Genomic DNA, 57,671 nt, shown 5'->3' on the forward strand with positions numbered 1-57,671 from the left:
GATCCATAAATCACCGTAATAAAACAGAATCCCGGCTCCTACACCAAAAAATATACTGGTGATCGTCACGGCATTGGGTGTCACTCCTATTCGGGCACAAAACTTAGCGATACGGTAACCTATGGGCCTGTAGAACCAAATATCGATTCGCTCTTCTGTGTCATTCGATTTGAGTGACTGTTCAAATAATGTATGTTCTGATTTAGACATAATTCCGATCATCTTTATCTTCTTCATTAAAGATCATCCGATCTATAAATTCAGAAAATTTTCCAAAAATATGAGTGGCTATTGCTTCTGCGGCCTGCTCTCTGCAAGGCGCAAAGCTTGGCCAATCGTTTAAATCTATAATATGAAAACTTCCATCAGCTTGGACGATAGCATCTCCACCATAGATAGTGACTCCCAAAACTTCAGCTGCTCGTTCCGCTGCCTGTTTCAAAGCCTCATTATCAAAAGGGTAATGTGCTGTTGCACCGTTTATTTGCTCATAAGCGGCATATTTATGATGATTTAGATCATAAGGATGAAACCAATAGAAAAAATCGGTTCCAGAGACTGCATAAAACTTTACCAAATCGCCAAATAAATGTTGCGATACGACAGCGTCATCAATACCACGCAAAGCATATTCTGCCAATATATTATTTGCTTCGTCCTTAGTGCTTACAAAACTGACATCTTCCTTATGAACGGCATGAAAATCGCCTCTTTTTATCCATATACCCGGTAAGCCATAATGATCAAACAGGTCTCCTATATCATCGTGGGTATTAACAACTACACTCGCTGGATAAGGCACATCATTTTCTAACAGTTTTTCGGTCATAATAGTCCGATAGCAGCTCTGGATTCCAAATGATGAGTTGATAATCAAAACGCCATTACGCTCCAGCTCTTGCAAATAACGCACTAATGCTTTGGATCTTCCCATTGTGATAATGGGTTCTTTTTGATAACCTTTCAGAGAAAGAAAATCATCTTCTGTTACCTGGGTGATATTGACACCTTCTTTTTCCAGTAATCCGATTACTGCTTGAAAAATTGCTGTATCATTATTAACATGATTTGGCGAGAAATCATTTTTCCTTAGTATTGCGTATACTCTCATGATTGGCTCTTTTGCTCCATTAAAAAATATTCAGCCGTCTCCCTGTCATGTAGATGATCCACATCAATAATTTTGGCAAAAGGATACGCTTTGATCATAAATCCTTTATCGATAAGGAATCGCTGATAATTTCGCATGCGCTGATTGCCTGCTGCTAAGGATTCAACAGCAGCCTGCATGGCCTTCTTTCGTAAACAATAAATACCACCCGATACGAATGCTGCCTGCGGATATTTGTTATCTGAAAAACAAACAATTCTATTATCGCTATTTACGGTCACATATAAAGGGCTTTCGTCATCAACAAAAGGAGTAACAGCAAATAATCCGTCCATATCTCCCTGTTGAAATGCCTCTACATATTGGCCAAAGGTATCCGGTTCAAACACCGTGTCTGTTGTTGTAAGACAGCAGGAATCCCAATGGGGAAATGCTTCTTGCAGAGCAACAAAACTATGTAAGGAACTCACGGTATCTTTGATCAACAAATGAATAGGAATTTTAAATTCATGTTTGACCAAAAACTTATGTAATTCTTTATTCTTTCCGTTGATAATAATGAAAACAGATCTGGCCCCCTGCGCTGCAAAAATATTGATCAGTCTCTCGATCATCGGAACACCTAACAAAGGCAACAAAGGCTTTGCTTTTTTAAATCCTTCCTTCTTTAATCGCTGCCCTTCACCGGCAGCTATAATTGCGTACTCCATCTTAATTGATAAAACCCTTAAAGTATTTAAAAATACTTCAAGGGTGTTGTAAATTGTATAATGCGTTACATGCTATCCACTAGCTCTTGATAGTAATCCAGACCTAAGTGTGTAATCAGATCTTCCCCCATCATATGGCGCAACGTGTTTTGCAACTTGATGAGCTGTTTAAAAATATCGTGCTCTGGAGGTAATCCAGGAGCAGTCTGTGGAGATTTTAAATAGAACGATAACCACTCTTGGATACCGAACATACCTGCACGCTGTGCCAGATCTATAAATAACGCTAGATCTAATGCGACAGGCGCAGCCAGAATAGAATCACGGCATAAAAAGTTAATTTTTATCTGCATTTTGTATCCCATCCAGCCAAAAATGTCAATATTATCCCAGCTTTCTTTATTATCGCCATGTGGCGGGTAATAGTTGATACGTACTTTATGATATAGATTACCGTACAACTCTGGGTTTTTCTTAGCATCCAAAATCTCTTCAAGCACACTTAGCTTGGAGACTTCTTTTGTTTTGAAATTTTCCGGATCGTCTAATACAAGTCCATCTCTATTTCCTAAAATATTGGTTGAGAACCAGCCTTCAACTCCTAATGCGCGAGCCTGTAAACCGGGAGCAACAATTGTTTTCATCAAAGTCTGACCTGTTTTAAAATCTTTTCCCGCTATTGCTACTTGCATCAACTGTGCTAGCTCCACAATGGCAGGAACGTCACAACTTAAATTTGGTGCGCCATTAACATAAGGTGCGCCCTGCTTTAAAGCTGCATATGCATAAATCATACTAGGTGGAATACGCAGATCATTTTGATCCAAAGCATCTTCAAAATTTTTCAGACTATCAAAAATAGCATTTCCTTCAATATATTTTTCAGTTGAGCCACACCAAAGTACTACGATACGGTCACAGTTATTTTCTTTTTTAAAGTTCTGGATATCTGCTTGTACAGCATCGGCCAAAGCTCTTCGTGTAAGTCCCTCTTTAATATGCTGTCCATCGAGATTCTTAACAAAATTACGATCAAAAACAGCCTTCATAGGTTTAATTTGCTCCAACTCCGCCCGTACTTGCTCCAATTGATAAGGTTCTAAAACACGTGCTTTTGAAGCTGCTTCAAAGACATTATCGGCATATACATCCCATCCTCCAAACACAATATCTTCTAATTTTGCCAAGGGTACGAAGTCCTTAATCAAAGGATTTCTATCTTCTGTACGTTTTCCTAAACGAATGCGGCTCAATTGTGATACTGAACCTATGGGTTTTGAATACCCCTTATTGATACCTGCGACACCTGCGATCAATGTGGTGGCTACTGCACCCAAACCCGGAATTAATATTCCCAGCTTACCTTTTGCTTCATTCACTTGTTGTTTCATTTTGTTGTATTTAAGTGATATTTAAAATTAATGGATTAGAATTCTCGTTATTATTGATTTTCTGGTCTTAAGCTACCAGAGTACATCGTTAAACACTTATTACTTGATTTTGTTGTGTTTAAATAAAATTTAATTATCTTTTCACTGTTAAAAATGTCCTAAGCGCTAGGGCTCAGGACACTCGTTAAACAGATATAATAGACTTACCACGTACTATTCTTTTAATGTCTACCCCCTCCTAAGGCACGGTATAAATTGACTTCGGTGTAGAGCCTTTGACTCTTAATAGCTGCATTATCGAGTTCGGCCTGCAACTTACTTTGCTGCGCTGCTATCACCTCTAAATACGTTGCCATATCATTCTTAAAGAGAATATCGGCATTTCGAATCATCTCCTGATTGCGGGCAACCAGGCCGCGTGATATTTCTTCCTGCTCTTTTAAAGATGCCATACTGGCTAGAATATTGGATACTTCACCTACTGCCTGTAATACACTTTCTTTAAACTGAATTTCCGCCTGTGCACTTGCTATTTTGGCCTGATTGAAAGCTGTCTTTAGCTGTCGACCTTGTACTATTGGTTGCGTCAGTGAACCCGTTAAGGCTCCAAATAACGAACCTGGGATATTGAACCAATCACTTGCTTTAAAGGCATTTAACCCTCCTTGTGCTGTAATATTTAAACTCGGGTACATGCTTACTTTAGAAACATGCACCTGTGCGAATGACTTTTGGACTTCCAGTTCTGCAGTTCTTACATCCGGACGTAAAGCCAGCATCATAGCAGGGACACCTGTTGCGAGATGATCTTTTGCCTTTAAAGTGACTAAAGAAGTTTTTCTTTCTATATGACCCGGCATGCGACCTGCCAATGCCTGCAAAGCATTTTCCTGAATGATAATCTGCTCGTCCAATACCGGAATAGATTTTAACACAAGATCTCGGTTACCTTCTTGTTGCTGCACTGCTAAAAGTGTCGTGAGTCCCAGAGCATGCTGTACCCGCGTCATCTGTAAAATATTGTCGATTAAACTCAAATTTTTCAAGCTGATATCTTTTTGCAAATCAAGCATCAGCAGGTTATAATATCCCTGTGCGATGGTGCTAACCAAGCGTGTTTGAATTGCCTTACTGGCTTCCTGAGTCTGTAAATAACTGGACAGCGCCATCTCTTTACGGCCCTTGATCTTACCCCATATATCTGCCTCCCAAGAAATATTTACTGCAGTTGTGTAATCCTCCATGTATTTTTTTCCCATAAATTGACCAGCCATCATACCATTCATACTATTATCAGATGGTCTGGTTACCGTTCCCGTTCCTGCTGACAATCCAATCTGTGGTAAATAACCCCATTTTGCCTGTTTCATAGATTCGGTTGCGATATCAATCTGTTTAATAGCCACCTGTAGATTATTGTTGTTCATAAGCGCGGTATCGATAAGATCTAATAAAATCTGATCACTAAAGAACTCTTTATATGACAGTGATGCAATGGAACTGCTATCACTTTCAATGACTCGATTATCCTGCGTAAATGTTGCAGGTACTGCTACTGGGTTAGGAACATATTTCACAGACTTACAGGCAACCGTTACCATTAAGGTGAGACACAGGCAAGTCATATTTATTTTATTCATATTTATGTTAATGCTTAACATTTGATTTACTTTTAATGTGAAACTTCTGTTTCTTCATACTCCCAATCGCTTTCTTCCGCAGGCTTTCCGCTCATACGTTCCTGCAGGTACTGAAACACGACGAACAAGACCGGTGTTAAAAACACCCCGAATACAGTTCCTGCAAGCATACCAAATACTGCAGCATAACCGATGGAATGATTCCCGATCGCCGAAGGCCCTACTGCAAACAGCAACGGCAACAAACCCGCTATAAACGCAAGGGATGTCATCAAAATCGGTCTAAGTCTTGCCTTTGCACCTTCAACAGCGGCGGCTACGATACTCTTTCCTGCGCGTCTGCGCTGAATAGCAAACTCAATAATCAAAATAGAATTTTTGGCCAAAAGTCCGATCAACATAACCAAAGCAACCTGTACATAGATGTTGTTGGATAGACCTGCAAAACCAATTCCTACAAATACGCCCAACAGACCACAGGGAATGCTGATCAAAACTGCCCATGGCAGAATATAACTTTCATATTGAGCTGATAACAAGAAGTATATAAAAACAATACACAATCCAAAAATAGCAGCAGTCTGGCCACTGGATGATTTTTCTTCACGGCTCATTCCTTTCCAATCATGCGCAAAACCATTGGGTAAAAAAGTAGCACTAACTTCATCTATAGCTTGCATCGCCTGACCAGTACTATACCCAGGTTTTGGCATCGCGGTAATGTTAATGGCATTAAATAAATTAAAATGCTCTACTGTCTCTGGACCAGATACAGGTTTTAATTGTACTAAACTGTTAATCGGTACCATCTGGCCCAATTGATTTTTAAGCATAATTCCATCTAAAGAGGAAGGATCTGACCTAAACTCAGGAGATGCCTGGATGACAACACGGTAATACTTTCCAAAACGATTGAAATCGGATGCTTGCATACTTCCGTAATATCCTTGCATCAAGGTCATTAAATCGGAGACATTCACGTGAAGCTGTTTGGCCTTCATTTCGTCAACAACCATTTCATACTGTGGATAGGATGCATTAAATGTGGTAAAGGCAAATGCGATCTCAGGTCGTTGCATCAATGCGCCCATATATCCATTGGCCGTTTCACTGAATTTACTTAAACTGCCAGCGGTCTTATCTTGTAGAACAACTTCTAATCCTGAAGTATTACCAAAACCCGATACAGTCGGCATACCCAATACAAAGAAGTTTGCACTTTGATTTCCTTGTAACTGTCCTTGAAGAGCAACTAAAATTTGATTGATATCTTTAACTTCTCCCCTTTCTTTGAGTGGTTTCAAGCGGATCATCAATACCCCTGCAGAAGAAGAAGTACTAAAACTCATCATATTTAAACCCGAAATACTGATCACCGATTCTACAGAAGGATGTTTCTGAATTTCTAATTCTGCATCGGTTATGGCTTTAGTTGTCCGATCTAAAGATGCACCTGGTGGCGTATTGACCATGGCCATTAAAAAACTCTGATCCTCATCGGGTATAAAACCTGTCGGTGTGGTACGGAACATCCATACAAACAATACCAATAGCACAGCCAGTCCTGAGAATGCCACAGTTTTACGTTTTATTAAGAAAAGGACAGATTTACCGTAACGAAATGTCAGTTTATTAAAAGCTGCATTAAATCCTGCGAAAAAACGTTCTTTAAAATTTGTTTTCTTCTCCTCATGATGCCCATCGTGTGATTTTAATAATAACGCACATAATGCAGGACTTAAGGTTAGTGCATTAACTGCTGAGATCAGAATTGCCATTGCCAAGGTCAAAGCAAATTGTTGATAAAACACACCTGTAGGGCCTTCCATAAAAGCAACGGGTATAAATACTGCCGACATCACAAGCGTAATGGATATAATAGCGCCTGTGATCTCACTCATTGCAGACATTGTCGCCGCTTTTGCATTTAACTTTTTCTTCTCCATTTTAGCATGTACTGCTTCTACGACAACGATGGCATCATCGACAACGATCCCAATCGCAAGTACGAGTGCAAAAAGGGTCAGTAGATTGATCGAAAATCCAAACAGTTGCATAAAGAAAAATGTACCAACAATAGAAACCGGAACTGCAATCGCTGGAATTAATGTCGATCTAAAATCCTGTAAAAAGATAAATACAACAATAAAAACGAGTACAAAAGCTTCTAGCAAGGTGGTGATAACTTGAGCAACAGACTGATCTAAAGATTCCTTCGAAGAGTACGGCGTAGTAAATTTAATACCTGCGGGAAACGACTTTGAAAGCTCCTGTAAACGTTCCTGCATCTCTATCTCGACTGCATTGGCATTTGAACCAGCTGTCTGATAAAGGGCAATCATAATCGCCGGTTTCTTATTATACGCTGTGGCAACCGTATTGGTGTACGACCCAAACTCAACTTTAGCCACATCCTGCAGACGCAACACGGAACCATCTGCATTTGCGCGTATGATAATATTTTCGTAATCGGTTGCTTCAGCCAGCTTTCCTTTATATCGGATGACATATTCTACAGCTTCCTTGGTACTCTCTCCAAATCGTCCTGGAGCAGCTTCAATATTCTGAGTCTGGATCGCAGCAGACACTTCTTGCGGCGTAATATCATAGGAAGCCATCTGAGCTGGATTGAGCCAAACGCGCATCGAGTAATCTTTGTTACCGAATACCTGTGCATCACCGACTCCTGTGATACGCTTCAACTCTGGAACAATATTAATCTTAGCATAATTCTCTATAAAAAGTTCGTCTGATTTATTATCATCGGAGTATAGCGTTACCATGGCCACCATACTATTCTGTCTTTTTAGTGTGCTTACACCGATCTGATTAACCTCTGCAGGTAACATACTGGTTGCTTGCGATACTCGGTTCTGTACGTTTACTGCGGCCTGATCCGGATCTGTTCCTAATTTAAAAACAACAGTAATCATCAAACTACCGTCATTACTCGATGTAGAAGTAAGAAAGTCCATATTTTCTACACCATTGATAGCATTTTCTAATGGCGGTGCTACTGCCTTTGCAATTACTTCGGCAGAGGCACCTGGGTAAGTCGCCATTACAGTCACACTTGGTGGGGCGATTTCAGGAAATTTGGTAATGGGTAAACCGAGCATAGCCACGACCCCCAGAATAACCAGCAATATGGATATAACTGTAGCCAATACTGGCCTTTTAATTATTTTTTTTAACATAATGACTAAGGATAAATGGTTTTTAAGATTTATTCACGCTATCTTTTACTGTGGTTGCGGATTTCACCTTAACAGGCATACCATTCTGAAGGAAACTAAGTCCATTTGTAATTATCTGATCACCTGCTGTAACACCTGATTTGACGAAGTATTGAGATTCTTTTTTACCACTTACTTCAATTGGCGTCTGTACCGCCTTTCCTTCTTTACTGATCGTAAAGACATAAATTTTATCTTGAATGGCTGTCGTTGCTGTGATCGGAACCACAACAACCTGCTCAATATGTTGATCTAATGCTATTTTCCCTGTGTTTCCTGTTCGTAATTGTCCTTCCGGGTTTTCAAATTTTGCCCGAAGACTGATCGAACCTGTATTCTTGTCGAATTGACCTTCAATAGCATCAATTTTTCCTAAATGTGGAAAGTCCTGTCCATTAGCTGTTTTTAAAGTTACAGGAGCGGCTTGCTTCAACTTTTCAGCAACAGAGTTTCCCGGTAATGCTGCCTGAAAATTAACAAAATCGTTTTCACTCATGGAGAAATATGCAAATACGGCATGTGTATCTGACAAGAGTGTTAAGGGTTCGACTGCAGCAGGATTAATGAGACTTCCTAATCGATAAGGAATACGACCTATAGTGCCACTGACCGGAGCTTTAATTGTACAGAATTCAAGGTTAATTTTCGCTGTTTCAAAAACGGCATTTGCCTGCGCTAAAGCTGCTTGGGCACCTTCGTACGTTGCCTGTGCTTGGTCAACCTGTAGATTAGATACGAGTTTATTACTTACTAATTCTTTTTTCCTATCTAGATCTATTTCAACATTGGACAGATTCGCCTTAGCTGCTAAAATAGATGCTTGCGCATTTTTATACTGCTCTTTATAGGTACGATCATCCACTTGAAATAAAGTCTGCCCAGCCCGGACAAATGCACCTTCATCAACAAAGATCTTAGCCAGATAACCGGAAACTTGTGGACGGATTTCAACATTTACAACTCCTTCAATGCTGCTTGCATAAGTTTTTGTTAATATTCCATTTTCTTCTTGAAGTGTCATCACTGGAACTTCTAAGGCTGCGGGTGCCTCCCCTCCCTGGTTTGGTTTTTGACCACAACTTGTTAGGAATCCTAGGCTTAAGCCTAGCAATGTTGATTGAACAACTAATTTCCGATTCATTTAAAATATATTATGTTCTCGCTATATTTAAAGATTCGAAAAGAAGGGTTAGTCACTAAAATATTGGACTTCAGACCCCATCTTTTCTCCTCATGTACAATTAATACAAATATATATCTGACTAAATCGGTTAAAAAGTCTAAAGGGAGCTTTAACTTGTCAAAAAGACACTAAATTAAGTTCGGGATAAATTTAAGTTAATAATTCTTTACGATACAGAATCGGGGATTGACCTGTATTCTTTTTAAAGAATTTGCTAAAAGTAGGTAAATCACTAAAATTCAATTGTTGCATGATATCTGAGATTGAGTAAAAATTAGACCGTAATTTAGCTGTCACTTCAGCCATCAATGTTTGTTCAATAATCTGCAGCGGGCTTAACCCTGTAACTTCTTTTATAACCCTGCTGAGGTATTTTCGACTCACAAATAAGCAATCGGCATAATGCTGGACTGAACGGTGAACGTGAAATTGATCTACCACCAGCGTAATGAAATCCAAACATAATTTTTCTTTTCGGCCACTGAGTACGACCTGACCGATAACATGATCCATAAGTTCTGATTCTATTTCGTAGTTGAGTAGTGCAAAAGTACTTTTAATAATTTCCGCCTGATGTTTAGTTGGTGTAGGACTCAGATTAACTTCTCTTAAATGTTCTAGATAAACTACAAATCGCTTAACTACAGGTTCACGTAAGGAAAATACCTTTAAATAATTGTCAAACAAAAAATCTAAGGACGATCTGCCTTGAAAAAACATGCCTATTTTTTTAGCAAAATCTAAAGAAAACATAAAACTGATCATTTCCAGATCATCACTCCTTTCCAAAAACTCAATAATTGTAGTCGGTGAATGTAAGAATGCCATATTTTCCTGGATTTCCTGTTCAGAAAAACCAATCCGCATGCCGAGCGTTCCTTTTAGGATAATACTCATTCCAAAACTGTCAGTGCGCATAGGCTCATAAGAGCGAATGTCAGTCATATTACTTTTCTGTAAATGACAGATAGTAAATCCCTCATACTGTTGTTTGTTCATCTGCTCGGCAACAAACTCCTTTAAAGTAAAAAATGTAATTCGACGATCCATAATCTTAAACGCTAACAAAGAGCATGTCTAAGTTAAAATTTAAAATAAGTTTTGTTTTACTCTTTTTGTTTTTTGACAATTTTCTGTCAAAAGTCAAACATACATATTGGTTAGCTGTTATACTACAATGATAAGCATAAAAAAACAGCAACCTTTCATGTAAGGTTGCTGTAATTGTTTGTATTTTAAACTGAAATAATTATCCGCCGTAAACAGCTACACCTTTATCCTGTAACACATATCCTTTCCATGCCATGAGGATGTAATTTCCAGAAACCCAGTTTCCTTCACCTTTTTTTTCCAATACTATACCATTATTAGAATTGGGCAAAAAAACTTCAGCTTTAGAATTGTCCGAACTAAAGTAAACGTAGGCTTGTTTACCTTCCGTTCTTGCCCCATCCTTCAAAGGGTTTAAGGTTGTTTTTAAAGTGGCTAATGTAATGCACCTTTGCTCCAATTCCGAGTATGATTTTCCATCCTCAAACAGGCAACCTTGTTTTTTTTCAGCACAATCTCCTTTTACCAAGGGCATAGTTGAGGTAAAATTCAAGTGCTTTATATCTTTGAAAGCCGTCCCTTCAGCATTCATATCACCATATCCTTCAATCAATGTGTCTTTACTTACTTTAAATGCAACCTGCCTAACAGAAGTTACTCCTTCTGACTGGAAAGTATAATCTGCGAGCAGCACATTATCTTTCAGCTGCCCTACGAAAGTGCCAGTATTCTTATCTTTCTCGGCGAAAGCGTACGTAAGGTTTCCTTTAAGAGTTGAACCTATATCAGTAAATTCCAACGAAATATGATTATTGCCGTCATTGTAAGCATAACATGCCGGCTCTGAGAAAGTAACTGTTTTACCTGTTATTTCTTCAAAAGCAGCATTACGGTTTTCAGTTTTTGAATCCCTATTCCTACAACTTATCATCGTCAAAATAACAAACGATAATGTGATTATTTTTTTCATATTTTCTAGCGTTAAATGGTTATCAATTTTTTTAAAATAATGATACTTCCTAAATCACAATTCATAAAAATAGTTACTATTTACTCTGAAAAGCAGTTAGAAACTTATCATTTTAAATTTAAAATAGCATTAATGGATATATACATACGATCGGTGCTACCTCACTATTATTTAATAACGGTCAAATAAACTTGTTGCTTGCCTGCTCCAAGTTTTACATTTGGGAACTGTTTGTCATAGTCAATCATAATATCTCCTTTTTCTACTTTTCCGTTACCATCCGAATCCAATTTAACAGTAACATAATATTTGACTGCTTCATGTGCAGCTACCGCAGGCTTTATATGCGATTTATGATCTTTTGGTAAAACAAAATCAATTGTGAAAGGAACGCCAGACTGTTGAATATTTTTTTCTTCCAATAATGTTGCTGGTACATCAGCTATATTCTCTGCAACAGCATATAATTGTACTTTACCTTCTGGATTTTTTATATCTAACGGTGCTGAACCAATAAATTCTACCGTTAGTGAATCACCCGTTTTAGTTTCTTCACTCCCCTTGCTACCAGACGTACAACTTGCTAAAATGGACAATGGCAAAACTGCCAAAAAAATTATGCTTTTCATATATCACTTTATTTAAGCACTGCTACTTTCAAATTAAAGATTAAAAGTAGCAGTGTATTCTTTTTTTAAAGCTCTACATCCAAATATTATACCAAATACCTGACATAAGCATAAGGAATACTCTATATTATCAATTTTTAACTGCCTTAGTGAGCTTTAAACTCTGATTTGGTTTTAATTGTATCTGATATATATACTTACCGTTAACTTCCTTCATCAATTTTGCGTCTTTAAGTACAGTTGCACTCAAAAGCTGAATAGTCTGATGCTCTAAAGATTTTAAAACAACAGATTCAACCTCCTTATTTTTCCATATCAATTCGTGAATCAAAATGTTTCCTCTAGCTTTCAATCCTTTAATTTTACCATCTTTCCAATTATCTGGCAATGCTGGCAATAACTCGATCATATTATTCTGTGATTGTACGATCATTTCACTAACAGCGGCAACATAACCTAAGTTACCATCAATCTGAAATGGTGGATGTGCGCAAAGCAGATTCGCGTATACCCCACCGCCGTTATCGTAATCTATCCCTTCACCTCCTACGAGATTAATAAAATTTTTCAAGATCTGGTAAGCATGATTACCATCTTGTAACCTAGCCCAAAATGCTACTTTCCAAGCCATAGACCATCCTGTAGATTCATCTCCTCGCGCATTTAGTGTTACTTTTGCCGCATTAGCTAATTCTGGAGTTTCCCATTTAGATATTTGTCGTCCTGGATATAGGCCAAACAAATGAGAAACATGTCTATGCTTATCATTAGGATCATCACGGTCGGTTTCCCACTCTTGCAACTGCCCCCATTTTCCAATTTTTGGTTTTAATAATGCATTGCGAATTGTTTCGATATGCTTGCCATATGTTTTATCAATTTGTAAAATTTGACAGGCCTCAACATAATTCGTAAAAAGGTCGAAAATGATCTGATGATCGTAACTCACAGCATCTTCGGTAGGTCCGTGTTCAGGTGACCAGCCCATGGGTGCCACTACAGTTCCATCATCACGACGAACAAGTCTATCATCCCAAAATTGACATATTTCCTTTAATATTGGATAAGCAAAATCTCTTAAATACGCTTTGTCACGATTAAATGCATAGTGTTCCCAAAGTGCCTGCGCGTACCATGCACTGCCTGGTGTATTCCAGGAGAAGCTTTCTCCTCCAAAAATATTATTTTCAGTACGAACCGTCCAACCGCGAACACCTGGAAATTCCTTTTGTGTATTTTCCTTCTTTACTTCGCGCATACTATTGATGTAATCCAGATATGGCCATGCAGATTCGCTTAGATTTGCAACCTCAGCAGGCCAATAGTTCATTTGCACATTGATATTGGAATGGTAATCTGATCGCCATGGAGGGGTATTACTATTATTCCATAATCCCTGTAAATTGGCGGGTAGTCCGCCCTTACGAGAAGAGCTTATAAGCAGGTAGCGCCCATACTGATAGATAAGGGATTCTAGCGCCGGTGATGGCTTTTGCTTATAGTGCTGCAGCAGTTTTTTTGTCGTTAGCTCCTGCGATAAATCTTCAGTCCCCAATTGTAACTGTACTCGAGCAAAAAGTGATTGATAATCTTTTAAGTGTCTGGTAAGTAATTGATCAAAATGATATTTAGCAGCCTCTTGAATATATCTCTTGTTCGCTTCTAATGGCTTTTCATTCGCTTTCCAATTCGTAGACCGAGTATTGGCATAATCTGTCGCCGCACTCAAAAGTATAACGATTTTATCTGCCGATTGAACCTGGATAAATATTTCGCCATCCTCTCCTTTTGTCTCCAAAACCTCTCCCCCTTCCGTTTTCACGTGGAGGCGTGCAGCATATTCCATACCATTGGACAGTACACCACTGAACACCAAATCGCCGGCTATCGATTTTGTTAGTTTGCCGTGACTATCTTTAAGTCTGATGGTTGCATTTAGTGATTTTTTATTTTCATTTGTGTATTCCATTACCATCACCTGGTCCGGATTACTAGCGAAGTATCTGCGGCTTCTTTTTTGATTATCTTGATTGTATGTGATATGGTGCAAGGCCTGATCTAAATCTAATTTTCGGCTATAGTTTGAGAAAGGTTTTGCTCCAACCTGTCCAAATTCAACAAACACCTCCCCAAAAGCCTGATATTCTCCGGTTTCCTGTTCGTTACCGGTCCATAGACTGTTCTCATTAAATTGAATATGTTCTTGATTCACTCCTCCGAATATCATGGCACCAATACGACCATTTCCGATCGGATAAGCTTCAGTCATCCAATCCTTAGCAGGTTGATCATCCCATAGAAAATACTGCTGACCATAAACAGTCGTTTTTACAAAAAATATCAATACTACAATGAATATATATGCTCTTTGTGATTTTAACATAAAAAATAGATTTATTGGGCTAGGCCCAAGGGTGAAAAAACAATGTAAATCGCTATCATCACTAAAATTAGGATGGTACCGACCAAATGCCTTCCTTTCCAATAGGAAGTACGATCCAATCCTGAAAATTCAAATTGAAAAGTGGATTTATAATGAGGTTGTGTTACCTTACTGCCTATCCAGATAATAATCGCTATAATGACAAATAATAAGGCAAATAAATGCAGATAATGCAGGTCTAGTTTCCAAATAAACACAAGGGTAAAATAGCTGATCATATATAAAAACAGTCCCAGTTGAGCCATCGCTGGGGTTACCCTTTGGGATAAAATACCCATCATCATGATCGTAAAAATAGGCATATTAAACAGTCCTGAAACCGTCTGCAAATACGTATAGAAACCATCATGTGCAAAAAGGATAAAAGGTGCAATAAACATGGCTGACAAAGAAATGATGAGTTCAAAATATTTGCCTTTTTTTACGAGCTGGCTTTCCGACACGATGATATTACGTTGCTCCAGATAAGGTTTATAGATATTAAAAATAAATAAACTACCGCAACTTTGTAATCCCGCAGTGTATGTAGTCATAGCGGCACCAAAAACAAGTGCGAGTGAAAAACCAACAAGAATATCAGGGAAAATATGAACAATCAGATTAGGAAATACAGATGCCGAGGGCTCAACTTTTGGCAAGAGATGTATGGCCAGAAGTCCTGGAAGATTAATAAGCAAGGGCATCAATAATTTGCCCCCTGCGGCCAGTGTCATGCCTTTCTGTGCTTCCTTTAAATTTTTTGCACTTAAGGTTTGTTGGGCGATGTATGGCTCCATACCCCAGTAGTAGAAATTGATCAGTAACATGCCGGTAAAGAGCGTCGAAAAAGGTACCGCATCGTGTTTATCTCCCACGGCATTCAAGTGCTCTGTTTTATTCAGAAATACTTGCTGAACTCCTTCCCATATGTTTCCAGTGCCCAGATACCAAAATGCATATACTGGAATTATCAGAGCAAGTAAAAATAGTCCCAAACCTAAACTGACATCAGATAAAGAAATTAATTTCAATCCACCTAATATGCTATACAGGCTACCGATAATTCCTAAAGCCCAGACAAGTACCCAGATACTCTGCCAATAACTAATCTGAAAATAGGCAGGTACATCAAACATGATGGCCAAACTTAACGCCCCTCCATATAAAACTGGAGGTAACAAATTAACGATGTAGCCAACAAGGATAAGTACGGAAACGATTAACTTGGTCTTCGCATTAAATCTCAGCGATAGAAAATCGGGTATGGTTCGAAAACCATGTTTGAAATAAATCGGTAACAGAAACTCCGAAACGACTAACATGGCGACCACCGAACTCACTCCCCATCCTATAACAGATAAGTTGTTAATGTAAACAGATTCGTTTTCACCAATAAATTGATTTGCACTTAGGTTGGTCAACAGAAGTGCAGATCCAACCATCCAGAAGCTATTACTTTTACCGGCTAGAAAAAAACCGCTTAATGTAGTCGTATAATACGATTTATACTTTAACAGAGACCATAATGCTACTAAAACCGTAAAAAAGCAAAAACTTGCAACTATCATATCAATTTGTCTACCTTATCTGTTAAAGTGATTTTCGATCTACCAGTTCAGTCGGTACAATCATTTTTACAGGGACCCGCTGTGAAACAAATTTTGCAGCTTCTTGACCTATCGTATGAAAACTGGTGGAAAATGTTGTAATCCCCCCGCTGATGATTTCTTTGATGACATCATCATTATGAGAAAGAATCCCCAGGTCCTTTCCTAATCTCCATTTTTTTTGCAAAATATCTTTCAGCATCAGGTACAGTTCTGGATTGTGAATCGTAAAATAAAGCGTATCCTTTTCTAAATTACCGGGCTTATATTGTTTTTCAATATGCCCCTTTATTTGATACTTATCCAAAAATTTCAGAAATGCATTTTTGATTTCATTGGGTTCTGCTGTGTTTTCTCTAAAATAAAAGATAATTTCTCTATACTTTTTTATTTTAGGATACAGCTGTTCAAAAACTTTATAAGTAGAGTTCTCAAATTCTTGAGCTATGTACGAATACTCGTCGCCTAAATCCAATAAACGATCAATAATTAAAAGCTTTGAAGGAGATATGGATCTTAATAGCTGGACCGAAGCTTTATTTTCAATAGGAGCTACAATGTAAACCGTATATTTTCCCTGGATACGATTAAAAATATCTTCAAAAGTCTCCATATTATTATGGTGGAAAAATAAATCGACGGATACTTCTTCTGGAAGATTTGAACGCAATTCCGATACTAACGTATCTTGAAATGTATCATAAGCATACAACACGACAGCCACTTTTTGTTTCATCTGGGTGTTATTACTTACGACAAAATATCCTTTTCTATTTTTAGACTCAACAACTCCATGCGCTATAAGATCCCGGTATGCCTTTGAAAAAGTTTCTCTGGCATATCCGAGGTAATGTATCATATTATTGACTGATGGAAGACTGGAATGCACTTCTAGCTCATTTGCATCGATAGCATCCAGCACACCTTGAACAATACACTCATGTTTAGAAAGTGTATTTAATGATTCTAACCGTTTTATCCGCGCGATTAAAGTTGCACTATTTTCTTCTTTGGATATTTTCATATATAAATACTAAATAGGAGTTAAAGGGTGATTCTAAAAAGTTTACCGCCTCCTTCATTAAATGCAATTGGCAAATCAGATTTTATGTTCTGCTTTGTTTTGGTAAATAATTCTTCTGCTACATACTGTTGCGCAGGATTCAAACCTAAAGGTGTGAAATCCACAGCAACATGTTGCTTTTCATTGCTAAAATTAAAAATAGCAACATAAAGATACTTACCCGATTTCTTAAAATAGCATTGGTTTGCAGATTTTCCCTCCACAAATCCAGCTGGTCTAAAACTTTTACCATCTGCTATGACCTTTAATATTTCTGAATCTTGAAGATAAACATTCATATTTTTTTGCCAATTTTCTTTCTTCGACAAATCATCGCCAAGAATAATCGTACCTGCAACAATACCTGAAAGTAATCTTGCCTTGTTTACATTTTCCGGTTCGTCATGAAAGACCAGGTGATCAGCATCAATAAAATCATACAGATACGTTTGCCACCAACCGTAGCTCACACTATTCAAGGTATATTCAGTCTGGTCGAGCGTTTTCCATGCATCGCATGCTATGCGTCTCATATGAGCAAATTGATTGGTTGCTAATGATGGAGAGATCGCCGCATAAATAAGCATTTTGCCTTTCAAGACATCTACCAGATGTTTCATTCCAACAGCATAGGCTTGCATTCCCGTAGACGTATTTTTATCATAAAACCCTGTCGACTCAATAGCAGCATGTGACAAGAAGTCTATTTTAATCATCTTGAACCCGCACGCAACCAGTTTACCCAATATGACATCCATACGTGCCAATGTACCCGGATGCGTAGGATCCAAAGCACGTCCACCATCCAAGTTGTGATAGCCACTTTTCGTTTTGGTCCACATATCACCAAATTTATAAGAACTTCCCTCCGCTGTTCGGTTAGGTCCACTGCCATGTCCCCAATCGGTGAAAGGAGCCCAGTATACACCTGGTTTAAGACCCAAAGAGTCACAATAATGTACAAATTTTTCAAGTTGACTATAATCTCCCGACATACCTCCTGGTGTCATATTGTCCCAAAAAGAATCTAAATCAATAAAAGCATCACCGTCTGCATTGCGAAAATGAGGAATATCTTTTTCAAAATATTGTGCTGTAGCGGTAGCATTCTGAAAATTAATTTTTTCCTGAATCACGCCCCAACTGTTCCAACCAACAGGCGTAGCAGCTGTCCACTGCTGTACATAAGGTGTTTGTAGTTGGCGATGGATCTTTGCATAGTCCTCCATTCCAACACGCCAATCTTTTACATAAGAAATCAAATACTTCGGCGAAATAATACGATTGCCTTTTATAAACCCGTGTCCCATAGAATCTCGGGTAATATTAACATCCGTAAATCCTGTTTTTATTGCAAGAAAATCATAATTATTTTGATTTCCTCCAATGGATATACCCGATTTCCAGACAGACTGGTCTAAGGAACCGATAACCAATCCATGATTACTATTCTTATCATAAACAACACCCACTTCAGCGCTTACTTTATTTGTTTTTGAAAGGGACTCATTTTCATAAGAAATAAAAGTATCATTATCAAAAGGTACAGCAACTTGATATAATGCTTTACCAAGTCCACTTATATTCGCCTGCATATATAAAGGAGACATATCATTACTTGCTATGTTTTTTCCGTTAATTTCCAATTGAACTAAAATAATCGGTTTCTGGTCGTATAGAAAAAAATGTTGCTTCATCTCGATACCGGCTTTAGTTTTTGAAGATACTGTATACTGTTTCCCTTTTCCTAAAGCATCAGCAACAACTTGTTCACTTATTTTTGAAACTCCGTTCAGATTTTCAGAACTGACACGCGTGCCATCTGAAAGAACTGCATAAGAAACAGCATCTTTTATAATCAAATTATTATTTTGGGACACACTATATTTCCCTGTTCCTCGGTCGTATTTAAATACCAGTTCATTTTTTTTTACTTCAAATATTTGAGCCTGTACCTGAAGCGAAGTGGCGAGTATTAAAAATATTCCTAAAATTTTTTTCATAATTTATATCATCTATTATTGTAATGTGATTTGAAAAGCATCAATTTTCATATAATGATCAGGTTGAAAATTAAGCAGCATTCCCATATTGACCGTTACTTTCTCTTTAATATCAAAATAAATTCCATCAGATTTCACTTCTGTATACAATAGTGCATCATTAATCTGTTCCCAATCGGGGATAGTTTTATTCGATTTACTGATGACCAGATATGCAGGAGGTTGATCATAATTTGTTGCTGACAAAGTACAGAAAAATCTGTATTTTCCAGGAAGAAGTGTAACCTGTTGTTCAATTTTACCATTTACAATAGCAGGAGCTCCCCATCCAGCTTCCACATTGACTACTCCCCCATCATCAGAAGCAAAACCACCAAAACCATTGTGATTTTTCATACTTGAATTTGTTATCCAGTCATTCAGCGTACCCCATCGGTTTCCATCATAAGCAACAGATGTAAAAGGTTTCTTAAAGTTTTTTAAATACCAGGCCGTAATATCTCCCTTGGGTATTAACTTCGTGGGCTGTACCACGAAAGTATCGATCGCATTACTATCCGGTCTAAAAATAGTCTGATAAGACAGTTCACTATAAAGTGCGTAATGAGAAAGAAGTATTTGTGCATTCTGGGATTTTGTTTTCACTAAAGTATCGATCATCTTTCCATCATCTTTTTTGTACTTGATACGCATAGCGTCAGCTCCCATAGTAGCGGCAACATCCTGTGTTACCAATTGCAACTGCTGACCTGCAACAAAATTTTGTTGCACTACAGAACGCTGAAATAATCCTTCACGATATCGCTCGCCATAGATTGATCCTACCAGATTTGTAGGTATTGATAATCTTCCTTGAGGATCTAATGTTCTGACTTCAAAATTCATCGGTCCTTCAGGCAGGTTTTCGATCAAGCAACGAACGGTATCATTTGCGTTCTTCAGCTGAACCGGAAATCGCATGGAGTCTTGTTTACTGTTCCAATAAACACGGATTTCGGAGATTCCTGTACTTACCCGAAAAACACCCTCAATCTGTACCCTATATTTACCTGATCGGACTTTAATGGAATCTAATTTCGCAGGATAAATTTGCTCTTGGCCATTTGTGTACTTGGTAAAATCATCCATTTTAGAACAGGATGCCAACATCCAAGCACCAAATAAGGATAGTACGAATATATATAGTTTCATATTCTTTATTTTTTTAAATTATCAATAAACACCCCAGACCTGTACTTGAGCGATCTGCATAAAATAACTGCCTCTCCAATTGCGAAGATTTCTAATCCTTAAATATTTATATTTAGGTGCGTCTTCTGGAAGGTCAAATGACCAGCCCGCTATACCATAGACTTCGTCTGCATTGGTATTTGTGCCTGAAGGTGTTCCTGAAGGTTTTCGAACTGTGCAAGTTGCCAATTTGGTCCAGGACTCCCAAGAACCATCTAAATTTGGATTATTACTTGCCCAAACTTCAAAATCACGGAGATTCCCCTTATCATAGAATCCGTTCTCTCTCCTCGGGAACACGACAATCCGACTCATCTTTGCTTCTTTTCCGACCGAGAAAGTTAAAGACTGCGGAGTACCGGCACTTTCTACTGTATAAAGAGAAGGCCACCTTGAAGGATTCATATTACCATCCCACATACTTTCAACTGTACCATATAAAACTTGAGCATCACCCGGCAAACGCAATGAACTGAACTGCTGACGATCAAAAAGATTTTCTTCCAGCGGTTTCAATGTTTTATAGAGCGTATCTGATGTATTGAGCCATCGGTCACGAATGTAAAATGCGAATTTCATTTCCTTCGATTTTAATCCGCGTATGTTGTAAAGTATTACTGAATCTTGACTATAATAATTATCCAAAGGAAGGAACTCCCCATTATTTAGAGAATCCACCATAGGAACAATAACAATATTTCCTTTTTCCTTATTGATAGATGTGATGCGAACACCACCAAATGTTTCGACAACCTTTAACTGACCGTATACGAGATCAAAAATTGGCGTTTTTGGTTCAACGGTAACGTCAACGGGGTCAGATGCAATTTCAGCTTTACTGACAGTATATAGTTTAACAACATGCTTCTGTGTATCGGGAAATCCATCAATAAGAATTTCATTTTTGTACTGCGATGATTTAACGACGCGGTTTTCGCCATTAGCCATTTGATAAGTTGCCTTGACATAAAGCAAATTATCGCTTTCTGGTAAAGAATAACGAATCGTGGCATTACCAAAACCGTTGGTCACGGATACGTTTGTGATAACACCTGGTTTAGCTTGATCATCTTCCAGCAGGTTCCAACCTTTTTCCTCTTTACAGCCACTTACAGCAAATAGTAAGGCTATCAAGAGCACTATATTTTTGACATATATTAAATTTTTCATAATTTCTTCAGATTTAAGATCATACTACCATCCTGGATTTTGTACTAAATTGGGATTAACAAGCAGGTTATTTTCGCGGATTGGCCAGAAATAATCACGCGGTGCCACAAAACGCTGCTGAAAGAAAGTAAGTTCTTTATAGAACAATTCGGGATGGTCCTTATCTTGGTTTCGATCCCAGCCGGTTATATTCTTATTCAGTTCCTGCGCCGCGAGCTTCCATCTTTTTAAATCCCAATATCTTGAGCCTTCAAAGCTCATCTCTATATTTCGTTCGCGTTGGATGATCAGTCGCAAACCGTCTTTTGTATTTGGTTTATTACTATTAAATGAATATTGACTCCAAGATTCTTTAACACCTTTCAATCCCGCTCTAGCTCGAATTTTATCCAAATACAAAAAAACATCTTCAGCAGGACCCTGACTTTCATTCAAAGCCTCTGCATACATCAGATAAAGGTCTGCCAGTCTTAATATTGGCCAAGGGTATTCCTCTATATGGGAGCTGTTGCCATCCTTAAAAGCAAATTTCCAGTTAACAAGTTTCTTTGGGTAGTATGTCGTGATGGGGATAGAAATCCCACTTCCGAATAACCCTAAGCGTAGTTGAGTTGTCCATGTATTTTCGTCACTACGGCTCGGACTATTTTCCATAAACCATACGCCTCCATCAAATCCAACATTTGCATAAAAGCGATTTTCACGGTCAAAGTGCAGACGTGCCGTCTGGTAATTTTCAATATTATTGAACCGTTCACTATGGTTACCTCTCCGAAGCTGATTTTTATTAGAAAAATCTAAGGTTTTATCCTCTTCTATAGGCACACCATTACTCGTATAAAACTGTTCAATTATTTTTATTGTAGGTGCTAAAGTACCATGAACACTATTATTTCCAGAATTATTAGGATCAATATGTGCCATTGAAGAATACTGCATCTGCCAAGCACGAGAAGTTGGATTAGCCCAAATGGTTTCTTTATTCCATTTTTCACTCACAGCATTTCTGATGCTCATCTGCGTTATTGTGGTATCTGACAAAGGGAATACCGTTCCTGGAAATTTATACAAACCGATTCCTAAACTCTCACAGGCTACAATTGCTTCTTTTGCTGCCTGTGCTGCCTTTTGCCATTTCTCGATTTGAAAACTCTGATTAAAAAATAGACTGCCATCGACATTTCTAAAATTGGCAAAATCTTTATTACCGTTAAATAAAGGGCTAGCCGCATACAAAAGTACCTTGGCTTTTATTCCCATAGCAATAGGTTTGGTAATACGACCTAAATCAGTAACAGGCGATTGTACGGTATTGGGAAGCTTGACTATAGCATCATCCAATACTTTAACAATATAATCAACAACTTCATCGATCGATTGACGTTTAACTTTAGCAGCTTCTATAGACGTGTTTACATCTAAGTTGACATCCATAATCGGAAATGGGCCATAATGGCGCATCAACATAAAATGATAATAAGCTTTTAGGAACAAGGCCTCTCCCTCCCAGGTCGTTCTTTCATCTTGGGTTAAGTCCCGTACCTTTTCCGGATTGCGTATGTTTTCCAAAAAAATATTACAGTCACGAATCCCATTAAACATTGCGCCATCCCAATAATTGACATAGGGGTTCGTGACATTCTGGTTACCTCTGGCAATATTCCAGTTCGTCCCATCAATACTGAGCGTCGGATAGTCTAACCAAAACTCATCTCCAGCCATATAAGCCGGGTTACGCGTCGGATCACCATCCTGAGGCAAATAAGAATAACAGGTTGCTAAATATTTAATGGCCTCACTTCGCATCGTAAAAGCATTATCAATAGTTGCAACGTTGTCGGGTACAACATCTAAATAACTACAAGATTGAAGAAACAATACCCCTGACACAATTACTGATTTTAATATAGTTAACTTTTTCATGATACATTTCTTTTTTAAAATCCAATATTAATACCCACATTATAAACCGCTTGCACAGGGTATCCTAAGCCCTCACCACCCATTTCCGGATCCCACATTTTAAATTTGCTCCATACTGCGAGATTCATCGCATTGACATAAAAGCGAACATTTGACATCTTTAGTCTGGTCAGAAACTTATCCGATACATTATAACCCAGCTCAACAGATTTTAGGCGCAGAAAAGCACCATTGCGCATCCACCATGTTGAAAACTGATTGTTGTTATTATTAAAACCATCCGTCAACCGAGGCCAGAATGCACGAGTATCTTGATTGTCCTCGGACCAGTAACTGTTCGCCACTTCTTGTAACAGTCCATTTTGATAAGGTCCATTTATAGCAAATGGTGTTATGTTACCCGGATCAATAAAAAATGAAGACCGTGCAGAACCCTGTAAAAATGCACTTACATCAAATCCTTTAAAACCAACTGAAAATCCCATACCATAGATGATTTCCGGATCGGTAGGATAACCAATTGGCACTTTATCCAGATCTGTTATTTTACCATCGCCATTTACATCTCTGTATTTGATATCACCTCCCATTGTTCTAAAAGCACCACCAAAGTTTTGCAATGGCGAATTTTCGGCTTCCATATCGTCAACAAATAGTCTTTCTGCAATTAATCCATATCCCTGCTTTATCGGAAGTCCTAAATGTGTGAGGTAACTGAGATTATCAGGATAATTAGGCTCTTCATTGACCAATAATTTATTAGTGGCATAGGTCATATTTCCCCTTAACTGTGTCCACCACGTGTTTTCAAAAGATTTATTGTAATCTAATGCTAGATCAAATCCCCTACTTTGCACTTTACCTAGGTTGGCATGGATATTTGCCTGAAAACCAGTAGTCGAAGGAATATTAGAGCGCACCATTAAAATATTAGTCCGTTTTGAATCATAATAATCAAACACGACACCTAAACCGTTTTTTAAGTTCAGATCAAATCCGGCATCAAATGTTGTTGCTTTTTCCCAGGTAATATCACGATTCTCGTAACGCGATATAGAATAGCCTGGTCTAGAATAATCCCAGTTGTTTCCCCATGAAAATCCCTTACCGCTATTGTTTGGATTGACCTGAGACAGGTAAAAGAACCGGTCATTTTCATCTCCGATCTGATCATTACCAACCAAACCATATGTGGCCCTAAATTTCAATCTCGAGACAGAAGAAGTCATAAAATCAAACATTTTTTCTTCATGCAGATTCCAACCTACACCAAATGATGGAAAAAATCCAAACCGATGATCTTTGGAAAAACGCTCCGATCCGTTATAACCGAAATTAAACTCGAAAAGGTATTTATTCTTAAAGGCGTATGTACCACGTCCCGATACGCCAAGGTTTCGTGCGGGCAAAGAAGCTTGCAGATCTCCTCCATTTGCTGTTTGATAATTCCGAATAATACCTATCAACATCCCGGTTAGATCATGATCTTCACCTATCGTACGGTTATAGTTAAGAGCAAACTCTCCATAGGTAGTCGTATTCAATATTTTATTACCTTGATTATAATCTAAATATTCTGTCCCTTCATTTTCATTCAGCAGACTTAATATCGAATTATCAGTTCCCGGTATCTTGACTAAATTATAGTAAAACGGTTTGAAACTTCTCATAACGGAGAAATAAGAGTAGCGTTGCGTGTAAGCCATTAATCTCGCGGACAAACCTTTTGTCAGAAAGTCAAAGTTTTGCTTTAGTTCAAGTTGTACATTAACAGTTGAACTATTGTACTCCTGAAAACCATTTACCATATTAGCATATGGGTTATTATACAAGGTCTTAGTTGTTGGAATATAATTATTACCAAATAACGGATGTGTCGAATAAGGCAAATAAGACGACGGATAGATGGCTGGAAACATCACCGGATTAGACCAAATCGCTTCGCGAAAGACACGTTGACCGCCGTTGATCAAATTACCCCATTTATCATATCCACCTAATGGACCGGTATAATCATCAAATTGAGCAGATGTACGAATAATCCCTGTCGTTGTAGGCGTAATATTAAGCGTGATATTTGAACGTAGCGAGTAATTCTTTAAATTAATATTATTATCAAAACTATTCCCTTGTTCCGTTTTTAAAATCCCTTTATCACTATTTAAAGTACCTGCAACATAGTATTGCGCTAAATTTCCACCACCAGACACGTTAAAATTAAAACGTTGATTATTGGTGTGATCTTTTATTAATTGATCTATCCAATTATTGTTCGGATATAGAAGTGGATCGTCACCATTTTCAGTATGGTCAATTTTATTTTGACTATAAGGAAGTGTACCTCTAGGGTCGCGCGTTAAGACAGCCTCATTGGCCATCTTCATATAAGTAATATTATCTGCAAATTTAAAATTACGCGTGTTGGTCGAGATTGAATTTTCAAATCGTGCATTAAACTTAGCCTTTCCTACAATACCACTTTTTGTATTGACAAGCACAACCCCATTTGCACCTCTAGCTCCATATAATGCTGAAGCTGCGGCATCTTTCAAAACTGAAAACCCGGCAATATCATCTGGCTGCAACCTTGCTAGGGCTGTTGTATTAGATTCCATTCCGTCAATCAGGATCAGTGGATCCTTTTTTCCTGCTCCAAATGATCCAACACCTCTGATGAAAAAAGATGCATTGTCATTTCCGGGCTCACCACTTCGCTGGTAAGCGATCAAACCGGCAACACGCCCCGCCAACATAGAAGTCAAATTGGAAGTGGGACCTTTAATTTCTTTGGGATTGATCGAAGTGATCGAAGCAACCATACTGGTTTTCTTTTGCGTGCCATAGGCAACAACAGTCACTTCATCCAAACTAGAACTCGAAGATGCGAGATAAATGGTTAACCTAGTTTGATTTTCAACTTTAACGGATTTACTTTCAAATCCGACCGAAGTAAATTGCAAAACATCGCCAATATGCGCTTCTTTAATTAAAAATTGCCCTTGCGAATCTGTGGATACTAATGCTTTTTTTCCTTTTATTGCAATGGTAACATTTGAAATTGGCAATTGACTCACACTATCCAGTACGATACCTTTTAATTCAAATGATGGTGATTGACCCCATGCAAGGTTAGAAATGAGTAAGAAAAAAAAGACAATACCTAATCTGTGCCATTTACAGAATTGATGATACAAATAATCGTTCATAATTAGTTATTATTTTATAGTTGGTTTATGAGATGAAGTAGCACAGGAGTCTATACTATTCTATCCTACTACAATAGTATAAACAAATTTTCATATCTCCAAACATTTTTATTTCTTATTACTCTTCGAAAAGGATTTAATTGACTTAAAATGCGACAGGTTTTGGTTGCTATTTTTTATAGGGACATAAAAAACACAGGTATTGAGAAGTAAATAATATTATAAATAATTTACATCGAATCAGAAATACGATCTATTATTTTGATAAGGGGTAATTTGATTTACCCTTATTTTAAGTGAGATCATTGCTCAGAAATAGAATAGCAATAAGATTATTGAGGTCAGTTTATTCAAATTTCAGCTCTGCGTGTTCCCATTGGGAGTACCCGTTGAGCTGTTATCGCAAAAACTTCCTGTTCTTTAGTAACTTCGATTAAAGACAATCCTGTAAACAAACTAAAAGCAGGTAAAAGTGCCGCCGTATCATCAAAGACAAAACAAGGTAATTTTATCCGTTGTCGGGCCTTCCCTTTTAACAAGATACCTGGATGTATATGTCCTGAAAATATAAACTTCCCCCGATCTGGTGCATCTTTTCTATTATGAACAAAACAAAACTCACCCAGTTCATAGTAATCTGAAAACAGTTTTATAGCGAGTTCCTCATAGAATAGAACGGATAATCTTTCATGATTTCCCTTCACTAGAATAATCTCTAATGATGCATACTTCTTTCTCCATTCACGAAATGTTTCCAGATCCAGATTATGATCGTGATGAAACATATCACCTGTTACCAATAAGGTTTTGGGATTATAAACTTCCAATAGTTTATCCAGGCGCAGCATATCGGTATCGGACACCTGTTTAGGAATCTGTAAACCCTCCTTCCTAAAATGTCCGGATTTACCTAAATGAATATCACTGATGACCAGCATGTGATATGCCGGTATATAGAGAGCCCGGTCTTTATCCATGATGATCGTTTTTCCTTTTTTTATAATTCTGTACATCTTAATCCAAGTTTTTAAACACTGCGGCCTTCATCTTTTCAATTCGTGCTTCGAGTTCTTCAGAACTCATGCTCTCCCGCATACTATCCACTTTGATCGGGAAAGAAAATGGAGTAAAACGCTCTGCCCACTTTAAAACGATGGTACTTTGCTGTATTCTATTCAGCGCATGCAACAAACGTGGCTCTTCTAGCTGATAATGAAAATTTTCATCATAAGCCTGACGCAATAAGAGATTTTTGGGATCATAGGATTCAAAAACATCAAAGAACAAAGCGGAAGAAGATTGAATCTGCTTATTCTTTAAATATTTACCGGGATAACCCTGAAATACCAGTCCCGAAATACAGGCAATATCTCTAAACTTTCTCTTTGCCATCTCCGTGGCATTGATACTGGCACTGATATCTGCGCTTAGGTTATCGGGAGAAAAAATGTCATAGACAATGGCATCATCCATCGGTATTTCTTGATCACTCAGCAATTCAAAACCATAATCATTCATCGCTATTGAAAAAGTAATAGGTATCAATCTGGAAATTCGGTAGGCTATAAGTGCCGCCATAACCTCGTGTACCAATCGCCCTTCAAATGGATAAGCAAAAAGATGATATCCTTCTTTCGTATGTATTAATTCTACTAGAAACTCATCCGCCCTAGGTACATGTGTAATCGATTCCTGCAATTCGAATAAGGGTTTCATCACCTTAAGCTCTTCCTCTTTATGTTCTCCGACCAATACCTGACTGTATTTCTGACGCAGGATAGCACCTAAATTAGAACTCAAGGGCAATCTGCCCCCCAGCCAGCTTGGTGTTATGGTTTTTTTATGCTGACTTCTTTTAACAAGCACAAGCATATCTCTGACCATTACAAACTCCAAACTTCTACCTGCGAGATTAAAACGGTCACCCGGTTTTAGTTTTGACACAAAATACTCTTCAACCATACCCACATAACCTCCGGTCATAAATTTAACCTTGAGCATAGCATCGCTCACAATAGTACCTATATGCAAGCGGTGACGCATGGCGATCTGCCTATTGGTTACTTTCCATAAGCCATCTGTTTCGTCGAACACCACTTTGTGAAATTCAGGATAAGCCTGTAGACTTGAGCCTCCTTGTGTAATAAACTGCATACACCAGTCAAACTCTTCAGCCAACAATTCAGAAAAGGCATAGGTATTCTTAACCTCCTCAAAAATTATTTTATTATCAAATCCATTTCCTACAGCTAAAGTTACCAAGTATTGCAACAAAACATCAAAAGGCAAGATAAAAGGTTCTCTACTTTCAATCTGCTGTGTTTTAGCCGCTGTTTTAATCGCAGCGACTTCTAGCAGTTCGAGCGCATGGGTCGGCATAAAATAGATCTTTGACGTTTCAAAGGGTGAGTGTCCACTTCTTCCGGCACGTTGTAAAAAACGTGCTACACCCTTTGGTGACCCTACTTGCACCACAGTATCAACCGGTTTAAAATCCACGCCCAAATCAAGAGATGAGGTACAGATCACAACTTTCAATACTCCCGTATGCAATGCTTCTTCAATCCAGTTGCGTAATTCATAATCTATCGAACCATGATGTATCGCCATCTGACCCGCAAAATCGGGATGGATCTTCAGTAAATGCTGAAACCAGATCTCTGCCTGACTTCGGGTGTTCGTGAAAACCAAGGTCGTTTTGCTCTTTTTGATAACAGGAACTAATTTATCGGCCAATTTTATCCCCAGATGCCCGGCCCAAGGTAACATTTCGATGGTATCAGGGATAATTGATTGAATCTGGATCTTCTTTTCAGTTGCTGCTTTTACAATTATTTTCAACACTTGATGATCAGGTTGCAAAACCGCTAAAGCCTCTTCGAGATTACCGATTGTCGCCGAAATTCCCCAGATGCGAAGCGTCCTGTTTTCCCTAAAACTTACCATACCTTTGATTCGGGATAGCGCCAGCTCAACCATGACACCTCTTTTAGTGCCTAATAATTCATGCCATTCATCTGCAACTATGCAGGTTAGATCATCAAAGATATTATCGTTATTTTTCTGAGCCAGAAGTAAATGTAAGCTTTCTGGTGTGATCAATAATACTTGTGGCATGGCTCGTTTTTGTTTCTGCTTTTCAGATACTGAAGTATCGCCGTTCCGCACGCCGACCCTCCAGTCAACATCAAGCTGAAATAAAGCTTCTTCCATCGCACGTGCCAGATCTTTTGCCAATGAACGTAATGGTGTGATCCAGATTACACGCAAGCCCAATTTCCCTTTTCTTTTACTTCCATTGCCCTCCTCATTCAGATAAGCAATGATGGGTGCCAGAAAGACAGAATAGGTTTTACCAAATCCGGTAGGTGCGTTGACTAAACCACTATATCCCTCCAAGTAAGATGCCCATGTCTCTTCTTGAAAGGGGAATGGTTTTCTTTTTCGGGTTTTCAACCATTTCACAACTTTTTGATAGCCTACCGTTTTTTTCATCTTTCACTATCCCTCATAGTTGATTCTAATAGTATCTGCAGATCTTCCAGCGTATTGATGTCATCTACTTTTTTATCTCTTCTCCAGCGCACAATTCGGGGGAAACGTAGCGCCAGCCCTGCTTTATGACGCTTACTGACTGCTATTCCTTCAAAAGCAATCTCAAATACCAGTTCTGGTTTTACAGTCCGTACAGGGCCAAATTTCTCTATGGCATTTTTGACCACAAAACTATTGACCTCCTTAATCTCTTTATCCGTCAAACCTGAATAAGCTTTCGCGATCGTAATAAACTGATCTCCGTCGCGTACTGCAAAAGTATAGTCTGTAAAAAAATTAGCTCTTCTCCCGCTTCCTTTTTGCGCATAAATCATCACCACATCTATGGTAAAAGGTTCTATTTTCCATTTCCACCAATCTCCTCTCTTTCTACCGCTATGATACAAAGAATCCTGACGTTTCAGCATAATGCCTTCACTATTCAGTTCGCGAGACTTTTTCCGTTCTACAACTAAATTTTCCCAAGAATCAAAAGGAACAATCGGAGCCGTCAAAATTGTCTCCGCTATTGGCAATAACTTGTCGAGCACAGCCCTTCTTTTATGGAGCGGTTCAGCTCTATAATCCATACCGCCATATTCCAATACATCATAGGCATAGAAGGCGACAGGAGCCTCATCCAGTTGTTTTTTATTGATTGTTTTTCTATTGAGCCGTTGCTGTAAAGTACTAAACGATAATACTTCGCCTTCACGTACAGCCAATATTTCACCATCGATTACGGTACCGTTTGGCAGACCAGATAAAGCAACGTGCAATTCTGGAAACTGGTCTGTTACGAGTTCTTCCCCACGTGACCAGATAAATAATTCATCATTCCGCTTAATAATCTGCCCTCTGATTCCATCCCATTTCCACTCTGCCTGCCAATTATCCACCGATCCTAACTCATGGACAGGCACATCGATCGGATATGCCAGACAAAAAGGATAAGGCCAGGAACTATCAATATTAACATGCAAACCACCTATCAAGTCACCAAAAGAAATTTTCTCAGGATCCCATTTTCCCATAATGCTATGCGTGATGTGATTGGTATCCAGACCTGATAATTTTGCAAGCGCGTGAATTAAATTTTTAGATGAGATACCGATACGAAAATTACCTGATATCAGCTTATTAAACACAAATCTCTCTTGCGTACTCAGTTTTTCCCAAGCGTTGAAAACAAATTCCTTTTTATCTTCATTGCTACTATCCGACAAGTTCTTCAACGCCAATATCCATTGATGCAATGGAATATCGGATGTGGATGTAGAAGGAGGCAAAAGCAAAGCAATCGTTTCACTCAAGTCGCCAACATTGTGATAACTTTCTACAAACAACCAGGTGGGTAATCCAGTGATCTCGGTGATCCACTCTTTCAACAAGTTGGTACTGATCGTTCTTTTAGGCTTCTTGCCCGTAAACAAAGCAATAACCCAAATTTTATCGGCATCCTCCGCTTCAGAAAAATAGTCAACCAAAGCAGTTAATTTATCATTAGTTTTATTACTCTGTTCGAGTCTGGAAATTAAACGGCTAAACTTTCTCAAAGATCACCCCCTTTCTCCGCTACCGCTTCTTCATCCTCAATGCCAAATTGTGTTGTCACGGCTTCAGCAGGTATTCCCTGCTCTGTTAAATAGCGGGAAAAGACCGATGTAAAACCATGCGTTACATAAACCTTTTCAGCTTCAGTTGCTTTTATGGCCGTGATCAACCCATTCCAATCGGCATGATCGCTCAGTGCAAATCCCGCATCAGCACTCTGCCATCTTCGATGCGAACGCACCTGCATCCATCCTGAACAGATACCAACAGCAGCACCCTGCAAACTTTTGATCCACTTGCTATCTCGCATGACCGGTGGAACAATTAAAATACCCCCTTGTAGCTCATCCCTGCTCATATCCGCTGTTATTGTTTTATATGGAGGCAATGTAACTCCGGCCTGTTCAATAGCTACATTGAGTCGACCAATACTATTATGCACGTAGATCGGCAGATATCCTGCTAGGTTATGCAATAAACGCTGCGCTTTACCCAAGCTGTAAGCAATAAGCACGGTCGTTTTATTATTTTCTTTATTTTGTGCTGCCCAATGCTTGATATCGTCAAATAGGACATCTTGAGGCAACCAGTTGTATACAGGAAGTCCAAATGTACTTTCAGAAACAAACGTATGGCATTTAATCGGTTCAAAAGCCGTACTAATGCCATCAAATTCTACTTTATAATCTCCAGAAATTACACAGATTTCACCTTTATATTCAAGACGAACCTGAGCAGAGCCAATCACATGTCCAGCAGGATGAAAAGAAATCTGAACACCATTTCTAACAACTTTCTCCCCATATGCCATTGATTCGACAACCAGATCTTCGCTTATACGACATTTGATAATCGCCTTTGTCAAATGGTGGCACAGATAGTATTTATTGCCCCAGCGCACGTGGTCTGCATGTCCATGCGTGGTTACAGCATAATCTACCGGCAACCAGGGGTCTACGTAAAAATCACCTTGTTTACAATAAATACCGCGATTAGTAAAAGTTATCAATCCCATATATTTCTAATAACAAGCATGCCGCGAATTAGTTTACATCGCATATTGATGATCAACTATTCAAACTATTTGTCCACGAAATTGTTTACTAGATATACGATCTACTTAATTTAAGCAAAGAATAATATGGAAATAGAATATGTATTGGAAGAAAAAGGTGGACCAGTTCTAGCGTTAGCTATACATGATGGACATCAGATTGCCCCACAACTATCACCTATCATGAGTCTTTCAGAATCCGAACGATTACGAGAGGAGGATCCTTACACGGGTATGCTGACAGATCTAGATACTAATCGACTGATTATTAAAACCTCTAGATTCCAAGTAGACCTTAATAGACCTATTCAAGATTCCGTATATCTACGCCCTGATCAGGCATGGGGGCTTAATGTATGGAAGCAACCTCCTACTAAGACAATCTTAGCACAACTCAAACAATCTTATCATTATATTCAAAAAGTTCTTTCGGGAATGATTGAAAAAAGCATTCAGCAAAATGGGTATTTTATCATTTATGATATCCATAGTTACAATGCTAAACGATCGGGTCCTGATGAAACAGTCGACACCTACGCAAATCCAGAGATAAATATTGGAACGATCAACAATAAAGGTATTTGGAGGCCTTTGATCGACTCATTTGTAAAATACTTGAAAGAACACAATATAAATGAAAACCAGATCGACGTACGTGAGAACGTCAAATTTTCAGGTGGTTATCTTTCCAAATGGGTCACCAGTAAATATGGTCAGAAAGGATGTGTACTTTCTATTGAGTTTCGTAAAGACTTTATGAATGAATGGACAGGAACTCCTAATCTTGATCATATCGAGTCATTAAAAAAACTATTACGATCTTCTGTATCGTATATCAAAAACAGCTACCAAAGTCACTATGGATCAAAGTAAAGCGATTACGAAAGCAGTTACATCCATCATACAAAATGAGCCCGTTCATATACAGTTTTCGAAAGATAGTAAACTTGTTCTCAAACGCATCATTCCGCTACTTTTGGTTTATCGGATCCCTGCAGAAGGCAAAGATCAGATGATATCCACTTTGGTTAAATCGGAATCTTGTTCTTTAGTAGGCAAATCATCAGATCTGGATTTCAATGCGGTGATCACGCCAATAATAAGACAGCTTATAGATGAATTTGGTGCATGTCAATTGATCGAAATCTGGCAGGATAAAGAGATGGATACAGACGTCGCCATCCATATTTCACAGAAATCAGCACTTCCTATTGCTCAAAAATTTATCAAAGATTTAGAATCGGATGAACAGAATATGTTCTTGTCTACTGCTATAAAAAAAGAGACAAAGTCACCAAAAAATAGAGATATAACTCATATTATCAATCCATTGGCAGAGGAATTTAAACAATTACTTTACATGGGTATTGCACTGAAACCGCATTATAATGATGTCACGACTGGAAAGGTATATCCGCTCATTCTGCGCAATTATCGGGAAATATTTACAAAAAGTTTACGCAAGAGTTTTCTTGAATTTATCAGACTATATACATCATTAAAGGTATCACAGTTCAGGATGCTCAAGACAACTGAACTGCAACCCCTTATTATGGAAATCGATCAGAATTTAGCTTCTGAAAGTCAGAAATTCGACTTTTTGCTCTTAGTCAGTCCTTTAAATACCCGTGAAGCATGGTTACAATTTAAGAAAGATAAATTTTTAAAATCGCCAAAATTTAGATATAGACCCATGCCAATAGATCCGGAGCTGGTGAAACGCAACCTTTATAATCTACGTATTGAAGATATTGATGATCCGACTATCGCTTATCTTTTTAGAGATAAACGTAAGGAACTTGATGCTATGATGACCATGCTGATTGATCGTGGCAATGAAGGCTTTATGCACGGGAGCCTCCAAGTATTCGGAAATGTCAATGACAATTTACTGGAAACCGCCAAGGCTATTCTATTGGTATACGAACAACACAGCAAGAAGCCGGCACCTCCAAAAAAAATGATCAATGCAACCGAATTCGCCAAATTGGCAAAGGAAGAGCTTCATTATCTCAGACAACAATTTCCTTCACTGGAGACCGGCGTCCGGATCCGCGAAGATATCACAGGCATCATGGTCAACCGAGGTGTATTGAACATCAGCAAATATTATGAGGTTGAAGCGAGCAGGGCCATTGCCCTCATACAGCATGAAGTAGGTACCCACATTGTCACCTATTTCAATGGCAAGTCGCAGCCATTTAAACTGTTCAGCCTGGGTGTACCCGGCTATGAGCAGTTGCAGGAAGGACTTGCTGTATTCTCCGAATACATGGTCAACGAGCTTAGCGGAGACCGTCTACGGATTATAGCCGCACGTGTAGTGGCAGTACACCATATGCTAGCAGGGCATAATTTCAGCGATACCTTCTTCTTATTGGTAGATCATTATCATTTCACAGAAGAAATAGCCTTTCATATCTGCACCAGAGTATACCGCGGTGGTGGCTTAACAAAAGATGCTCTTTATCTAAAAGGCCTCATGAGCATCATTACCTATATCCGTGAGGGAAGAGAACTCTCTCCTTTGCTCATTGGTAAAATCCGGGAAGACTATATCCCCATTGTTGAAGAATTAACACAAAGAGGATTATTAAACAATCCGATCCTAAAACCACGCTACCTGGCAGAACCTTATTTACAGAACTTAGAAAAAATCAAATCAGGAGACAATATTTTCAACCTTTCAAATCATTAAAAGCACTTTCCTATATGAAAATCGCATTCATCATCAATCAGACACACAAAGAAAAGGCCAGTTTCACAACAACATTGTTAGCCTACAAAGCGCTCCTACGTGGCCACTCCGTCTATTACATCGGTCTTGCTGATTTTGTTTACCTGGATCAGGATAAAATAGCCGCTCATGCCCGTGCAGTACATCAGATCGATGGTATAGCAGATACCGATCAATTGATTGATAAATTACGGTCTACCGCCAAGGAAAAAATATCGTTACGGGAGCTAGATATTATTTGGCTGCGATTTGACCCCGTTCTTGACATGATCAATAGGCCTTGGGCAGCATCTATGGGATTACAGTTTGCTCAGCTCGCACAAAATCTTGGTGTACGCGTACTTAATAATCCACGTGCTCTCGTTGATGCGGAAAATAAACTTTACCTCGAAAACTTTCCCGAAGAAATCCGTCCCCACACGATCGTGACGCGAAATTACGATGACGTGAAGCGGTTTTTTGAAGAGCAAAACAATAAAATCATCCTGAAACCTTTAAAGGGTTCGGGGGGAAAAAATGTCTTTCTTGTCAATGAGCAGGAAAGTAAAAACCTCAAACAGATTGTTGAGGTGATCTGCCGCGACGGTTATTTAATCGCTCAGGAATATTTGCCCGATGCACAATATGGCGATATCCGTTTTTTCCTACTCAATGGGAAACCACTGCTCGTTAATGGAAAATACGCTAGTGTGCACAGAGTACAATCAGCGGGAGAATTGAGGAGCAATATCCACCAGGGAGCCAAAGCCCAAGTTGCTGAGATCAGCCCCGCACTACTGCAAATGGTACAGAAAGTGGCCGACAAACTGATGCAGGACGGGATGTATTTCGTAGGACTGGATATTATCGGTGACAAAATAATGGAAATCAACGTTTTTAGTCCTGGCGCACTGCTACAGGCATCAGAACTTAATGGTGAAGATTATGCTACTGCTATCATCAAGGATCTGGAAGAAACAACAATCAAAAAATAAGGTAGCACAGCATTCCTATTGAAAAAACGCATCACACGTGATGCCTTGTTTTTTCAATAGGATGTGTACCAAAACGTTCGAATAAATTTATCTCTTTCAATCGTTGTCTTCAAAAATTATTCTATATCTTAAACCCATATTTAATAGCATTCAGAAGAAAACATCACAGTGGAACAGCTCAATCGATTTGATCGCATACTAGCAATATTAATTCAACTTCAATCCAAAAAAACGGTCAAAGCACAAGAACTAGCAAGCCGTTTTGAAGTCAGTTTACGGACCATCTACCGTGACGTTAGAAGCCTGACTGCGGCAGGCATTCCAATCATTGGTGAAGCAGGATTAGGTTACGAACTGGTTGAGGGTTATAAAATTCCTCCAATGATGTTCACAAAAGCAGAAATCACGAGTTTTGTAGCCGCTGAGAAGCTGGTGTTTAAATTTATCGATAAGGAAATGAAAGATCATTTCTCTTCGGCCATCTATAAGCTGAAGGCGATTATACGGAGTTCCGATAAGGATTGGATGGAAACTATTGATAAACATGTGGTCATGAAATCTATTTCGCATAATCAGCTGAGTTCAGCACTTCCCAATACTTTGACGACTCTATTTCAATGCATCGCCCAGAAAAATGTATTGGAAATTAGCTATCAGGCTACCTATCAGCAAGAACCTAGCATACGTGACATAGAACCCATTGGTGTGTTTCATGAAAGTAATTACTGGTACATCTATGCTTTCTGTTTGGTAAGAAACGATTATAGACAGTTCCGTACAGATCGCATCTCTAACATTAGAATATTGGATCAATTACAATTTAAACAACATCCTGATCTTGAACAATATCTCGCAGAACGAGAAAAGGAAGCAAATTTTACGCGCGTAGTACTTCATGTCGATCCACAATTTGCGCATTATCTACATTGGGAACGTAAATATTTTGGTTTTAAAAAAGAAAGCCTGAATGATGGTATGGTCGAAATGGTATTTGATGTCAAAAATGCTGACATGGGATTCGCACGCTGGTATATGATGTTCGGTGACCGTGCAGACATTATTAGCCCCCAATCTTTAAAAGACACGGTAAGGTCCTTACTGAAATCTCAGGCAGAACGACTGGCATAAAAAAACCTCCAGAGAGCAGCTTGCTCCCTGGAGGTCTTAAGTTTTAGCGGTATTAACGCTCCCAAAAGAATGGAGGCTCAATGCCCAAACTTCTCAGATAAACATATCCTTGCGCTCGGTGATGAATCTCATTATCGATAAAATATAAAATATTTTCAATGACAGGAAATTCATACTGACCGAACAAATTAAATGTCTCGTGAAAATTTTCTTCTTTAAGTTGCGCCCATAATTGCTTAAGCTCTTCCGTATGCTGATCCCACACTTCTAAAATGGCGGCCTTGCTTGTATACTTATTTGCTTCAGCATATGCTTCCACCTGTCTATTGACTATGCCCGTTAAACCGGGAACAGCAATCGATATCAGTTCATTTGCCAATTCACCAAATGTACGCATACCCGGCACAGCATAAGTGAAAAGCTCTGCTTCAGGAAACTTCTCGATCGTTCTTCTAGTCAGGTTTCTATGACCTAACCAATGTTTCAATAATTCTTCTTTGGTAATAACTGCTGCTGTATTCATATCGCTTTATTTTTAATTGATAAATCAAAATTACAAGCAATAGTGACAGCCTATTGTCAGCAGTAAAAAATTATTTTGGCATTATTTTATAAGTCGGATCATTTTCAGAAGCCTCAATCTCTACCGGACTGTTTGCTTTCCTCATGATGGCTTTACAATCCTCGCTCAGATGGCGTAAGCGAAGTGTTTTAGATTGACTCTGATATTTATATCCAAGTTTATTAACGGCATCTATAGCGCTCATATCTGTAATCTTACTTTCCTTAAAATCAACGATCACAAGATCAGGGTCTTCATTGACTTCAAATTTCTCTAAAAATCCAGCTACTGACCCAAAAAATAGCGGACCATAAATTTCATACACCTTATTTCCGGCTTCATCAATCGTTTTTCGCGCTCGAATACGTTTTGCATTATCCCAAGCAAATACAAGTGCCGAAATTACCACACCGACCAGTACAGCTAAAGCCAAGTTGTGCAACACAATCGTAATTAGTGCGACAAGCATACCGACGATTACATCAGACTTCGGCATCTTAGTGATAATACGGAAAGAAATCCATTGAAAAGTTCCTATAGCCACCACCATCATTACCCCCACTAAAGCAGCCATCGGTATCTGTTCAATAAAAGGAGAAGCAATCAGGATGATCGTCAATATTGTGAGGGCACCGATAATACCGGAAAGTCGTGAACGGGACCCTGCATTAATATTAACTAGCGTTTGTGCCACCATAGCACAGCCTCCCATCCCTCCAAAAAATCCATTTACCAGATTCGCCGTTCCCTGCGCCATAGCTTCTTTATTAGCGTTTCCTTTCGTATTTGTCAGTTCATCGACCATTGATAGGGTCAAAAGCGACTCAATCATCCCCACAGAGCCCATAACCAGCGCAAATGGAAAGATAATAGTTAGTGTCTCCCAAGTAAAGGGTACAGAAGGAATATGAAATGCCGGTAAGTTTCCTTTAACAGAAGCGATATCGCCCACTGTTTTGGTATCGATCTTAAAAATATACACGAGTAAGAAGGTGGCCAATATGGCTACTAATGATGCTGGAATCGCTTTAGAAATCTTAGGGAATAGATAGACCACTAATGCTGCAAATAAAGTAAGCCCTAACATAATATAGGCTGAAGCACCCGACAACCAATGTGTTACTCCTGAAGAATCTACAGTCTTAAACTGCTCGACCTGAGACATAAAAATAATTACAGCTAAACCATTAAGAAAGCCATACATCACGGGTTGCGGAATCAGTCGGACGAACTTTCCAAATTTGAAAGCTCCTACCATAAACTGCAAAATACCTGCCAGTACAACAGTAGCAAACAAATATTCAACACCATGCATGCTGATCAACGCTATGAGTGTGACGACAGTTGCTCCTGCACCGCCAGAAATCATTCCCGGTCTCCCACCCAAAATAGCCGTGACCAAGCCCATTATAAACGCGGCATAGAGACCCGTCAAAGGAGAAAGACCAGCTAGTATAGCAAATGACAATGATTCTGGAATCATGGTCATCGCCACAGTCAATCCTGCCAAAATCTCTACTCTATAGTTTATTTTACCATGTGGATTTAAATATCGAAGTATTGCGCTCATTGAACTTATTTTTTGCAAAAATACACAAGCATCCGCAGATCCTTGTGTATTTTATATTCTTTTTCATTAGCATTGAAACTGCAACAAGAGCATGATGCATTTGAATCAAAAAATAGTAGCGCAAATGATTAGCTGTTAAATCGCATCCTACGAAAATCTTTACTGACGATGCATTCCCGAAAGCATATTTTTCCAGAGAGATGGATTATCCGTCTGTATAATCCTAACATAAGGGTATTTTTTCAGGAAGATCTCGTAAACAGTACTTCCTTCATGAAGAGCTTTTTCATCTGTATCGCCCAACGTATTCATCCACAAAATAACACCCTGATCTTTAAGCTTTACTAATTCATTATAATTATCGAAAGACTCATCAATATGAATTACGGAAGTCCGTTTGGATTTTAGTATCTCATGCAGATCCTTCATACTCCGTGCACGAGGAAAAAGAGTGATACGAGGATTGAGCTTATAAAACTTTTCGATAAGTCGGTGATCGTATAAAAAGAACAAAACTTCATCTTCCATATTTTCTGCAGCAATCAATTCAAAAGTTTTTGCCACATATTTTTCGTTTTCTTCCTTAAAATCTATATCCAATATAATTTTACCTCTACATAAGCGTAGTACTTCCTTAAGCGTTGGAATATGACAGTTAGAGGCAGCACCTGCTGGAGTATCCCGTAAATACAAGGTTTGTATTTCAGCATAGGTCAGCTGACTCACTTTTCCTTTACCTGTTGTTGTGCGATCTACCGTTGCATCATGCATCAAGATCAACACACCATCTTTGGTACTGCGAATATCGATTTCAACAACAGAAACTCCTAACCTGATCGCCTCCAAAATGGAGGCGATTGAATTCTCAGGAAATTCCTTATGTGCCCCACGGTGAGCAGCAATATGCTGTTCTTTTTCCGACAGCTTGGTCAGTAACCGATCAGATTGACCATAAGCAACTGAAAACAAAACACTTGAAACGATTAACAGAACCCGAAAAATAGTTAATACATGTATCATGTTATTTGTGAGTTAGTTCAAATGAGTCAAATAATTGTCCATTCAATTTATAACTTGAAAAGATAAGTTTACTGTCCGTAACCCGAATAACTTGGTAGAGCTGCGTCTGCGCACCTGACACTTCCATCCAACGTTCCGAATCGGAACCATACATCTTTGGTCCTGCTACAGAAAGGAGATATACCGGACGAACTTTACCAGCTGTTCCTCGTGCATAGGTATGATCATGTCCCTGCAAAACCAAGTCTACGCCATATTTTTCAAAAATAGGTCTAAAACGTTCTCGAAGAATGGTATTGTCTCTATTCTTTGCAGTTGAATAAACCGGATGGTGCATCACCACAATATTCCATTTGGCTTTTGAAGATGCCAAAACCTCTGTTAACCATTGTTCCTGTTTTTTAGCAGCAATAGAATCCAGCATGATCAATTGCGAATTTAAAGAGATCATGCGCACATCTTGATAATCTAAATAATAGACCGCATCTTGCATTCCCTTTGGTCCATTTTTAGGAAGATTAAAATGCTTTTTCCAATGCGGATCTAAGACCAGCTGCTCCATAGAGTCTCTGCGGTATTCGTGATTGCCTGGTGTGGGTACAGCAGGTATCATCTGATGGATAAATCCAGCTCCTTCATGCCATTCCCCCCATTCGCTATCGTTGTTTGAACGGTTTATCAAATCGCCAGCATGGACAATAAAACGTGCATTAGGCTCCTGTTGAAAAGCTTTTCTAATAGATCGGGACCATTTCGAGCGTAAATCATTCTGCGCATCGCCCAGGTAAATAAATGAAAAATCACCCTTTACATCAGCCGTACGAAACTGATTCCACGCACTCCAATTTGTGCCATCTCCTACGCGATAGGTGTAGATTGTACCAGGCTTTAGGCCTTGAAACGAAACCTGTCCATAGTTATCCGCAGTCTGACCTTCAATTTTCAATGGACTCGTTACACCTAATACTGTCTGTGCAGATTTCTCTAGATCAGGGCTGCTATGCTCCTCTACAACCTGCCCCACAGCTTTAGTCTCAGAACCATTTATCCGCCAACTTACAGATTGTGTCGTTGATGGTTGATCTGACCAAGTCAACGTGATACGATCAGGATATAGGCCTCGATCGTTCGTTTGTGCTGTTCCTGTATATAGGGCACAGCACAGACTCAAGGATAAAATTAAATTCTTTAAAATCATTTCATCAATATTAATGGTGTACATATAAAATTACCATGGCCTGTTCGTTCCTTGTAACAACCAAGATTTAGACCATGCACTATTTTCATTATCTGCTTGTGAGTAGGCCGTTTTTTCAATTCTAGCCAATGCTTCTGTTGCATTTTTTTGATTCACACTCATTTCATTCTGCATGTATGGAATACGTAATGGTAATTGAGAACGAATCGCAGCAGGCCCAGCTTTCAATTGCGGATAGCCCGTCCTTCTGTAGTCAAACCAAGCCTGCGTTGCTGTTGACCAGTTAGAAATCCATTTCTGCTCCATAATCTGTGCTTGGGTGTTATTAAAGGCGACACCAGGCTGTTGGATATATACGTTATACGCATCTTCTTTGCCCCAGGTAGCGAGCGAATTGCGTACGCCCTGCTCATAATAGGCCTTTGCAGACTCTGGCAATGCCCATCCCTTCCATGCCGCTTCAGCTAATATAAAACTCACTTCAGATGCCGACAGTAGTCGAGCTTTCAGTATTCCCCCCTTAGCTGCTTTATAGCTATCATTGAGGTAAGAAACATGCGGATTCACCGACGTTTGTCCAGGGCTCGGATTGAGATTATAAGCCGATGGATTTTTAGAACCACTGGGTGGTAACCCTACATATTGAGCATCCACATCCACCGCAATACCTTTCACCACATCGGGCGAAACAATGCGTACACCGTTCACAATTTTATCAGTTCCACTTGGTTCAGTCGTACGAACCTCAATCGGGATTTCCACCTTTTTGGCCCAAACTGCAATGCGTGGATCATGAAGAGCTTGCAAGCGATCAACAAGTGTTGCACACATTTTCATCCGGCGAAAATTACTCCCACTTGCATCATAAACGGTATTCGAAGGCCAAGAATCTGATGCATTATTTCCCATAAAACTCATCAAAACCTCATCTTCTGCAGATGTAATTATGGGGAAATCAGCCGGATGAGCTAGCATATTTTCTATTCCTTGCTTAGCAAATGTATTTTCTTTTTCAGCGATTCGCATGTAGTAACGCAACGCCAATGAGTTCGCAAAACGACGCCATTTTGCGACATTACCCACAAAATAGATATCTGCACTTGCCAAAACATCATAACGGCCATTTGGTTTTGAAAATAGGGTATTTGCCTGTTTCAGTTCTTCAATTATTCCTTTGTAGATCACGTCTTGTCGATCAAACTTTGGGAAGTTGTACTGCACTCCGCCCTGTTCAGCTTTCAACGCATCGGTATAAGGGGCATCGCCCCACAAATCTGTGATCAAGCCAAACAGATAAGCGCGCATGACCAGTGAAACTCCATGATGAAAATCAAGCCCCAATTCTTCAGACCGGCGACGCATCAATTCATTATCGCGTAAGAATCCATAATAAGCATCCCAACTTAATATCCCCCCAGTCCACTCATAATCATTGTGCGAATCAAACCAGGCATCCAGTTGGGTGTATTGAACTACACCACCTAGATCAGTAAAACTGAGATCATTATATTTACTTCCTACACCAGCAAGTATAGTAGGTAAAAGTAAATTTGGATTTGCGTCTTCCTCACTAACACCATTGGGATTGATATTGATTTCCGTGAGATCTTTACAGCTCCACAAGCAAAAACTTATGGCGGATACAAATAATGCTATTTTTATAATTTTAAAATAATTGTTCATTGTTGGCTATATATTAAAATGTGATATTAACTTTAAATCCGATAGGCATAGCCCAAGGAGTCACGTTGTAACGCTCTATCCCCTGCTTAAAACCGACTCCGACCTCAGATTGAAATGCCATTTCTGGATCAATTCCGACCTTAGCCTTTGTCCATAAAAGTAAATTACGCGTATAGACCCCTACACTTCCACCATCGATACCCATACGGGTAAGCCATTTTCCTTTCAAATCATAACTGAAAGACAGTTCTCTTAATTTGATAAATGATGCGTCAAATGTGGCTGCATTCATAAAATCCCAAGGATAATTGTCTGAATAAGCGATATACTTTGTCCCCTCACCTCCGAGATTTTCCTTATATCCTTTGATATTACCCTGAGCATCGTATTCAGCAATAACTCCTGGATTGAATACGCCGAAGTTTCCAACATTTCCACCCACATTGACAGGATAGCCCCCATATTCATCACCTGGCCCTCCAACAATAGGATAACGATTGCCTTGTACACGAACCAGGTCATTTTCAATCAAATAATTCCGTAATGACTCCCCTGTTAATCCCTTAGGGTTTATTAACTGATCCAAAAATCGTTGTGTAGTCAGGTTCGATTCAAAATATCGGTAAGTTTGAGACATAAATTTACCACCAAAACGCAGATCAGCGGCAAGGTGCATTGTCCATTTTTTATAACGCAGTGAGGACTGGATACCCATACTGAAATCAGGATTAAAATTGCCGATCTTATTACGGCTATTATTAATACGTACAGCCTGCCAAGAACCATTTTTATCTAAAATAGGATAACCGTTATAGGGAGATGATGGATCTTCAACAGTCACGAGTTTAGAGTCGTACAGATCACCTATCTCTTCCCCTACATAGGTACGTGCTCCACCTCGACCATCTGTCCAGAAAGTATGAAATTCAACACCTTCCGAGAGCTCATTGATACGTGTGCGATTACGTGACCAGTTAGCACCTAAATCCCAGGTCCAGTTTTCCTTTTCAATGGGACGTCCAGACAATGCCAGTTCTATTCCCTTACTACTCAGTAGTCCCGCATTAATATTCCTCGAACTAAATCCGCTCGAGCTCGGTAATGTCGTAGAAATGATCTGATTTTTATTGTCTAGCGTATAATAGGTCCCTTCAAATTTTAATCTGTTTTTCCAGATTCCGAGATCAGTACCAACCTCGTAAGAAGTAGCCTGTTCTGGCTTAAGATTGGGTAAAAGAAGCTTTCCAGAACGTGTGATACGCAACACATCACCCCAGCTTCCGGGATTACTCAGCACATTAAACAAATTGTAGCTTCCGGTATCATTTCCTACACGGGCGATACCACCCCGCAACTTGAAGAGACTCACAGCCGTTGGCAACGTAAAAACACGGTCGGCCAATACGCTCAGGGATGCCGACGGATAGAAGTAAGAACGATTGGCGGCGGGTAAAGTACTTGACCAATCATTTCGACCTGTCAAATCCAGGTATACCATATCCCGATAACTAAGATTGATCAACCCATAAACGCTATTGACAGCACGCTCTGAAAGACTACTTGCAAAATCCAAGTTCAGCGGACTGATATTGGAAAGACTGTACAAACCGGGAGTGGTTAGGCCAGCACCATTCTTAGAGGCATTTTGTACCGAATTTGATTTAGAATAACGGAGATTACCACCAAGCGATCCTGTTGCATGAAAGTCGCCTACCTTTTTATTATAAGTAGTCAGAAAATCAATATTCTGTTCCATATTCATCAGATTGACAATACCATAGGCACCTCGTGGTTCATTGGTATAGCTATAGGGTATTTTAGTCTCCCGATTCTCCCAGTACACATCTGTCGCATAGCGCACCATCATATTCCAATCCTTCCGAATGTTCCAATCCAAGCGCAAATTTCCGAATACACGATCGCGCACAAAACCATTATTGACACCGTAGGCTAAAAAATAAGGGTTATTAAAATTTCCAATTGACTGCGAGCGTTGCTGTAACCCTTCCTGTCCAGGCATCCAATAATCTTTCAGATCCAAGATATTGATGTGAGGTGCGACTTCATATGCCGCCTGCAAAGGATTTGTTCCGCGATTGGTAGCCGGACGATTATTTGAATTGTTTCGACTCGCATCCAGAGACATTCCCAATGAAAGATTATGCCGTAGACGCATCGTTGCATTAATATTTAACGTATTTCTAAACAAATCGGCGTTAGGTACAATACCTCTATTGTTCATATTAGAATAAGAAAAACGATAATCGAGTCGCTCACTGCGATTAGCCAACGAAATGCCATTGGTACTCGTTATTCCAGTCTGTACAAAATTTTTAATATTATTCGGGTAAGACTTTAGTTCTGTCGGGATCTGATTTCCATCGGCATCACGTGGACTATTCCATTGGATGGCCTTATACCCTTTATCCAAAGCAGGCCCCACCATATAACTGGATTCCTCTTCAATCTTCAGATCGCCGGCAAGATCTCCAGGTTTCCAGGGCATGGTACCACTTGCAAATTTGTTATGCAAGTCAATGTAATGATAAGGAATATCGAAAACGGTATTGCTGGTCACGTTTATCGTCATTTTCTCCGCATTCTTACCGTTCTTGGTTGTGATCAAAACAACGCCATTACCAGCTCGCGATCCATACAGAGCCGCGGCACTGGGTCCTTTTAAAACAGAAATATTTTCAATATCTTCTGGATTGATATTGGATATCGCATTGCCATAATCGACCTTATTATCATCACCAATCTGGCCGATATTGTTAAGCTGATTCATGATCGGCACCCCATCAACGACAAATAGAGGCTGATTATCGGTACTTAAAGATGAAGCACCACGAATCACCATACTCACCGAGGAACCTGTAGGACCCGTGGCACTGATCGTAACCCCCGGAACCTTTCCTGCCATCGCAATCATAAAATTATCATTGTTCACCCGATTCAGATCTTCCCCCTTCACTGTACCTACAGCATACCCAAGTGAACGGTCCTGCCGTTTGATTCCCAGAGCTGTGACGACCACTTCTCCCAGTTCATTTTTATTTTCTTCTAAAATGACAGACTGTACCCCAGTAGAATTGGCATCTATCTTTAGCGCACTTATTTCCTTGGTTCCATAAGAAATATGGCTAACCAAGATGTTATAAGTACCCGCCGGAACTTTCAATTGAGTATCTCCCTTAGCATTGGTCAGCACACTTTGACCGTTAGATCTAATTTTAATAGATGCTCCAGCAATTGGCTTGAGTGCATTATCGCTGACATGCAGACGCAAATTAAAGGTCTGCTGCACTTCTTCGGTCACCAAAACAACAGCACCGTTTACCTTTTTTGACTGGATATTGGTATTTCTCAGAATATAGCGCAATACTTCTTCAAAGCTTGCATTTTGAAAAGTGCGCTCTTTTACCAGGACTTTCTCCAATTGTAAAACTTGCTTGTCATAACCGATACCGAGACCAGTTTGCTGCGATAGAAGCATGAGCGCCTGCGAAGCATTACCTGCTTTTAGATGGATATTGATTCCTTCTGATTTAACTTGCCTGCTATGGGCATGAATTGAAGTTGCTGTAACTTCAGAGATAAATACAAATGAGCTGAAAGCTAATGCAGCAGCCAATGTGCTGAGCTTCGTAATTTTATACATATATTTGCATTAATGTTTATCATTTAACATGAATTAAGGGTGCTCACTGGTCGATTTTGCGGTTTGCCAGATGAGCACTTTTCTATTGAGAAACTCCCCCCGTTTCCCAACTTTAACTGTTTTAAGTTTAGTGATGTAGTATTATTTCATTTCCTTCCCTCCTAAAATTAATTTGGTGAATATGACAGATCATATGAAGAAGCTGATCGACCGATTTTACCTGCGGTAAAAGCAGTGAATAGCTAAAACGATCTGTATACAAGCTGTCACTGCGTAAGATCAAGCCATAACGGTTGTAAATAAGTTCCTGCAATTCCTGAAAATTAGCGCCAGACATTAAAATACCTCCACGTGTCCAGATATCGGCATGATCAGCATTAGTATCAAACAGTTTACAGCTCCCCAGATTTTTTTCATATTGTAAACTTTTTCCTGCTGTAAGCACGTGTAATGATGGATTTATCTTGCTCCCGACACGCACACGTCCCGTTTTAACAGCAATGGTAATATTTTTTGATTGCTCGGAATTATTGACATTAAAAGAAGTACCGAGCACAGCAATGGTCAATGCTCCCGTTTCGATAGAAAACGGATGTAGTGTATCGCGCTGCACATTAAAAAAGGCTTCTCCTTGATCCAGATAAATTTTTCGGCTTTGCAGATACTCCTGTTCATGATAGCGAACCTGAGTATTTCCATTTAGCATTATGGTGGAATGATCTGGAAGTTGTAACTCCATTTGTTCACCTGGGCGCGTCGAAATCTGTGTGAACACAATTGAAGCCGCCGTGGTATCTTGACGGAAAGGCTGCGACCTTTGATAGAGTAGCAAACCTGAAACACCGAATATCAAAACTGAAGCTGCAATAGAAATCCAGCGGAGCCGTACCACGCGCGCCTGTTTTTTAGTTGCTTGAATGGCAGGAGGAAATGCCGCGAATATCGCTTCCTTTACTTTGGTTTTATGCTGTTCATCTGTAAAAGGATCTATTGTACCAGAAGACACCTCATCATACCAGCTATCGACGTTCTTTTTTTCCTCATCAGATAGTTTATCTGCCAGGTAACGCTGTATTATATTTTTAAACTCTTCTAAATTCACTTGTGTGCTGTTGTTTTACTTACTACAGGTGAAGAGGTTCAAAATACTTTAAGAAACTGTTTTCTTTAGGTTAAGAAATTATGAAATAGATAGGTGCTCGCTAAAACGAGTAAAATATCATCATGGTCGGCGAATCGTTGCGTCAGATCTTGCTTCAATATTTTCTTTGCTTCATACAGATGATTTTTGACCGTCTGCTCTGCAATACTCAGTTTTTGAGCAATCTGTTGAATGGAGTAATTATCATTTCTCAAAAGATATACAGCCTGCATGGTTTTGGGTAACCTGGCTACAGAGCGATCTACTATATTTTCTAGTTCCTGGTATTGCGCATGTGTATTATCGCTCAAGGCTGTAAACTTATCCATCCGGTACAACATCTTTTCCATGATGTTTTCGCGTACTTTCTCTGTTGCATAATGATTTAAGATCCTATTCTTTATTGCCTTAAAAAAATAAGGTTTTAACGATTCGTAATCCTCCTTAAGCAGGTGGCGTTTTTCCCAAATCTGAATAAATACTTCCTGAACAATATCTTTTGAAATCGCTTCATCCTGCAAATGCCGGTAAGCTACTGTATATAACTCTTCCCAGTAAGAATCAAAAAAATAGGTAAACGCTCGCGGATCTCCATTTTTAAATCGAGACAAATAAAAGATTTCCTTCTTGTTTTGGGTAGACATGACCTGACAAAGATAGCTCGAAGATATTACGCCAATATTAATTTACCATCAACCTTACGATACGCTTATGGGAATAGCCTCAGGATAGTGTAAATAACTCAAGACTTATTCCCATATAAGATTAAGCCTGATCAGAATGAACAGTCCACAATATTTACAAACGTAAGCCTTTCCAGAAAGGAAGCAAAGAGATACCAACCTGCACAAAAGGTACTGCTTGATGTTTGTTTTTGATGAAATAATCGTTAGGCTTAGCACTTCCCTCCCTTATCCTGGAGTTGACCGCATAGTTAACACCGGTACTCAGACTGGCAACAGCTTTTTTAGTCAAGCGATATTCTGCCATCAATCCGGATTTTATTTCTAGATTTGAAAACGTATAGTCATTGGTCAATGTCGTTTGTTGGTCAGAAAATTTAAAGAAAGAATTACTGCCCTGCAGTTCATTAAAGAAGGTAAAGGAAGTACGCTCTTTCACTGCTTTTCGCAAAGCTAATCGATATGGAAGATCAATCATCAAATCCATATTTAAATTTTCAAATCTTCTAAAATAATTCAGCATCAAAAAGAAAGGAACAGGACTTGCGGGATCTAAAACCAGAACAGCACCTGCCGTCAACCTCGAATTGGCTGTTTGGCGTAAAACAAAATTCGCCATTCCTGTGAATGTAAGTTGTGCCCTAGACATCGAAGGATCAAATATTCCACTTAAATGGGCCATATAATTGACCGGTCTGCCAAAAAGTGAATCTTTATGCATATAGGTCAGCGCAGCAGACATCATCGGGATATAAGTTCTTTGATCATATACCACATGTGCTGCATCATAATTTCTAACATCATGCAAATCATAAAATTGATGGATAACACCCAAGCTCCCTATCAAATTATCATTGGCACGTTGCATAATCGGGACATTCATATTGATATATGTTCGGGAGGTTCGAAATTTACCTTCAAAAATCCTATTTCCATGCATAGCAGAGGTAATTTGGCCAAATGCATTTTCTTCATGGGTGATGGTAAACTGGCGTAATTTTGGATACATTAATGCGGCATGCTCTGCCATAGCAATTCCTTTTAGAGAATCTGATAGAGTTGCTTGGTCCGTACTTCGTATATCCTGAGCGAAAAGATCTGTCAGAAATAGAAACGAAACCAGAAGGGATAAAGAAATTTTGAACATCATTTTTTTTTTGCTTAGAAATCGGTCACTTTAAACTAAGTTTACCGATGCGAAGATATTCCAAGGCTAAAAAAAACAGGAGTAGTTTGCAGGTGAAGCGTTCAAATTAAGTATTAAGGCAATCAAAAGTGAAGATGAATTTTCTTGCCAAATCAGTTTCTAAATTCCTATCTATAATTATACAGGACTAGCCTGCAGCCATTTTAAAAATTGAGGTGATTTTTCCCTGCTTATGGTGATAATATCATCATGCTTGATCGAGACATGAATCGACATTTTGCGAGACAACAAACTGGAAGCATGCACTATAGCCGATCTGGCGATCAGGTATTGCCTATTTGCACGGAAAAATAGATCTCCAAGTAATTCCTCTAATTCATCGAGACTCATATTCGGATAATATCTTTTATGATCAAAAGTATAAAGCGTCAGCACTTCATTTTTAAGACAAAACAACGCGATATCAGAAATCCGGATTGGTATGACTGTATCTTTATAGTGGATGAGCAAGGATGAAATTTTTGGTCTCACGGTCTCAAATATATCCTTCATTTTTTCATACTGCCGACCGATTTCGGTTTCATTTGCTCGGGTCAGTTCATTGTATTTGGTCAATGCAGCAGCTACAGACTCTTCAGTAAACGGCTTCAGCACATAGCCGATACCATTTACCTGAAAGGCATGCAGCGCATACTCGTCATAGGCCGTGCAAAATATAACAGGGACTTTAACCTGTTTCAAAATTTCAAAACTCAATCCATCCCCCAAGCGGATATCGCTGAATATCAACGCGGGGTCGGGTTGGTGACTAAAATACGTAAGGCCTTCCTTTACAGATCTGATCACCGCCACGATCTCTATATCCGGATCAATTTCTATTAATGTCTGTTCCAGATCCTTAGCTGTAATTCTTTCATCTTCTATAATAACGATCTTCATGGCTGCAACAATTTTAAATGTACATTGAAAAATTTCCCATCTGCAGTTATCTTCATCCCTTGTTCATCACCTAGTAATCGGTACCGTTCTTTAATGTTGAACAGGCCATTTCCTGTTGATGGCTCCCTTTGTCCATGTGCTTGCATATTATTAGAAACAATAACAAAACCATCAGAAGTAAAAATTCGGATCATAATTGGACTATCTTCTGTAAAATCGTTATGCTTTAAAGCATTTTCGATTAAGGGCTGTAATGAAAAATAAGGTAAGTATAAAGATTTGCGGATCTGGTCCGAAATATTGATCTCATAAATTAAAGAAGTTCCAAACCTTATTTTTTGCATATGCAGATAGCTGAGACTAAATGCAATTTCATCTGCCACAAAGGCCAGTTGCGCTTTTGGGTTTGTAATAGAAGAACGTAGAAAAGTTGCTAAATGCACCAGGTATGTTTCTCCTACTTTAGTATCTTCCTTATACAATGATTTAACAGTAGCCAATGCATTGAATAAAAAATGAGGTTGTATCTGCTGTCTTAATAGTAGATTAGTCGCTTCACTAACATTGGCTTGTAATTGCAATTTCTCGATCGCATCCAATGAACTTTGGTACTGAAAGATAAACAGGTTTTGAATCAAAAGAACAATCGTGTTAAAAAGAAAAATAGCGAGATAAGCCATTACGTAAGCCCGCAATTCTCCACCGGCACTCTCCCAGCCATTCCCAGTTAACAAAAAATAGAGACCTATGACTAAGTTCCACGATATGATAGTCCAAAGATAGCTCGACATATAAAATAAGGCCCGTCCAAATTTGATCTGTTTTTTATTTCTGAAAAGTAAAGTTCTAATCAACAAAAGATTACCAAAGCTAACGGAGAAAGTAAAAACAATCCCTTGAATAAATCGGTATAAAATGTCGGTGGTATCATGTTTAACGGCCACCAAAAAAATCATGATCAGTGTAGCAATTAAGATACTGATGATTATATTTAGACGAATAAGACCTTTTAGAGGTAACCGATATAATGACATTTGAACTTTTTTTTAGCTTTTAGATTTATTAAAATTTGATTACTTTCTTCTCACTTTTGCTTAGTTCAAAAATACAATTATATCTGTGCGATAAATCAATTATTTATGCGAGGCGCTCATATTTGGCCGTGAACCGTCAACGTTTCAACCCTCAATTTGTCCGTTTCTGCATTTTTTCACATCAAAAAAAGAACGTAATATTTTATATTTGGTTATCAAAATATGCAATAATTATGGTACAGATATTTAAAACAAATGTAACAAACAAAAAAGAAGCAAAACTTCTAGCTGTCATTCTTTCCAAAGAAAATCCTGATTATAATATTAACTTCGATCTTGATGACTGCGACAATATCTTACGGATCGAGAATGTAGAAATTAAAAACCACTGCATCATCACCTGCCTTCAAGAATTGGGCTATACTTGTGAGATCTTAAATTAAATGGTTTCCTTGAAATCAACTACACTTAAGGTTCATAATCACTTAAAAACAATCATACTGTCATCATAATTTAAATTTTATACTCCTAAAAAACTCAGAACAATAAAGAACACATGGTTCGAGATAGCATATTATTGAGCTTCACATGTTTTGAACCATCCGATACGCAAACGATAAAGGTATTTCGTACTCTTCCTTGGGCATAATACTTATTGAAACCCCATGCGTGTACTTGTTTTTTACTGGCCAAAATCTTTTCTTTAATTCCGGTCAACATAATTTTGTCATAGTCACATCCAATATCCAAAAAGGTATATAAAATTGCAGCTTCATTAGAAAGAAACTTCTTGATTCACTATAGTTAGTATTGAGTATATTGCCAATCATCGTTTTATCGAATATACGCCATAAGTATCCACAAAGTAAACACCCAATGGAAGCAGTCTTAAAGAACAATACCAATAAAGATTTTCCGACATGACGCGATAGATAACAGGTGAGATAAAAACAAGAGGATTAAGCGTCAAAATAATTTTAAATAATTCCGCTTAAGATCACTTAAAGTACTACAACTTTGAATAATATATTTATTTCCAGTTATAATTGAACGAATTATATCACAAATTAAAAACACTTAATATGAGCAGTATATCCTAACCATAGGAAATTATGGAATTAGATGGCTCAATTTTTGATTTCTTAGGGGAAATCTATTATTAAAACAGATAATTTTATTACAAAAAAACAATTACATGAAGAACTCCTTTAAATCACTATTTACCAAACTTTGTACACTCTTTCTGATATTTTCTGTCCTACAATCCTGTTCTGAAACTCCAGATAAATTCTTTGGTGTAGCGATTTTAAATACCAATACCATATCAGATTTTGGAACGCCCAGATTAGCAAAACAGCTTAATGACAATACGATTGAGTACCCTGACATCCCCTCAAGTAAAAAGAAAGGAGATGAGGCATCAATTGTTGTTCAGAATAAAATTCTTTACTTGGAAAAAGTCCTTAAGGATCTAAATGCACTATCAACTAATACTGATGATAGAGAAGAAATCAAAAAACAAGCTATTGCTCTTTATGAATTTGTATTACCGGTATATAAAAATGAGTATACAACCTATGCAAAATTATGCGACACGAAAGCTCCCCAGCAACAAAAAGATGAAATTATAACATCAATTGAGAAAAAATACAACGTTGAGTTTGAAAGGCGTCTCATGTCACTAACAGCGCTTGGAAAAGAATTTGCAACCGAAAATAACCTGAATGTAAAGTGGGATTAAGTTCAGTCAATTCAACTATAATTAATGTAGGGCATCATATTACAAAAGAAATCCAACAGAAGTTACAAACTTCAGAATCTCTATTAATATTCAAAATCTATCAAAATGATTTATAAAGGCTGGGGGTTTATTGCCCTTCTTATTCCTGTATGTGCAATATTGGTTGGTATTTATTTTTTTGGAACCAATGGAAATTCAAGTCTGCAACTTTTCCTATACAGTCTACTTGCTTCGACACCGATACTGTTTATTCTTGGTATAATAATGAATAAGAATGCGCGCCACGAGATGTGGTTCATTCCTGTGCAATATTGGGGAATCATTTGGGCGGTTATAGCGCTTGTATTACTTGCACTAAAAAACATGAACATCATTTAAACACAATAAACCCCGCACTATATCGGGGGTTTTACCAAAGAAAGTGCAATCCTGGGATTGCACTTTCTTTCTGAAGAAATCATATTGTCATAAAGAGCCCCGGAAGTACTCTTTATGTATTTAAAATTAAAATATCATTATAGGATATACATCATTCGCTTTTTTTATCGCATTATATTCTCTAATATAATTGGAGAATAAATCATAGTGCAGCTTTTCTTCATTTTCAAGTTTTGCAGCAAGTTTTGGTTCATCAGCAATCATTTTTGCTAAATTAAGATAACGATTTTTCTTCGACATCTTACCTATAAGTAAACCTGAAATTTTCAATTCTGCAATTTCACCAGTGGAACGTTTCAATGCGTAATAATAATTACTTGATGTTGAAAAACCATTCATCATCTTACCGTTAGCACCCATTATCATACCGCCACCACTTTGTTTTCTAAAGTTATAAACTATAATATCACCATCATGCAGTATTTCCGTAAAGAGCGGTTTCTTTTTCAATTTAACCTTTTCCTTGATGACATACATTTTTGGGTCAGAATCTCTAATTTTCTCAATCCCCACTTCAATGAATGAAGTTGCATAATGCTTCTCTTTTTTATGATTATAGATACGGTAAAGCTGTGGCGGATAATAAGTTTTCTTTTCACTGTCAACAAGCATTTTGACATTATTGCTTTTTACTGAACCAATTTCACCATAAATCGTATCCCCTTTCATCGTGATCACATAATCTTTCAATTCTTGAGCTCTAACTTGGTGCGTCGTTATCATCCCTGCAAATAATGAGAGGAAGAACATTATTTTTTTCATAAATTAATAATAGATAATTAGTCGCAAATGTAATAATAATACTATTTCCCAAAGAAGACTTATTTCAACCATGGAATGCTAGGCTGAAGTTGCAACAGATTTATCAATTGTGGTATTGAAAATAAAGAAACCAATTTAGTGTTTATCTAAAAGAAAGAGAATAAAACACCCTAAACCAACCTGATATACTAAAGAATATATTTGAAAATTAGGTTCCGCACCTACCGTCCAAATATATTCTTATTAGAAATGATAAAGTAATCACGAACCTAAATTAGAATTTAGGTTTTTTAATGTTGATCCATGTTTTATTCGGTTCTTTAATAAGGTCTCCCGGCAATATTCTATTCAGTATAAAATCCTCCTCCTTAACAACATATGAAGTGGGGCTTTCAGACTCTGGAACATAAACCATTTTGAAGATTGCATCAGGATCTGAACAACTAATATCAGATTCTACGACTTGGATATCATTGCTAGCCAACCAGGCAGCAAGCTCCTCATTGTCAAACTGTCTGATATAATTAACTTCTGTATCAAAATTCTTTAGTTCGATCGCAGCCAGTTCCGGAAAAAAAGTGGTCAGATAACTCTCATACGCTTTTCTATCATTCTTTCTCAAAGCATAATTTTTGACAATGAGACGATGGGGATTATATTCAAAGTTGAAATCATTGGGATTTTCAACAAACCCATAATGCTTATCATAAGCGATAATACGGGTGTCCATATTTAATTTATCTTCTTCCATAATTATACTTTAGAGTATTAACAATTAAAAACACCATATTGTTCAAGAGAAATCGTTGAAGTTAACGCCTTAACTTGAGATACAACCATTGACAAGCTGCTATTTTTCACTCCCCTACAATTACAAACTTAATTTCATGGTCTTGTGATTTTTAAAGAAATCAATTGCTATATTTATATAGCTTATAATACCTATTATATATCAAGTAACATGTTTAACTATAAGAACCTGCTCTATATTATTTCACTTGTTATATTCTTTAGTTGTCATGGACATCATGCAATTAACTCTAAAGATCCAGCAGAAATCATAGAGAAAAAAGAACAGTTATCATTAAACAAAGACTATTCAACACTTGGAGAGCTGATTTACACGATTAATTTTCAAGTAAAAACAGATAATGTAAATGATTATGAAGATGGTTTCATTCCTTGGATACAGTTAGAAAAACCCGATGCTGACATGGCCAATCTTCATAATAAAGATGAAATTGTACTGAACAACTCTTCAGTAGAAATACTTATAGACTATCCCTTAAACAAGGAATATAAGTTCACGATAACATCAGAAAAGGGTTTTACCAGAGAACAGTTATTACATGCAATCAGTAAACAATATTACATCCTCTATGAGGAAGAAGAAAATAGTGCTACGGTGAAAACGGTTCCATTAGAGAAAAGAACGACCATGTACAATCGAAATGAAACAGATGGTAAATACGGAATATGGGGGCATGATATAGCAGATTTAGTTCTTTCCAGCATTTTAGTCTACAGATCAAATAATGGAAAAACAATACTTGCACTTCAGATTGAATCCTAAATCAGTACTGCGAACTATTGACCTATGGCATAAAAATCATAAATAAAAATATCATTTTTGACAGCAATGCATAAATTGAAACGATCACCTTCCCAACATAAATGTAAAAAGCTCCTTTGATCAATTAAAATAAACATATATATGGACAAAAAAATAATATTACTTTTAGCAAGTTACATTTTAGGGTTTTCAAATTCATATGCACAGGTGACTTCATTTAACATTGACAGCACCAAATTCAAAAAAGAGGTAGCATTGGAATTGGATTCGATCTTCTTTAAAGATCAAGAATATCGAAAACAGTATATACAACTTGCTAGAAATGGTGCTGATAAAAATGAATTAGCCATTGCATCCAATAATATTCGAATTGCCGATTCGCTCAATCTGATAACAGTTACAAAAATACTTGACCATGATGGCTGGATGGGACCACAGGACATCGGTATGTTTGCCAGTCAAGGTCTATTTTTAGTTATTCAGCATGCAAATTTAACTATTCAGGAAAAGTATCTACCAATAGTCGAGGAGGCTGAAAAGAACGGTAAAACCCTTTCTAGTAATTTGGCCATCTTAAAAGATAGAATTGCCGTCCGAAAAGGCCAAGAACAGCCGTACGGAAGTCAGGGATTTACCGACAAAAAGACTAAGAAAAATTTTATTTATCCAATTATGGACATTAATAATCTTGACAAAAGAAGAGCTGCTATGGGACTTCCACCCATGGTAGAATATGTACCTGGATGGAATATAGAAAAGTACAATACGGATTTACCTGAGATAAAAGAAGCTATAAAAAAAATGAAACAGTAACCCCGAAATCCTCACGTTCATGAAGAACTGCATTTTTCCTAATAAGATTAAGTTCAGTTGAGCACACAAAAGCCACTTCTTTATAAAGAAGTGGCTTTTATCAATTAAGTCTTTAGAATTATTAATAGACAAAAAAAAACTTAAATATTTAGCGAATACGTGACCTTAATGAGTCCTCCCG

The 57,671-nt window shown here is 38.3% G+C and carries 44 protein-coding genes and 1 pseudogene (2 of these 45 cut by a window edge); 8 read left to right on the forward strand and 37 right to left on the reverse strand.

Features of this window, described 5'->3' with window-relative positions; all coding sequences use genetic code 11:
* From EDF66_RS02590 to EDF66_RS02695, 22 genes are all read right to left on the reverse strand, one after another.
* On the reverse strand, positions 1-237 hold the beginning of the coding sequence (locus EDF66_RS02590) for a CDP-alcohol phosphatidyltransferase family protein (RefSeq protein WP_207898405.1). Its footprint begins 726 nt before the window's first position; the window shows 237 of its 963 coding nt (coding positions 1-237); the start codon lies at positions 235-237; its stop codon lies beyond the left edge, outside the window.
* Positions 203-1,111, reverse strand: coding sequence for a hypothetical protein (locus EDF66_RS02595; RefSeq protein ID WP_132840352.1), 909 nt, complete (start codon positions 1,109-1,111; stop codon positions 203-205). Before EDF66_RS02595 ends, EDF66_RS02590 begins: the two co-directional genes overlap by 35 nt.
* Positions 1,108-1,821, reverse strand: coding sequence for an NDP-sugar synthase (locus EDF66_RS02600; RefSeq protein WP_132840354.1), 714 nt, complete (start codon positions 1,819-1,821; stop codon positions 1,108-1,110). Before EDF66_RS02600 ends, EDF66_RS02595 begins: the two co-directional genes overlap by 4 nt.
* 65 nt (positions 1,822-1,886) lie before the next feature.
* A complete protein-coding gene (locus EDF66_RS02605; protein WP_132767664.1) occupies positions 1,887-3,212 on the reverse strand; it encodes an inositol-3-phosphate synthase in 1,326 nt (441 codons plus the stop codon).
* 221 nt (positions 3,213-3,433) lie between these two features.
* Positions 3,434-4,852: an efflux transporter outer membrane subunit gene (locus EDF66_RS02610; protein WP_165902338.1), complete on the reverse strand. Its 1,419-nt coding sequence runs from the start codon at positions 4,850-4,852 to the stop codon at positions 3,434-3,436.
* A gap of 32 nt (positions 4,853-4,884) precedes the next feature.
* The gene (locus EDF66_RS02615; RefSeq protein ID WP_132840357.1) at positions 4,885-8,049 is read right to left on the reverse strand and encodes an efflux RND transporter permease subunit; all 3,165 of its coding nucleotides are present in this window, start codon (positions 8,047-8,049) and stop codon (positions 4,885-4,887) included.
* 22 nt (positions 8,050-8,071) lie between these two features.
* The gene (locus EDF66_RS02620) at positions 8,072-9,229 is read right to left on the reverse strand and encodes an efflux RND transporter periplasmic adaptor subunit (RefSeq protein ID WP_132840359.1); all 1,158 of its coding nucleotides are present in this window, start codon (positions 9,227-9,229) and stop codon (positions 8,072-8,074) included.
* A 192-nt stretch (positions 9,230-9,421) separates the two neighbouring features.
* Positions 9,422-10,321 carry a helix-turn-helix domain-containing protein gene (locus EDF66_RS02625; RefSeq protein ID WP_132840360.1) on the reverse strand — a complete coding sequence of 300 codons (900 nt, stop codon included), beginning with the start codon at positions 10,319-10,321 and terminating at the stop codon, positions 9,422-9,424.
* Between the two features lie 199 nt (positions 10,322-10,520).
* Complete coding sequence (locus tag EDF66_RS02630; RefSeq protein WP_132840362.1) at positions 10,521-11,291, reverse strand: hypothetical protein; 771 nt, start codon at positions 11,289-11,291, stop codon at positions 10,521-10,523.
* A 167-nt stretch (positions 11,292-11,458) separates the two neighbouring features.
* A complete protein-coding gene (locus EDF66_RS02635; RefSeq protein WP_132840363.1) occupies positions 11,459-11,920 on the reverse strand; it encodes a hypothetical protein in 462 nt (153 codons plus the stop codon).
* Positions 11,921-12,050: 130 nt separating this feature from the next.
* A complete protein-coding gene (locus EDF66_RS02640; protein ID WP_132840365.1) occupies positions 12,051-14,303 on the reverse strand; it encodes a glycosyl hydrolase family 95 catalytic domain-containing protein in 2,253 nt (750 codons plus the stop codon).
* Positions 14,304-14,314: 11 nt separating this feature from the next.
* A complete protein-coding gene (locus EDF66_RS02645; RefSeq protein WP_132840366.1) occupies positions 14,315-15,910 on the reverse strand; it encodes a solute:sodium symporter family transporter in 1,596 nt (531 codons plus the stop codon).
* Positions 15,911-15,932: 22 nt separating this feature from the next.
* The gene (locus EDF66_RS02650) at positions 15,933-16,973 is read right to left on the reverse strand and encodes a GntR family transcriptional regulator (protein ID WP_132840368.1); all 1,041 of its coding nucleotides are present in this window, start codon (positions 16,971-16,973) and stop codon (positions 15,933-15,935) included.
* Positions 16,974-16,993: 20 nt separating this feature from the next.
* The gene (locus EDF66_RS02655; RefSeq protein ID WP_132840370.1) at positions 16,994-19,015 is read right to left on the reverse strand and encodes an alpha-galactosidase; all 2,022 of its coding nucleotides are present in this window, start codon (positions 19,013-19,015) and stop codon (positions 16,994-16,996) included.
* Between the two features lie 15 nt (positions 19,016-19,030).
* Positions 19,031-20,206, reverse strand: coding sequence for a DUF4998 domain-containing protein (locus EDF66_RS02660; RefSeq protein WP_084825391.1), 1,176 nt, complete (start codon positions 20,204-20,206; stop codon positions 19,031-19,033).
* A 21-nt stretch (positions 20,207-20,227) separates the two neighbouring features.
* On the reverse strand, positions 20,228-21,415 hold the full coding sequence (locus tag EDF66_RS02665) for a DUF5000 domain-containing lipoprotein (RefSeq protein ID WP_132840372.1): 1,188 nt from the start codon (positions 21,413-21,415) through the stop codon (positions 20,228-20,230).
* 24 nt (positions 21,416-21,439) lie between these two features.
* Complete coding sequence (locus tag EDF66_RS02670) at positions 21,440-23,338, reverse strand: RagB/SusD family nutrient uptake outer membrane protein (RefSeq protein ID WP_132840373.1); 1,899 nt, start codon at positions 23,336-23,338, stop codon at positions 21,440-21,442.
* 14 nt (positions 23,339-23,352) lie between these two features.
* The gene (locus EDF66_RS02675; RefSeq protein ID WP_132840375.1) at positions 23,353-26,544 is read right to left on the reverse strand and encodes a SusC/RagA family TonB-linked outer membrane protein; all 3,192 of its coding nucleotides are present in this window, start codon (positions 26,542-26,544) and stop codon (positions 23,353-23,355) included.
* Positions 26,545-26,894: 350 nt separating this feature from the next.
* Positions 26,895-27,557: a ligase-associated DNA damage response endonuclease PdeM gene (pdeM, locus tag EDF66_RS02680; protein ID WP_132840376.1), complete on the reverse strand. Its 663-nt coding sequence runs from the start codon at positions 27,555-27,557 to the stop codon at positions 26,895-26,897.
* A 1-nt stretch (position 27,558) separates the two neighbouring features.
* Positions 27,559-30,039, reverse strand: a complete 2,481-nt coding sequence (locus EDF66_RS02685; protein ID WP_132840378.1) for a ligase-associated DNA damage response DEXH box helicase — start codon at positions 30,037-30,039, stop codon at positions 27,559-27,561.
* Positions 30,036-31,634: an ATP-dependent DNA ligase gene (locus EDF66_RS02690; protein WP_132840379.1), complete on the reverse strand. Its 1,599-nt coding sequence runs from the start codon at positions 31,632-31,634 to the stop codon at positions 30,036-30,038. Before EDF66_RS02690 ends, EDF66_RS02685 begins: the two co-directional genes overlap by 4 nt.
* Positions 31,631-32,647, reverse strand: coding sequence for a ligase-associated DNA damage response exonuclease (locus tag EDF66_RS02695; protein WP_021191142.1), 1,017 nt, complete (start codon positions 32,645-32,647; stop codon positions 31,631-31,633). Before EDF66_RS02695 ends, EDF66_RS02690 begins: the two co-directional genes overlap by 4 nt.
* 126 nt (positions 32,648-32,773) lie before the next feature.
* Between EDF66_RS02695 and EDF66_RS02700 the strand changes: the two genes are divergently transcribed.
* From EDF66_RS02700 to EDF66_RS02715, 4 genes are all read left to right on the forward strand, one after another.
* Entirely contained in the window at positions 32,774-33,559 is a 786-nt protein-coding gene (locus EDF66_RS02700) for an N-formylglutamate amidohydrolase (RefSeq protein WP_021191141.1), read from the forward strand.
* A complete protein-coding gene (locus tag EDF66_RS02705) occupies positions 33,546-35,384 on the forward strand; it encodes a flavohemoglobin expression-modulating QEGLA motif protein (RefSeq protein ID WP_132840380.1) in 1,839 nt (612 codons plus the stop codon). The genes EDF66_RS02700 and EDF66_RS02705 overlap by 14 nt, the downstream gene beginning before the upstream one ends.
* A gap of 14 nt (positions 35,385-35,398) precedes the next feature.
* Positions 35,399-36,397: an ATP-grasp domain-containing protein gene (locus EDF66_RS02710; protein WP_132840382.1), complete on the forward strand. Its 999-nt coding sequence runs from the start codon at positions 35,399-35,401 to the stop codon at positions 36,395-36,397.
* A 168-nt stretch (positions 36,398-36,565) separates the two neighbouring features.
* Positions 36,566-37,525, forward strand: a complete 960-nt coding sequence (locus EDF66_RS02715) for a helix-turn-helix transcriptional regulator (protein WP_207898407.1) — start codon at positions 36,566-36,568, stop codon at positions 37,523-37,525.
* Positions 37,526-37,577: 52 nt separating this feature from the next.
* On the opposite strand, the gene EDF66_RS02720 is transcribed toward EDF66_RS02715, so the two are convergent.
* From EDF66_RS02720 to EDF66_RS02770, 11 genes are all read right to left on the reverse strand, one after another.
* A complete protein-coding gene (locus tag EDF66_RS02720; RefSeq protein WP_132840384.1) occupies positions 37,578-38,048 on the reverse strand; it encodes a DinB family protein in 471 nt (156 codons plus the stop codon).
* A gap of 70 nt (positions 38,049-38,118) precedes the next feature.
* Positions 38,119-39,657: a SulP family inorganic anion transporter gene (locus tag EDF66_RS02725; RefSeq protein WP_132840386.1), complete on the reverse strand. Its 1,539-nt coding sequence runs from the start codon at positions 39,655-39,657 to the stop codon at positions 38,119-38,121.
* A gap of 159 nt (positions 39,658-39,816) precedes the next feature.
* Entirely contained in the window at positions 39,817-40,677 is an 861-nt protein-coding gene (locus EDF66_RS02730; protein ID WP_132840387.1) for a glycerophosphodiester phosphodiesterase family protein, read from the reverse strand.
* Between the two features lies 1 nt (position 40,678).
* The gene (locus EDF66_RS02735) at positions 40,679-41,875 is read right to left on the reverse strand and encodes a purple acid phosphatase family protein (protein ID WP_165902339.1); all 1,197 of its coding nucleotides are present in this window, start codon (positions 41,873-41,875) and stop codon (positions 40,679-40,681) included.
* A 30-nt stretch (positions 41,876-41,905) separates the two neighbouring features.
* Positions 41,906-43,558: a SusD/RagB family nutrient-binding outer membrane lipoprotein gene (locus tag EDF66_RS02740; protein ID WP_132840390.1), complete on the reverse strand. Its 1,653-nt coding sequence runs from the start codon at positions 43,556-43,558 to the stop codon at positions 41,906-41,908.
* Between the two features lie 13 nt (positions 43,559-43,571).
* On the reverse strand, positions 43,572-47,219 hold the full coding sequence (locus EDF66_RS02745; protein ID WP_243655975.1) for a SusC/RagA family TonB-linked outer membrane protein: 3,648 nt from the start codon (positions 47,217-47,219) through the stop codon (positions 43,572-43,574).
* A gap of 127 nt (positions 47,220-47,346) precedes the next feature.
* The gene (locus EDF66_RS02750) at positions 47,347-48,321 is read right to left on the reverse strand and encodes a FecR family protein (protein WP_132840391.1); all 975 of its coding nucleotides are present in this window, start codon (positions 48,319-48,321) and stop codon (positions 47,347-47,349) included.
* 65 nt (positions 48,322-48,386) lie between these two features.
* Complete coding sequence (locus EDF66_RS02755; protein ID WP_132840393.1) at positions 48,387-49,004, reverse strand: RNA polymerase sigma factor; 618 nt, start codon at positions 49,002-49,004, stop codon at positions 48,387-48,389.
* 154 nt (positions 49,005-49,158) lie between these two features.
* On the reverse strand, positions 49,159-50,193 hold the full coding sequence (locus EDF66_RS02760) for a hypothetical protein (protein WP_132840394.1): 1,035 nt from the start codon (positions 50,191-50,193) through the stop codon (positions 49,159-49,161).
* 174 nt (positions 50,194-50,367) lie between these two features.
* A complete protein-coding gene (locus tag EDF66_RS02765) occupies positions 50,368-51,129 on the reverse strand; it encodes a LytR/AlgR family response regulator transcription factor (RefSeq protein WP_132767611.1) in 762 nt (253 codons plus the stop codon).
* On the reverse strand, positions 51,126-52,163 hold the full coding sequence (locus EDF66_RS02770; RefSeq protein WP_132840395.1) for a sensor histidine kinase: 1,038 nt from the start codon (positions 52,161-52,163) through the stop codon (positions 51,126-51,128). The genes EDF66_RS02765 and EDF66_RS02770 overlap by 4 nt, the downstream gene beginning before the upstream one ends.
* A 233-nt stretch (positions 52,164-52,396) precedes the next feature.
* On the opposite strand from EDF66_RS02770, the gene EDF66_RS02775 reads away from it, so the two are divergent.
* A complete protein-coding gene (locus EDF66_RS02775; RefSeq protein ID WP_132767608.1) occupies positions 52,397-52,606 on the forward strand; it encodes a hypothetical protein in 210 nt (69 codons plus the stop codon).
* A 270-nt stretch (positions 52,607-52,876) separates the two neighbouring features.
* Here EDF66_RS02775 and EDF66_RS26550 read toward each other — a convergent pair.
* Positions 52,877-53,104, reverse strand: a pseudogene (locus EDF66_RS26550) (phosphoethanolamine transferase domain-containing protein); the annotation flags it as partial.
* A gap of 254 nt (positions 53,105-53,358) precedes the next feature.
* Between EDF66_RS26550 and EDF66_RS02785 the strand changes: the two are divergent.
* Complete coding sequence (locus tag EDF66_RS02785; protein ID WP_132840397.1) at positions 53,359-53,904, forward strand: hypothetical protein; 546 nt, start codon at positions 53,359-53,361, stop codon at positions 53,902-53,904.
* Between the two features lie 504 nt (positions 53,905-54,408).
* Here the strand turns inward: EDF66_RS02785 and EDF66_RS02790 are convergent.
* Positions 54,409-55,104, reverse strand: coding sequence for a hypothetical protein (locus tag EDF66_RS02790; protein ID WP_132840398.1), 696 nt, complete (start codon positions 55,102-55,104; stop codon positions 54,409-54,411).
* Positions 55,105-55,378: 274 nt separating this feature from the next.
* Positions 55,379-55,855: a hypothetical protein gene (locus EDF66_RS02795; protein WP_021191123.1), complete on the reverse strand. Its 477-nt coding sequence runs from the start codon at positions 55,853-55,855 to the stop codon at positions 55,379-55,381.
* Between the two features lie 210 nt (positions 55,856-56,065).
* Here EDF66_RS02795 and EDF66_RS02800 point away from each other — a divergent pair, with 210 nt between their 5' ends.
* Together EDF66_RS02800 and EDF66_RS02805 are read left to right on the forward strand one after the other, a co-directional pair.
* Complete coding sequence (locus EDF66_RS02800) at positions 56,066-56,677, forward strand: hypothetical protein (RefSeq protein ID WP_132840399.1); 612 nt, start codon at positions 56,066-56,068, stop codon at positions 56,675-56,677.
* Between the two features lie 141 nt (positions 56,678-56,818).
* Entirely contained in the window at positions 56,819-57,490 is a 672-nt protein-coding gene (locus EDF66_RS02805; RefSeq protein ID WP_132840401.1) for a DUF6624 domain-containing protein, read from the forward strand.
* A gap of 148 nt (positions 57,491-57,638) precedes the next feature.
* Here EDF66_RS02805 and EDF66_RS02810 read toward each other — a convergent pair whose 3' ends face one another.
* On the reverse strand, positions 57,639-57,671 hold the 3' portion of the coding sequence (locus EDF66_RS02810) for an RbsD/FucU domain-containing protein (RefSeq protein WP_132840402.1). The gene runs 534 nt beyond the window's last position; 33 of the gene's 567 nt are visible here — the last part of the coding sequence; its start codon lies off the right edge, out of view; it ends in the stop codon at positions 57,639-57,641.

It is taken from the genome of Sphingobacterium sp. JUb20 (assembly GCF_004342035.1).
In the GTDB taxonomy this organism is placed as follows: domain Bacteria; phylum Bacteroidota; class Bacteroidia; order Sphingobacteriales; family Sphingobacteriaceae; genus Sphingobacterium; species Sphingobacterium anhuiense.

Coding starts and splice junctions, on each gene's coding strand:
- EDF66_RS02595 (WP_132840352.1), bottom strand. CDS start 1,111: ATGAGAGTATACGCAATACTAAGGAAAAATGATTTCTCGCCAAATCAT.
- EDF66_RS02600 (WP_132840354.1), bottom strand. CDS start 1,821: ATGGAGTACGCAATTATAGCTGCCGGTGAAGGGCAGCGATTAAAGAAG.
- EDF66_RS02605 (WP_132767664.1), bottom strand. CDS start 3,212: ATGAAACAACAAGTGAATGAAGCAAAAGGTAAGCTGGGAATATTAATT.
- EDF66_RS02610 (WP_165902338.1), bottom strand. CDS start 4,852: ATGAATAAAATAAATATGACTTGCCTGTGTCTCACCTTAATGGTAACG.
- EDF66_RS02615 (WP_132840357.1), bottom strand. CDS start 8,049: ATGTTAAAAAAAATAATTAAAAGGCCAGTATTGGCTACAGTTATATCC.
- EDF66_RS02620 (WP_132840359.1), bottom strand. CDS start 9,229: ATGAATCGGAAATTAGTTGTTCAATCAACATTGCTAGGCTTAAGCCTA.
- EDF66_RS02625 (WP_132840360.1), bottom strand. CDS start 10,321: ATGGATCGTCGAATTACATTTTTTACTTTAAAGGAGTTTGTTGCCGAG.
- EDF66_RS02630 (WP_132840362.1), bottom strand. CDS start 11,291: ATGAAAAAAATAATCACATTATCGTTTGTTATTTTGACGATGATAAGT.
- EDF66_RS02635 (WP_132840363.1), bottom strand. CDS start 11,920: ATGAAAAGCATAATTTTTTTGGCAGTTTTGCCATTGTCCATTTTAGCA.
- EDF66_RS02640 (WP_132840365.1), bottom strand. CDS start 14,303: ATGTTAAAATCACAAAGAGCATATATATTCATTGTAGTATTGATATTT.
- EDF66_RS02645 (WP_132840366.1), bottom strand. CDS start 15,910: ATGATAGTTGCAAGTTTTTGCTTTTTTACGGTTTTAGTAGCATTATGG.
- EDF66_RS02650 (WP_132840368.1), bottom strand. CDS start 16,973: ATGAAAATATCCAAAGAAGAAAATAGTGCAACTTTAATCGCGCGGATA.
- EDF66_RS02655 (WP_132840370.1), bottom strand. CDS start 19,015: ATGAAAAAAATTTTAGGAATATTTTTAATACTCGCCACTTCGCTTCAG.
- EDF66_RS02660 (WP_084825391.1), bottom strand. CDS start 20,206: ATGAAACTATATATATTCGTACTATCCTTATTTGGTGCTTGGATGTTG.
- EDF66_RS02665 (WP_132840372.1), bottom strand. CDS start 21,415: ATGAAAAATTTAATATATGTCAAAAATATAGTGCTCTTGATAGCCTTA.
- EDF66_RS02670 (WP_132840373.1), bottom strand. CDS start 23,338: ATGAAAAAGTTAACTATATTAAAATCAGTAATTGTGTCAGGGGTATTG.
- EDF66_RS02675 (WP_132840375.1), bottom strand. CDS start 26,544: ATGAACGATTATTTGTATCATCAATTCTGTAAATGGCACAGATTAGGT.
- pdeM (WP_132840376.1), bottom strand. CDS start 27,557: ATGTACAGAATTATAAAAAAAGGAAAAACGATCATCATGGATAAAGAC.
- EDF66_RS02685 (WP_132840378.1), bottom strand. CDS start 30,039: ATGAAAAAAACGGTAGGCTATCAAAAAGTTGTGAAATGGTTGAAAACC.
- EDF66_RS02695 (WP_021191142.1), bottom strand. CDS start 32,647: ATGGGATTGATAACTTTTACTAATCGCGGTATTTATTGTAAACAAGGT.
- EDF66_RS02700 (WP_021191141.1), top strand. CDS start 32,774: ATGGAAATAGAATATGTATTGGAAGAAAAAGGTGGACCAGTTCTAGCG.
- EDF66_RS02705 (WP_132840380.1), top strand. CDS start 33,546: ATGGATCAAAGTAAAGCGATTACGAAAGCAGTTACATCCATCATACAA.
- EDF66_RS02710 (WP_132840382.1), top strand. CDS start 35,399: ATGAAAATCGCATTCATCATCAATCAGACACACAAAGAAAAGGCCAGT.
- EDF66_RS02720 (WP_132840384.1), bottom strand. CDS start 38,048: ATGAATACAGCAGCAGTTATTACCAAAGAAGAATTATTGAAACATTGG.
- EDF66_RS02725 (WP_132840386.1), bottom strand. CDS start 39,657: ATGAGCGCAATACTTCGATATTTAAATCCACATGGTAAAATAAACTAT.
- EDF66_RS02730 (WP_132840387.1), bottom strand. CDS start 40,677: ATGATACATGTATTAACTATTTTTCGGGTTCTGTTAATCGTTTCAAGT.
- EDF66_RS02735 (WP_165902339.1), bottom strand. CDS start 41,875: ATGATTTTAAAGAATTTAATTTTATCCTTGAGTCTGTGCTGTGCCCTA.
- EDF66_RS02740 (WP_132840390.1), bottom strand. CDS start 43,558: ATGAACAATTATTTTAAAATTATAAAAATAGCATTATTTGTATCCGCC.
- EDF66_RS02745 (WP_243655975.1), bottom strand. CDS start 47,219: ATGTATAAAATTACGAAGCTCAGCACATTGGCTGCTGCATTAGCTTTC.
- EDF66_RS02755 (WP_132840393.1), bottom strand. CDS start 49,004: ATGTCTACCCAAAACAAGAAGGAAATCTTTTATTTGTCTCGATTTAAA.
- EDF66_RS02760 (WP_132840394.1), bottom strand. CDS start 50,193: ATGATGTTCAAAATTTCTTTATCCCTTCTGGTTTCGTTTCTATTTCTG.
- EDF66_RS02765 (WP_132767611.1), bottom strand. CDS start 51,129: ATGAAGATCGTTATTATAGAAGATGAAAGAATTACAGCTAAGGATCTG.
- EDF66_RS02770 (WP_132840395.1), bottom strand. CDS start 52,163: ATGTCATTATATCGGTTACCTCTAAAAGGTCTTATTCGTCTAAATATA.
- EDF66_RS02775 (WP_132767608.1), top strand. CDS start 52,397: ATGGTACAGATATTTAAAACAAATGTAACAAACAAAAAAGAAGCAAAA.
- EDF66_RS02785 (WP_132840397.1), top strand. CDS start 53,359: ATGAAGAACTCCTTTAAATCACTATTTACCAAACTTTGTACACTCTTT.
- EDF66_RS02790 (WP_132840398.1), bottom strand. CDS start 55,104: ATGAAAAAAATAATGTTCTTCCTCTCATTATTTGCAGGGATGATAACG.
- EDF66_RS02795 (WP_021191123.1), bottom strand. CDS start 55,855: ATGGAAGAAGATAAATTAAATATGGACACCCGTATTATCGCTTATGAT.
- EDF66_RS02800 (WP_132840399.1), top strand. CDS start 56,066: ATGTTTAACTATAAGAACCTGCTCTATATTATTTCACTTGTTATATTC.
- EDF66_RS02805 (WP_132840401.1), top strand. CDS start 56,819: ATGGACAAAAAAATAATATTACTTTTAGCAAGTTACATTTTAGGGTTT.